The 57,671-nt window shown below is 39.2% G+C and carries 51 protein-coding genes and 1 riboswitch; of the genes, 36 read left to right on the top strand and 15 right to left on the bottom strand.

Annotated elements, in window-relative coordinates; translation table 11 throughout:
• The first annotated feature begins 102 nt into the window (after window positions 1-102).
• From CSV69_RS11640 to CSV69_RS11600, 9 genes are all read left to right on the top strand, one after another.
• On the top strand, window positions 103-981 hold the full coding sequence (locus tag CSV69_RS11640) for an alpha/beta fold hydrolase (protein WP_085427272.1): 879 nt from the start codon (window positions 103-105) through the stop codon (window positions 979-981).
• Between the two features lie 333 nt (window positions 982-1,314).
• The gene (locus CSV69_RS11635) at window positions 1,315-1,758 is read left to right on the top strand and encodes an Lrp/AsnC family transcriptional regulator (protein WP_099693485.1); all 444 of its coding nucleotides are present in this window, start codon (window positions 1,315-1,317) and stop codon (window positions 1,756-1,758) included.
• A gap of 35 nt (window positions 1,759-1,793) precedes the next feature.
• Window positions 1,794-2,720 (top strand): ABC transporter permease, encoded by a 927-nt coding sequence (locus CSV69_RS11630; RefSeq protein ID WP_099693484.1) that lies wholly within the window; start codon window positions 1,794-1,796, stop codon window positions 2,718-2,720.
• A 7-nt stretch (window positions 2,721-2,727) separates the two neighbouring features.
• Entirely contained in the window at window positions 2,728-3,657 is a 930-nt protein-coding gene (locus CSV69_RS11625; protein ID WP_369823957.1) for an ABC transporter permease, read from the top strand.
• A 20-nt stretch (window positions 3,658-3,677) separates the two neighbouring features.
• The gene (locus tag CSV69_RS11620; protein WP_085427269.1) at window positions 3,678-4,700 is read left to right on the top strand and encodes an ABC transporter ATP-binding protein; all 1,023 of its coding nucleotides are present in this window, start codon (window positions 3,678-3,680) and stop codon (window positions 4,698-4,700) included.
• Window positions 4,693-5,646 carry an ABC transporter ATP-binding protein gene (locus CSV69_RS11615; protein WP_085427268.1) on the top strand — a complete coding sequence of 318 codons (954 nt, stop codon included), beginning with the start codon at window positions 4,693-4,695 and terminating at the stop codon, window positions 5,644-5,646. The genes CSV69_RS11620 and CSV69_RS11615 overlap by 8 nt, the downstream gene beginning before the upstream one ends.
• A gap of 59 nt (window positions 5,647-5,705) precedes the next feature.
• Window positions 5,706-7,325: a peptide ABC transporter substrate-binding protein gene (locus CSV69_RS11610; RefSeq protein WP_085427267.1), complete on the top strand. Its 1,620-nt coding sequence runs from the start codon at window positions 5,706-5,708 to the stop codon at window positions 7,323-7,325.
• Window positions 7,326-7,398: 73 nt separating this feature from the next.
• On the top strand, window positions 7,399-7,767 hold the full coding sequence (locus tag CSV69_RS11605; protein ID WP_085427266.1) for a DUF3899 domain-containing protein: 369 nt from the start codon (window positions 7,399-7,401) through the stop codon (window positions 7,765-7,767).
• 28 nt (window positions 7,768-7,795) lie between these two features.
• A complete protein-coding gene (locus tag CSV69_RS11600) occupies window positions 7,796-9,574 on the top strand; it encodes a S9 family peptidase (RefSeq protein WP_099693483.1) in 1,779 nt (592 codons plus the stop codon).
• Between the two features lie 99 nt (window positions 9,575-9,673).
• Here the strand turns inward: CSV69_RS11600 and CSV69_RS11595 are convergent, their stop codons facing one another.
• Genes CSV69_RS11595 through CSV69_RS11575 form a run of 5 tightly spaced genes read right to left on the bottom strand, consistent with a single transcriptional unit; the run spans window position 9,674 to window position 16,603 of the window.
• Complete coding sequence (locus CSV69_RS11595; protein WP_085427264.1) at window positions 9,674-10,969, bottom strand: amidohydrolase; 1,296 nt, start codon at window positions 10,967-10,969, stop codon at window positions 9,674-9,676.
• A 42-nt stretch (window positions 10,970-11,011) separates the two neighbouring features.
• Window positions 11,012-12,538, bottom strand: a complete 1,527-nt coding sequence (locus tag CSV69_RS11590) for an AbgT family transporter (protein WP_085427263.1) — start codon at window positions 12,536-12,538, stop codon at window positions 11,012-11,014.
• 16 nt (window positions 12,539-12,554) lie between these two features.
• Window positions 12,555-13,997 (bottom strand): M20 family metallopeptidase, encoded by a 1,443-nt coding sequence (locus CSV69_RS11585; protein WP_085427262.1) that lies wholly within the window; start codon window positions 13,995-13,997, stop codon window positions 12,555-12,557.
• A 33-nt stretch (window positions 13,998-14,030) separates the two neighbouring features.
• Entirely contained in the window at window positions 14,031-15,275 is a 1,245-nt protein-coding gene (locus CSV69_RS11580) for a M20 family metallo-hydrolase (RefSeq protein ID WP_099625492.1), read from the bottom strand.
• A 2-nt stretch (window positions 15,276-15,277) separates the two neighbouring features.
• Window positions 15,278-16,603 carry a hypothetical protein gene (locus CSV69_RS11575; RefSeq protein ID WP_085427260.1) on the bottom strand — a complete coding sequence of 442 codons (1,326 nt, stop codon included), beginning with the start codon at window positions 16,601-16,603 and terminating at the stop codon, window positions 15,278-15,280.
• A 476-nt stretch (window positions 16,604-17,079) separates the two neighbouring features.
• Between CSV69_RS11575 and CSV69_RS11570 the strand changes: the two genes are divergently transcribed.
• Window positions 17,080-17,646, top strand: coding sequence for a DUF4256 domain-containing protein (locus CSV69_RS11570; RefSeq protein WP_085427259.1), 567 nt, complete (start codon window positions 17,080-17,082; stop codon window positions 17,644-17,646).
• Between the two features lie 285 nt (window positions 17,647-17,931).
• Complete coding sequence (locus tag CSV69_RS11565) at window positions 17,932-19,035, top strand: threonine synthase (protein WP_099693482.1); 1,104 nt, start codon at window positions 17,932-17,934, stop codon at window positions 19,033-19,035.
• Window positions 19,036-19,102: 67 nt separating this feature from the next.
• Here CSV69_RS11565 and CSV69_RS11560 read toward each other — a convergent pair whose 3' ends face one another.
• The gene (locus tag CSV69_RS11560) at window positions 19,103-20,356 is read right to left on the bottom strand and encodes a dicarboxylate/amino acid:cation symporter (RefSeq protein ID WP_099625494.1); all 1,254 of its coding nucleotides are present in this window, start codon (window positions 20,354-20,356) and stop codon (window positions 19,103-19,105) included.
• 378 nt (window positions 20,357-20,734) lie between these two features.
• Between CSV69_RS11560 and CSV69_RS11555 the strand changes: the two genes are divergently transcribed.
• The 12 genes from CSV69_RS11555 (at window position 20,735) to CSV69_RS11505 (ending at window position 33,311) form a co-directional block, all read left to right on the top strand.
• Window positions 20,735-21,277: a TetR/AcrR family transcriptional regulator gene (locus tag CSV69_RS11555; RefSeq protein ID WP_158232663.1), complete on the top strand. Its 543-nt coding sequence runs from the start codon at window positions 20,735-20,737 to the stop codon at window positions 21,275-21,277.
• Between the two features lie 156 nt (window positions 21,278-21,433).
• Window positions 21,434-21,592, top strand: a complete 159-nt coding sequence (locus tag CSV69_RS16865; protein WP_158232662.1) for a hypothetical protein — start codon at window positions 21,434-21,436, stop codon at window positions 21,590-21,592.
• Window positions 21,593-21,677: 85 nt separating this feature from the next.
• Complete coding sequence (locus CSV69_RS11550; RefSeq protein WP_099693480.1) at window positions 21,678-23,285, top strand: sensor histidine kinase; 1,608 nt, start codon at window positions 21,678-21,680, stop codon at window positions 23,283-23,285.
• Complete coding sequence (locus CSV69_RS11545) at window positions 23,282-23,962, top strand: response regulator (protein ID WP_099693479.1); 681 nt, start codon at window positions 23,282-23,284, stop codon at window positions 23,960-23,962. Before CSV69_RS11550 ends, CSV69_RS11545 begins: the two co-directional genes overlap by 4 nt.
• Before the next feature lie 217 nt (window positions 23,963-24,179).
• Complete coding sequence (locus CSV69_RS11540) at window positions 24,180-25,166, top strand: tripartite tricarboxylate transporter substrate binding protein (RefSeq protein WP_085427253.1); 987 nt, start codon at window positions 24,180-24,182, stop codon at window positions 25,164-25,166.
• A gap of 75 nt (window positions 25,167-25,241) precedes the next feature.
• Window positions 25,242-25,685, top strand: coding sequence for a tripartite tricarboxylate transporter TctB family protein (locus CSV69_RS11535; RefSeq protein ID WP_085427252.1), 444 nt, complete (start codon window positions 25,242-25,244; stop codon window positions 25,683-25,685).
• A 13-nt stretch (window positions 25,686-25,698) separates the two neighbouring features.
• Window positions 25,699-27,213 carry a tripartite tricarboxylate transporter permease gene (locus CSV69_RS11530; RefSeq protein ID WP_099693478.1) on the top strand — a complete coding sequence of 505 codons (1,515 nt, stop codon included), beginning with the start codon at window positions 25,699-25,701 and terminating at the stop codon, window positions 27,211-27,213.
• Window positions 27,214-27,230: 17 nt separating this feature from the next.
• A complete protein-coding gene (locus tag CSV69_RS11525) occupies window positions 27,231-28,613 on the top strand; it encodes an SLC13 family permease (protein ID WP_099693489.1) in 1,383 nt (460 codons plus the stop codon).
• A gap of 39 nt (window positions 28,614-28,652) precedes the next feature.
• Window positions 28,653-31,328: an aconitate hydratase AcnA gene (gene acnA / locus CSV69_RS11520; RefSeq protein ID WP_099693477.1), complete on the top strand. Its 2,676-nt coding sequence runs from the start codon at window positions 28,653-28,655 to the stop codon at window positions 31,326-31,328.
• Window positions 31,329-31,449: 121 nt separating this feature from the next.
• On the top strand, window positions 31,450-32,001 hold the full coding sequence (locus CSV69_RS11515; RefSeq protein WP_085427249.1) for a biotin transporter BioY: 552 nt from the start codon (window positions 31,450-31,452) through the stop codon (window positions 31,999-32,001).
• Window positions 32,002-32,211: 210 nt separating this feature from the next.
• Window positions 32,212-32,625 carry a universal stress protein gene (locus CSV69_RS11510; RefSeq protein ID WP_099693476.1) on the top strand — a complete coding sequence of 138 codons (414 nt, stop codon included), beginning with the start codon at window positions 32,212-32,214 and terminating at the stop codon, window positions 32,623-32,625.
• A 275-nt stretch (window positions 32,626-32,900) separates the two neighbouring features.
• Window positions 32,901-33,311 carry a universal stress protein gene (locus CSV69_RS11505; RefSeq protein ID WP_085429013.1) on the top strand — a complete coding sequence of 137 codons (411 nt, stop codon included), beginning with the start codon at window positions 32,901-32,903 and terminating at the stop codon, window positions 33,309-33,311.
• Between the two features lie 162 nt (window positions 33,312-33,473).
• On the opposite strand, the gene CSV69_RS11500 is transcribed toward CSV69_RS11505, so the two are convergent.
• From CSV69_RS11500 to CSV69_RS11490, 3 genes are read right to left on the bottom strand one after another with little or no spacing between them, the layout of a single operon-like run.
• On the bottom strand, window positions 33,474-34,259 hold the full coding sequence (locus tag CSV69_RS11500) for an energy-coupling factor transporter transmembrane component T family protein (RefSeq protein WP_085427247.1): 786 nt from the start codon (window positions 34,257-34,259) through the stop codon (window positions 33,474-33,476).
• The gene (locus tag CSV69_RS11495; RefSeq protein WP_099693475.1) at window positions 34,237-35,703 is read right to left on the bottom strand and encodes an ABC transporter ATP-binding protein; all 1,467 of its coding nucleotides are present in this window, start codon (window positions 35,701-35,703) and stop codon (window positions 34,237-34,239) included. The genes CSV69_RS11500 and CSV69_RS11495 overlap by 23 nt, the downstream gene beginning before the upstream one ends.
• A gap of 21 nt (window positions 35,704-35,724) precedes the next feature.
• Window positions 35,725-36,294: an ECF transporter S component gene (locus CSV69_RS11490; protein ID WP_255396880.1), complete on the bottom strand. Its 570-nt coding sequence runs from the start codon at window positions 36,292-36,294 to the stop codon at window positions 35,725-35,727.
• Window positions 36,295-36,376: 82 nt separating this feature from the next.
• Window positions 36,377-36,488, bottom strand: a riboswitch (TPP riboswitch).
• Between the two features lie 188 nt (window positions 36,489-36,676).
• Here CSV69_RS11490 and CSV69_RS11485 point away from each other — a divergent pair.
• A complete protein-coding gene (locus CSV69_RS11485) occupies window positions 36,677-37,249 on the top strand; it encodes an exonuclease domain-containing protein (protein WP_099693474.1) in 573 nt (190 codons plus the stop codon).
• Window positions 37,250-37,406: 157 nt separating this feature from the next.
• Complete coding sequence (locus tag CSV69_RS11480) at window positions 37,407-38,912, top strand: multicopper oxidase family protein (RefSeq protein WP_099693473.1); 1,506 nt, start codon at window positions 37,407-37,409, stop codon at window positions 38,910-38,912.
• Between the two features lie 125 nt (window positions 38,913-39,037).
• Here CSV69_RS11480 and CSV69_RS11475 read toward each other — a convergent pair whose 3' ends face one another.
• The gene (locus CSV69_RS11475) at window positions 39,038-40,723 is read right to left on the bottom strand and encodes a methyl-accepting chemotaxis protein (protein ID WP_099693472.1); all 1,686 of its coding nucleotides are present in this window, start codon (window positions 40,721-40,723) and stop codon (window positions 39,038-39,040) included.
• Between the two features lie 250 nt (window positions 40,724-40,973).
• Window positions 40,974-41,534, bottom strand: coding sequence for a recombinase family protein (locus tag CSV69_RS11470; RefSeq protein ID WP_158232661.1), 561 nt, complete (start codon window positions 41,532-41,534; stop codon window positions 40,974-40,976).
• A 105-nt stretch (window positions 41,535-41,639) separates the two neighbouring features.
• Between CSV69_RS11470 and CSV69_RS11465 the strand changes: the two genes are divergently transcribed.
• Both CSV69_RS11465 and CSV69_RS11460 read left to right on the top strand, forming a co-directional pair.
• On the top strand, window positions 41,640-43,049 hold the full coding sequence (locus tag CSV69_RS11465; RefSeq protein WP_099693471.1) for a SulP family inorganic anion transporter: 1,410 nt from the start codon (window positions 41,640-41,642) through the stop codon (window positions 43,047-43,049).
• Between the two features lie 13 nt (window positions 43,050-43,062).
• Entirely contained in the window at window positions 43,063-43,476 is a 414-nt protein-coding gene (locus CSV69_RS11460) for a universal stress protein (RefSeq protein ID WP_099693470.1), read from the top strand.
• Window positions 43,477-43,602: 126 nt separating this feature from the next.
• Here CSV69_RS11460 and CSV69_RS11455 read toward each other — a convergent pair whose 3' ends face one another.
• The 3 genes from CSV69_RS11455 to CSV69_RS11445 form a co-directional block, all read right to left on the bottom strand.
• Window positions 43,603-44,550 (bottom strand): hypothetical protein, encoded by a 948-nt coding sequence (locus CSV69_RS11455; protein WP_099693469.1) that lies wholly within the window; start codon window positions 44,548-44,550, stop codon window positions 43,603-43,605.
• Window positions 44,543-45,052: a sigma-70 family RNA polymerase sigma factor gene (locus CSV69_RS11450; RefSeq protein ID WP_099693468.1), complete on the bottom strand. Its 510-nt coding sequence runs from the start codon at window positions 45,050-45,052 to the stop codon at window positions 44,543-44,545. Before CSV69_RS11450 ends, CSV69_RS11455 begins: the two co-directional genes overlap by 8 nt.
• A 127-nt stretch (window positions 45,053-45,179) precedes the next feature.
• Window positions 45,180-45,956 carry a DUF2935 domain-containing protein gene (locus tag CSV69_RS11445; protein WP_085427237.1) on the bottom strand — a complete coding sequence of 259 codons (777 nt, stop codon included), beginning with the start codon at window positions 45,954-45,956 and terminating at the stop codon, window positions 45,180-45,182.
• A 146-nt stretch (window positions 45,957-46,102) separates the two neighbouring features.
• On the opposite strand from CSV69_RS11445, the gene nadX reads away from it, so the two are divergent.
• Entirely contained in the window at window positions 46,103-46,885 is a 783-nt protein-coding gene (gene nadX / locus CSV69_RS11440; RefSeq protein WP_099693467.1) for an aspartate dehydrogenase, read from the top strand.
• 105 nt (window positions 46,886-46,990) lie between these two features.
• Here nadX and CSV69_RS11435 read toward each other — a convergent pair whose 3' ends face one another.
• On the bottom strand, window positions 46,991-47,272 hold the full coding sequence (locus CSV69_RS11435) for an amphi-Trp domain-containing protein (protein ID WP_099693466.1): 282 nt from the start codon (window positions 47,270-47,272) through the stop codon (window positions 46,991-46,993).
• A 383-nt stretch (window positions 47,273-47,655) separates the two neighbouring features.
• Here CSV69_RS11435 and CSV69_RS11430 point away from each other — a divergent pair, with 383 nt between their 5' ends.
• The 8 genes from CSV69_RS11430 (at window position 47,656) to CSV69_RS11395 (ending at window position 57,478) form a co-directional block, all read left to right on the top strand.
• Window positions 47,656-48,840: an AAA family ATPase gene (locus CSV69_RS11430; RefSeq protein ID WP_099693465.1), complete on the top strand. Its 1,185-nt coding sequence runs from the start codon at window positions 47,656-47,658 to the stop codon at window positions 48,838-48,840.
• A 14-nt stretch (window positions 48,841-48,854) separates the two neighbouring features.
• Window positions 48,855-50,297: a VWA domain-containing protein gene (locus CSV69_RS11425; protein ID WP_233192380.1), complete on the top strand. Its 1,443-nt coding sequence runs from the start codon at window positions 48,855-48,857 to the stop codon at window positions 50,295-50,297.
• Window positions 50,298-50,409: 112 nt separating this feature from the next.
• The gene (locus tag CSV69_RS11420) at window positions 50,410-51,942 is read left to right on the top strand and encodes a DEAD/DEAH box helicase (RefSeq protein WP_099693463.1); all 1,533 of its coding nucleotides are present in this window, start codon (window positions 50,410-50,412) and stop codon (window positions 51,940-51,942) included.
• A gap of 13 nt (window positions 51,943-51,955) precedes the next feature.
• Window positions 51,956-52,735, top strand: coding sequence for a YqhG family protein (locus CSV69_RS11415; RefSeq protein ID WP_099693462.1), 780 nt, complete (start codon window positions 51,956-51,958; stop codon window positions 52,733-52,735).
• Window positions 52,736-52,853: 118 nt separating this feature from the next.
• On the top strand, window positions 52,854-53,543 hold the full coding sequence (locus tag CSV69_RS11410) for a response regulator transcription factor (RefSeq protein ID WP_085427231.1): 690 nt from the start codon (window positions 52,854-52,856) through the stop codon (window positions 53,541-53,543).
• Window positions 53,540-54,547, top strand: a complete 1,008-nt coding sequence (locus CSV69_RS11405; RefSeq protein ID WP_099693461.1) for a sensor histidine kinase — start codon at window positions 53,540-53,542, stop codon at window positions 54,545-54,547. Before CSV69_RS11410 ends, CSV69_RS11405 begins: the two co-directional genes overlap by 4 nt.
• A gap of 236 nt (window positions 54,548-54,783) precedes the next feature.
• A complete protein-coding gene (locus CSV69_RS11400) occupies window positions 54,784-55,545 on the top strand; it encodes an ABC transporter ATP-binding protein (RefSeq protein ID WP_085427229.1) in 762 nt (253 codons plus the stop codon).
• A complete protein-coding gene (locus CSV69_RS11395; protein ID WP_099693460.1) occupies window positions 55,535-57,478 on the top strand; it encodes an ABC transporter permease in 1,944 nt (647 codons plus the stop codon). Before CSV69_RS11400 ends, CSV69_RS11395 begins: the two co-directional genes overlap by 11 nt.
• Window positions 57,479-57,671 lie beyond the last annotated feature (193 nt).

The raw sequence follows: 57,671 nt of genomic DNA, 5'->3' as shown, positions 1-57,671 counted from the left end.
AGATTTTACAAACCTAGTCAATATAAAAATGTGGTGCTACACTTGATTAAGTTTTTGAGAAATAGTGTAAATGACAAAAACAAAATCATTGGAGGTTTTTATATGTACGCTCATGTTAACGGAGTAAAGTTATTTTTTGATGTAGAGGGAATGGGTTTTGTTCCTGATGGACCGATTATGCGGGAGAAGCCAGTTTGCTTTATTCTTCACGGAGGACCAGGAGGAGATCACACAGGTTTTAAACCAGCCTTAAGTCCATTGGCGGAAGATATGCAGCTCGTTTATGTTGATTATCGTGGTAGTGGAAGATCAGAAAAAGGACCACAATCCACATACACACTTGAAAATAACGTGGAAGACCTAGAAGAACTAAGAAAGTATCTAGGATTAGATAAGATTGTGTTAATGGGTCAATCTTATGGTGGAATGGTTGCATTGGAGTATGCAAGGAAGTATCAGGAAAATCTCAAGTCATTGCTACTTGTCGTAACTGCACCAAGCGGTAAGTTCTTAGAGAAGGCAAAAGAAACTGTCAAACTAAAAGGGACTCCTAAACAAAAGGAAATGGCACAAATTCTATTCGACGGTGCTTTTGAATCGACAGAACAGCAAAGTGAATACTTTAAGGTGATGGCGCCTATGTATTCTTATAGCTATTCAGATACACCTGAAGCGGAATTAGCTAGAAATCATGCTGATCAGCGTGCGAATCGTTCTTATCAAGCACTAAACGAAGGGTTTGGTGGTTTTTTACGAGAGTATGATGTGGAAGAGTTTTTGCCATCCATTCACGTTCCTACACTAATTATTACAGGTAGACATGACTGGATCACACCGGTAGAGGGATCCATTCTTATGAGTGAAAAAATTCCAAACAGCGAATTAGTAATCTTTGAAGAAAGTAGTCACTCAGTAGTAAAAGATGAACACGAAAAGTTTATTCAAACAGTTAAAGAATTTGTGGAAAAGAAGATTAGATAATGCAATAACATAACGTCTTGAGCATTGGATTCATTCAATGCCAAGGCGTTTTTCTATTATGAAATGGTAAGAGGGGGAAAAAATATAATAACTTTGGATCTAAAACGCTATCAAATAGAAGTTTATAGTGCGATGTATAGTATTAATAATAAAGTTATTTAAAAGATTCGGAAAATTGGTTGCAATCCAATAGTTTAGTTATTATAATAACGTGTAAGGTGTCACAAAGAGTACATATTCAGAAAAAAGTACTATTAATTTCCTTAGTATTTTATAAATAGTATGCATGTAAGTACTTATCCAGTTATTAACTACCGGAAGTGGGTGATTTAAATAAAGCAGCTAGATGAACTAGATACGCATATTATTAAACTGTTGTCAAAAGATGGTCGAATGTCATTCAGGGAATTAGCTAAGAGTACAGAAGTTACTGAAAAAACTGTGAGGCTGCGATATGCACACTTGATTGACAGTGGAATACTGGAAATCGTGGGACGAATTAATCCTATTACAATTGGATTAAAAGAAGGTGCCATCATTCAGTTAAAAGTGAAGCCGGATTGTTGGGAAAGTGTTATAGAGTATTTATCCAAGATCCGTAGCATCCGCTACATCACTATAACTACTGGAGATTATCCAATATTGATTCAGGTAGCGGCAGCAAATCAAGAAGAAATTGCAGAACTCATAATTAGATTATATAAACATGAAGAGATTACAGAGGTAAATTCGATGATTCAATTAGAGTTGTCAAAAAGTTCTTATCAAGTAGACTGAAATTTCGGTAAAAGGCAGGGAGGGGGAATGTCCGAATGTACATATTAAAACGTGTTTTAACAATGATTTTAACAATATGGGTGATTGTCACCTTAACATTTGTGATGATGAAGTTTATACCAGGTGATCCTTTTGCATCTGACGCGGACGTCTTACCGCCGGAAGTATTAGAAAACATGAGAGCCCAATACAATCTGGATAAGCCAGTAGCGGTTCAGTATGCGCTGTACTTAAAAGGTTTAGCTAGTTTTGATTTAGGGCCTTCCATCGAGTCGCGCACAAGAACTGTAAACGATATTATAAAGTCCGGTTTTCCACCGTCAGCCTTCTTGGGCTTACAGTCCCTAGTCATCGCACTTTTCTTTGGACTACTACTTGGAATTATTGCCGCACTTTATCACAATCGATTCCTAGATTATATTTCTATGATTGTAGCTATTATAGGGATTTCGATACCAAGCTTTATATTGGCACCACTTTTAATTAAAGTGTTTTCAGTAGATTTAAGGATCTTCCCCGTAGCCACTTGGGGAACATGGATGCATACTGTTCTACCTTCTATCGCATTAGCCTCCATGCCCCTGGCAGTAGTTGCAAGATTCATGCGCTCCAGCATGATTGAAGTGATGAATGCAAATTATATTCGAACTGCAGATGCAAAAGGATTGAGCACAGCAGGAATTGTCATCAAACACGGAATCCGAAATGCTATTCTTCCTGTCGTCTCCTTTATAGGGCCGTTATTTGTTTCATTGATTACGGGAACATTTGTAATAGAAAAGATATTCGCAATACCAGGTATTGGTCGATACTTTGTAGATAGTATTTTTAACCGAGATTATCCGGTAATTATGGGTACGACCATATTCTTTAGTGTCATTTTAGTATTAACATTGTTCTTGATAGATATTTCATACAGACTTATTGATCCAAGAATTAGTCTTACAAGTAAGGAGGGTTAATGTGGTTATAAAACAAAACACCGATTCAGTATTTACTCCGTTGCATCCGGATAAAAAGATTGCGGATGAGATACAGCGACCTAGTTTAAGTGTATGGAAAGATACATTATTAAGTGTCTTAAAGAACAAACTTGCGTTAGTTGGATTCTTTTTACTAGCCGCAATCGTATTTCTAGCAATCTTCGGTCCGTCGATGGTTCCATATTCTCCTTCTGGACAAGACTTGACGAAAACTAATTTAGCGCCTTCATCGGCTCATTGGTTCGGTACGGATAACTTAGGAAGAGATATGTGGGTGCGTTCTTGGTATGGTGCGCGCGTTTCATTAATTATCGGTATTGTGGCCGCAATCATCGACTTGATATTAGGGTTAATTGTAGGTGGAGTGTCTGGTTATATGGCTGGTCGCGGCAAGAAAGGCGACCGTATCGATAGCGTATTAATGCGAATCGTTGAAGTGCTATACGGAATTCCTTACTTGTTGATCGTAATTTTGTTGATGGTCATCATGGAGCCGGGAATTACGGCAATTATTATCGCACTATCGATTACAGGTTGGGTAGGAATGGCCCGGATCATCCGAGGACAAATTTTACAGCTGAAATCACAGGAATATGTTCAGGCTGCTGAGAAGATGGGGACATCCCATAGGAAGATCATTATGAAACATTTACTTCCCAATACAATGGGGATCATTATCGTTAATCTAACATTCACGATTCCAACAGCGATCTTCGCTGAATCTTTCCTAAGTTTCTTGGGACTAGGTGTTCAAGCGCCATTCGCTAGTTGGGGAACAATGGCCAATGATGCACTGGGTGTAATCTTAAGCGGTCAATGGTGGAGACTCTTCTTCCCTGGGTTCCTAATTTCACTAACAATGTTCGCATTTAACGTATTTGGAGATGGGATTCAAGATGCGTTAGATCCGAAATAAGGAAACTGGAGGTGCACAACATGAGTAAATTGCTAGAAGTGAAAAATTTGAAAGTAAATTTCAGCACCTACGGGGGAGAAGTAAAGGCGGTACGAGATGTCTCCTTTCATATAAATGAAAGTGAAATCTTGGCCATCGTAGGCGAAAGTGGTAGTGGAAAGAGTGTTACGGTTCAAACAATCATGGGTCTACTTCCTAAAAAGGTCTCCAAAATTAAAAGTGGAACTATTCATTATAAAGGAAAAGACTTGCTGAAACTAAAGAGAAGTGAATTGCGTAAGTTGAAAGGTTCTAAAATTAGTATGGTATTCCAAGATCCCATGACATCGTTGAATCCTACTATGAGAATAGGAACACAAATCGCAGAGGGACTCATTATTCATCATAACGTGAGTAAAAGAGAAGCTAAGGTACAGGCGTTAGAAATGATTAAACTAGTCGGTATTCCTAATCCTGAACAGCGATATAATCAATATCCACATGAATTTAGTGGGGGAATGCGGCAGCGCGTAATGATTGCGATCGCTTTAGCGTGTAAGCCGGAATTGCTTATTGCGGATGAACCTACAACAGCACTCGACGTAACTATTCAGGCACAAGTGCTAAACCTCATGATTGATTTGAAAGATAAAATGAATACATCGATTATATTGATTACACATGACTTGGGCGTAGTGGCGGAAACTGCTGAACGAGTAGCTGTTATGTATGCAGGCGTAATAGTAGAGACAGGAACAGTAAATCAAATCTTTAAAGAACCGAAACATCCGTATACGTGGGGATTAATGGAGTCCATACCAGATATGTATAGTGATCAAAAGGAAAGACTTATACCTATTGAAGGATCACCACCAGATTTGTTTGCCCCTCCAAAAGGTTGTCCATTTGTGATGAGATGTAAATATGCAATGGAGATTTGTGAAAGTAAGATGCCGGGGGATTATGAAATCAGTCCGAATCATACCGCTAAATGTTGGTTAAATGATGAACAATCGCCAAGTGCAGAAGAAGTGATTGCGTTAGGGGGAGCCATGTATGAATGAAGTGCTGGTTAAAATCGATAACTTAAAAAGACATTTCCCTGTAGCCGGAAAGAAAACTGTTAAGGCGGTTGATGACATATCACTTTTTATCAGAAAAGGTGAAACGCTTGGTTTGGTAGGAGAGAGTGGTAGTGGGAAGTCTAGTCTAGGAAGATTAGTAGTAGGCTTGGACAAACCTACTTCGGGTTCTATTACATTTGAAGATAAAAACTACGCTAACCTGACCAAAAAAGAACAACGGATCATCAATCGGGAAGTACAGATTATTTTCCAAGATCCTCACGCGTCGCTGAATCCAAGAATGCGTATAGGTGAAATTATTGCTGAGGGAATTGACGGATACAAGTTATCAAAAGGTAAAGAACGAAAGGAAACAGTGTATAACTTATTGGAGAAAGTTGGACTTCGACCAGAGCATGCTCAGCGATATCCCCATGAGTTTAGTGGTGGTCAAAGGCAACGTATAGGTATTGCACGCGCTTTAGCCGTACAACCCAAATTCATCGTAGCTGATGAACCAATCTCCGCTTTGGATGTTTCCATACAAGCACAAGTAATTAATCTACTGGAAGATTTAAAAGAACAAGAACAACTTACGTATTTATTTATTGCCCATGACTTAGGCATGGTGAAGCATATCAGTGACCGTATCGGAGTTATGTATTTAGGGAAAATGATGGAGTTGGCAAGTAGTGATGACTTGTTTAAAAATCCATTACATCCTTATACACAGGCTTTAATGTCGGCTATTCCAGTTGCCGATCCAAGTTTGATCAAGAGAGATCGTATTGTGCTAAAAGGAGATCCGCCAAGTCCAGTGAATCCTCCTAGTGGATGTCGATTCAGAACACGTTGTGCACACGCTATGGATATATGTGCCGCTGTAGAGCCTGAATGGAAAGAAGTAGAGAAAGATCATTTCACGGCTTGCCACTTATATACCTGACTGATTGCTGGATAGTTACTACAGATTCAAAGATATAAAAACATATAGGAGGGATAATTTTGAAGAGAATATTGTGGCTTTTTATAACGATTTTGTCGTTAGGAACAATTCTAGGTGCATGTGGCGGTAAAAATGATGGAGATGAAGCTTCATCAGGAAAAGATGCAAAACAAGAAATTACGATGAACGCGAAGAGTGAACCGCCTTCCATGGATCCTGCGTTAGCAACGGATACAACATCTGGTTGGGTAATGGATCACGTTTTTGAAGGACTTTATACACGCGATCAAGACGGGAAAACAGTACCTGGTCTTGCTGAAGAAGCTGAAGTTTCAGAAGATGGAAAGACACATACCTTTAAAATCCGAGAAGATGCTAAATGGTCTGATGGTAGTCCATTGACAGCAAATGATTTTGAGTTTGCGTGGAAACATGTACTAAATCCAGACACAGGGAGCTCATTTGCCTTCTACTTATATTATATTGAGGGTGCAGAAGAGTATAACAAAGGAAAAGGTACTGTGGAAGATGTTGCTGTAAAGGCTTTAGATGAAAGAACACTCGAAGTTACATTAAATGCACCACTTGGATACTTTGATACACTATTAACTATGTGGACATTCTATCCGGTTAAAGAAGAGTTAGTATCTAGCGATGCAAATTGGGCTGCAGAAGCCGATACGTATGTCAGTAATGGTCCATTCAAAATGACAGGTTGGAGTCATGATAGCGAACTTGTTATTGAAAAGAATGATGAATATTACAAAGAAGATGAAGTGAAATTAGATAAAATCACATTTAAAATGATTGGTGAGGCAACAACAGCTTATCAAATGTACAAAACAGATGAGCTAGACTTTATGATGACGTTACCGACAGATGCAATTGAGTCAGAAAAAGGTAATGAAGACTTTGAAATCGTACCTTACTACGGAACATATATGTACATGTTTAACGTAGAAAAAGAGCCATTTACAAATGAAAAAATCAGAAAAGCATTTGGTATGGCAGTGGATCGCAAAGTACTATCTGAGAATGTTACGTTAGCTGGTGAAATTCCTGCATACGCAATGGTTCCTGAAGGTGCAGATACGCCTAAAGGAGATTTCCGCGAAGAAGGTGGAGACTACTTTAAGGAAGATATTGATGAAGCAAAGAAGCTACTTAAAGAAGGTATGGAAGAAGAAGGTTGGTCTACACTTCCTGCAGTAACACTTCTTTATAACACCGATGAAAACCATAAGAAAATTGCGGAAGCGGCTCAAGAAATGTTCAAACAAAACCTTGGCGTAGAAATTAAGCTTGCGAACCAAGAGTGGAAAACATATCTTGAAACTACGAAAACTCATAACTTCCAGATGGCTCGTATGGGCTGGATCGGTGTATTCGTTGACCCTGTAGTAAACCTTGACTATTTCTTAGGTGATAGCCCGAACAACCGTACAGGATGGGTCAATGAAGAGTTTGACCGCATTATGGCGGAATCAAAAGTAGAACAAGATCAAGAAAAACGTTATGAAATGTTACATCAGGCAGAAGAAATCTTAATGGAAGACTTCCCGATGATGCCAATTCACTTCTACACAAACACATATTTAATGAAGACAAATATTAAAGGTTCTGCTAACTATGTAAACCGTTATCCGTTCATGAAATGGGCAGAAGTAGAAGCTAAGTAATCAGTAAACAACCCTTTATCATATTTGATAGAGGGTTGTTTTCAATGAAAATGCGTATAGGGAGAAATGTGGAATGCTAACTTTACTTATAGCGGGAATGACAATCATTACGTGGATATTAATCGGTACACTGGGATCCTTCTCACTAGTAGAGATGGCTAATATGACTTTTCTTGTAGGGTTAGTCGGTCTGGTTGTCTATGCAATCGTCATGATCATTGAATCTAACTTCTTAACAATATTCATGAGTGGATTCAAGAAAATTAAGTATGTAGCATTTCCGCAATCACGATCATCTAAAAGAACAGACGACTTATTGAATGAAGATCATGAATTGGCTGAATGGAAAACTTCTATCCAGCGTGGATTCAAAAAGGCCGCTGCCGCTATCGCATTTCCGACTCTGGCTATTTCATTAGTTTGTTTAGCTTTGTATTATTGAGTGTAAAAATTACAGAAGAGGTGCAAATATGGAAGACCATCTTTCGCTTTATCTAAATGTTATCAATGCGTATAACCCAGTTGTATATCCAGGAAATAATAAATTTACGTTTATAAGTAAAAAATCTGGAATACCCCAAGCTTATATTTGGGATGAAAATAAGAGTGATGTAGAATTATTGGGAGACTTTGAAGACCGCATCATGTCTGTTTATCATTCCCCAAGTGCCAAGCAGACAATTGTCGGAATGGATTACGAGGGAAATGAAAAGCAACAATTTTATAAGATCGACACGGAAGGCAATGCTGAAGCAATTGTGCTATCACCAAAGCATTTTAATAACTTTGGTGGTTGGTCTGATGATGAGAAAAGCATAGCATATTCCAGTAATCGAAGAAGTAGTGGTTTTTTTGATGTATTCGTTCTAGATTTATCCACACGAAAAGAAGAACTAGTTTACGAATTCGATGGGAATTGTACACCTGTACGCTGGCTAGACAAAGAATATCCGCGTATTGTAGTTTCAATACAAGAGACTAATATCTTTAGTACGTACAAGATACTTGATCTGAAAACACAGGAACTATTAAACATCGGACCTAGTCAAAATAAGGCTCGGTACCAATCACTGGTCTTTTCAAAAGATCAAAAAGCGGGCTATGTATTGTCTGACTTCGAAAAAGACAAATTAGCCGTTTATCGTTTTGATACGGAATCTGCAGGGGAGCTAGAGTTACTAGCTAGTGAACCCGAATGGGATATTACAGAGATTTCATTATCTCCATGCCAAAAATTCATCGTCCTTAATATAAATGCAGGTGGCACGTCTATTCTTAAGCGTTATGATATTCAAACACAAGAAGTTAAAACTCTACCTGGTATTCCTAGTGGCGTAATTGACTCTCTTTCATGGACTGAAGGTCAGGAACTACTCTTCGCTCTTAAGAATCCTTTGATGCCAGGTGATATTTGGAAATATAATTTGGACGATAAAACCTCTACACGTTTGACTCACTTCGGTGTATGTGAAGAAATCGAACAGCTTCTCGTGGAGCCTGAAGTATGTCAGTTCAGCTCATTTGATGGACTGCAAGTTCCTTACTTCTATTATTCAAATGAACAGCGACCAAAGGCTACAGTGATTTATGTTCATGGTGGACCTGAAAGCCAAATAAAAGCAGAATTCAATCCAGTGATTCAGTACTTGGTATCCAAAGGTTTTGCAGTAGTGGCACCTAATGTACGAGGTAGTCTAGGTTACGGCAGAAAGTATATTCAGTTAGATGACGGAAGAAAACGTATGGATGCTGTAGCGGATCTTGCCAGTCTGGTAGATGATTTAGTGAAAACTAAATCGATTGATCCAGACAAGATTGGGATTATGGGACGAAGTTACGGGGGCTTCATGGTACTCGCCGCATTAACACATTATCCGGAGTTATGGGCGGCCGGTGTTGATATCGTTGGTATTTCACACTTTAAAACTTTCCTAGAAAATACAGGACCTTGGAGAAGGAAACTACGGGAATATGAATATGGAACGCTTGGTGCAGATGATGACTTCTTTGAAGAAATCGCACCTTTGAATCACTTAGAACGTATCGAAGCTCCGTTGCTAGTGTTCCACGGAAAAAATGATACTAGAGTACCTGTCAGTGAGGCAGAGCAGTTAACGGCTACTATGCGTGAACTGAAGAAGGATGTCGAACTGGTCGTGTTTGAAGATGAGGGACATCAAACAGATAAGCTTTCCAATCATATTACGATGAATACATTAATTGTAGAGTTTTTCAACAAGACATTATAAAGGTTATTTAATAGAAGGAAAAAATCCCCTTACCAGTTTTGATCTCAAAATGGTAAGGGGATTTTAATATCGTCTAGTCATAAATCGAACAGTGAAATGTTATTGTACTTCGTTACGATTTGAATGACTTAATTCTACTGCAGTTTCGAATAAAATTTCCACCGCTGGAAGAAGGGTATCTTCATTGATATCGAAACATTCATGGTGATGTCCTGCAGCCAAATCTGTACCAAAAATACAGTAAGTTGCTTGACCGCCATGCTGATGAACAGATTCGAGGAAGTAAGTTGCATCTTCTGAACCGGCACTATCTTCACTAGTGATCATGACTTTTTCGATAAAGGAATGTTGCTCAGCAATTTCACCCAATCTTTTAGCTAAGTCTTCAGAACATTTAGCGCTGACGGCTTCTCCAGCAGTTTCGATTGTATAGTCGATTCCATACATCTGTGCAGCACCTGCAACGATATTCTTTACTTGTTCCTTCATATAGTCGTTTACTTCACTAGTCTCTCCGCGCGTCTCGGCAATCAAAGTTGCATGGTTGGCTATGACATTTCTTCCTGATCCAGCATGTAGTTCACCGACGTTTATCCGTGAATCTCCGCCAGAGTGGCGACAAATAGCGTGCATATTCAATGTTGCGCTTGCCGCTGCTAGTAACGCATTTTTACCCACTTCAGGTTCACTACCAGCGTGTGCAGCTTTACCAGTAAACGTAATATTAAGCTTTGTCGTAGCTAGAAAACCATTATTTGCTGCGACAAAATGGTGCTGTGGCACGCCTGTTCCAATATGAGAAGCAACGAAGTAATCTACGTCGTCTACTACTCCAGCACGAGCCATTGCCTTTGCTCCACGTGTTCCTTCTTCAGCTGGTTGGAAAATCAACTTGATGACACCATTTAACTTATCCTGATTTCCAGCTAACATAGTAGCCAGTCCAAGACCGATAGAAGTATGCGCATCGTGTCCGCATGCATGCATAGAACCTTCAGCAGTAGAGCGGAAATCTAAACTCATAGGTGCATGCTGTTCAGTGTCAGATTCTAGAATAGGTAGAGCGTCCATGTCAACGCGGAAAGCGACGGTAGGTCCAGGTCGCTTCGTATCCATTGTTGCAACGATTCCTGTGAAACCTTCCTCGAAATGAGGAAGGAAACGTTCCACGGCTCCATTTTCTCTTGCCCACTCCACGTGTTGACGGGTCTTTTCTGCAGTAGGTTTCCCCATACATTCGTCTTCTTTCATGACTTCTTTTCCTAATTTTAAGTCGTAGCCTAAGCTATCCAATATGTTTGCTACGATGGAAGCTGTGCGCATTTCTAGAAAACCTTGTTCAGGAAAGCGATGAAAATCTCTTCTCCAGCTAATGATCTGTTGTTCTAATTGCATGGTGTTACCTCCTATATAAATCGATCGTATCTAACTGATGAATTACAAGCGAGCATGAATACCAGGTCCAAATGGAATACCAAGATAGAAGAATACCATGATTAATATAATCCATGTGATCAAGAACACAATTGTATATGGGATCATTAGAGACATATATGTTCCGATACTGGCTTTTTTATCATATTTTTGCATGAATGCTAAGATGATAACCATATACGGGAACAAAGGCGTAACAATGTTTGTTGAAGAATCTGCTACACGGTAAGCGACTTGAGTAAATGCCGGATGGTAGCCGAGTTGCATGAACATTGGGACAAATATCGGCGCCTCGATTGCCCACTTTGCTGAACCTGAAGTGATCAGGAAGTTCATTAGTGATGTGAAAATAATATAACCTACGATGAGTGGCATTCCTGTAAAGTTGACACTCGTCAGGAATTCTGCACCGTTTACTGCAACCCAAGTACCGAGGTTAGACCAGTTGAAGTAAGCTGTAAACTGAGCGATAGCGAAAACAAGTACGATATAACTGGACATGTCTCGAATCGAGTCAGCCATGTATTTACTGACGTCTTTACTTGATTTGATTTTACCAACCGTAATACCGAATGTTACACCAATAATGATGAAGAAGAATAGAATGATCGGAATAATCCCATCTAGGAATGGAGAGGGGATGAGTCCGCCGTCTTCATTAGCTAGTGGACTGTTAGGAGCTAGAATTGTACCCACAACAATGGCAATATAGACTAGACCAGCAATCATAGAGTTAATAAATGCTCTTTTGGCATTTGGTAATTCAGTTGTATTCTCTTCCTCTAGCGCGTCTCCTGTGTACTTACCAAGACGAGGCTCGATAAATTTAGTAGTCAATAATCCACCTACGATAGTTAAGGCGAAAACAGAAGCAATGTTAAAGAACCAGTTATCCACTGGAGTAACAGTGAACGATTCATCTAAAAAGCGCGCCGCTTCCGTTGTAATACCTGCAAGTAAAGCATCTGTACCTGCAATGAATAAGTTAGCAGTGAATCCTGCGCCTGCACCGGCGAAACCTGCAGCCAAACCTGCAAGTGGGTGTCGTCCCACTTTATAGAAGACAAGTGCTGCCAATGGCGGAATTAAAACGACTGCAGCATCGGAAGCAAGGTTACCCATGATTCCTACGAATACTACTGTGTAAGTTAATAAATATGGTGGTGATTTTAGGATGGTCTTCCGTACTGCATAATCCAATAAGCCAACCTTCTCCGCTAAACCGATACCTAGCATCATAACCAATACTAAGCCTAGCGGCGCGAAACCGGTGAAGTTATCAAGCATGGAAGTTAAGATGAACTGCAAACCTTCCCCAGAAATTAAGCTCTTGATAGGCAATACATCACCATTGCCCGGATGTACAACAGAAGCGTTAAATAAACTAAAGATCCATGAAACGATAATCATCACAACTGCTAAACCGACAAATAAAGCGAAGGGATCTGGCAGTTTATTTCCTAAACGTTCAACAATATCTAAAAACCTTTGAAACAAACTTTTCTTTGCTACGCCGTTTTTCTCTTTCATGTTGTCACCTCTTAAATTAGATTCGTTTGCCGCCTAGAGTAGATGGTCTAACATCTTTTGGTATGGGAGCGATATATGGATTTTTACTTTGGAACTTTGCATGTTCTTCTTTTATTTGCTTAAGCTGCTCTTCTGAAGATAGGAGATTGATACCTGTCAATGCCATTGCGGATGCAGCGCGCATCATACCTTTGTGAGCAAAGTCAGAGATTCCTTGAGCAGTCATCTGCCATGTATGCAATGCAGTGCCGAGCGTACTAGTTGCTGCAGTTAATTGTGCAGTAGGTACCACCCAGCTCACATCAGCTACGTCCGTAGAACCATAGAATATTTCTTCAGTTTCTTGATAATCCGAAATACCCTCATTTAAGTATTTACCTTCGAATTCACTTCCGTCACCTACATAGCCGAAACCTCTCATTACGTCCAAATAGAATTCCTGTTCATCTGGCGAGAATGTTTCCCAAATTTCTTTGGCATAGGCTATTTCTTGATCGGAAGACTCTTCGACACCAACATCTATTAGATTCTTATATAAAACTTTTTCCAAACTTCTATTGGGTACATAATTTGAGCAAGCTTTAACGAATTCAATTTCAAGTTGTGTCTCAGTCATCAAAGCAGCACCTTCGGCTATTTTACAAATACGTTGATAAATACCTTCTACCTGGTTGTTCTTTGGAGCACGGATTAGATACAGAACTTCCGCACGTGGCTGCACTACTGCAGGTGAAAGACCGCCTGTATCAGTTACTGCATAATGAACGCGGGCATCCTGAATGATATGTTCGCGCAAGTAATTGACACCGACATTCATTAATTCGACAGCATCCAAAGCGCTTCGACCTAAATGTGGAGAGTTTGCTGCATGTGCCGCTACACCTTTAAATTTAAAGGAGATTTGGTAATTGGCTAATGTTGGCTTGCTCATAATGGAGTTACCTGGTGATGGGTGCCATGTTAGGGCTGCATCCACACCTTCAAATTCTCCATCCCGTACCATGAATGTTTTTCCGGAACCGCCTTCTTCGCCAGGACATCCGTAGAAAACGACTGTACCTTCTTGATTATTCTCTTCAAGGTATGCTTTCGCTGCACATGCAGCGGCAAATGCTCCAGTGCCAAGTAGATTATGACCGCAGCCGTGTCCGAAGTCAGGTGATTCCTTGACTTGTTCTGCTTCCGATTTACCTGGGGTTTGACTTAGACCGGGAAGGGCATCGTATTCACCTAAAAAGGCGATGACGGGTTTTCCTGTACCATATGTAGCTTTGAAAGCAGTAGGTATATTTGCAATATTACGCTTGACCTCAAAACCTTGTTTTTCACATTCTGCTGATAAAAATTCAGCAGATTTAAATTCTTCGAAACGCGTTTCTGGGGTATGGAAAATATGTTCAGACACTTGATTAAAGTAATCTTTATGCTCTTCCATATATTCTTTGATGAATGTATTCATTTGAAGTCCTCCTATTTATGTTCGTTAGAATTTTTAACAAGATGTTTTCTTTAAATATTCAGCAATCACTTTTGTACCTTTCAATAAATCTTCCATATTGGCATGTTCTAAAGGGTGATGGCTAATCCCGTCACGACAAGGGATGAATATAAGTCCACAAGGCCATCTTTTGCTCATGTTCATTACATCATGACCAGCACCGCTGTCGAGTGACATCGAAGACAATCCGAACTTTTCGCATATATTAGTGAGAGTTTCTTGTATGCCGGGATCAAGATCAGTAGGTTCATCATCGACAAGTGTTTTAATAGTGAACGAAACGGGTTTGTTCATTTCGATTTGTTGAACGAACCGATTAACCTTTTCTACAAGACGATGCTTTAAATCAGCTTTGGTGCTTCGGATGTCAATGCCTACTACAACTTCTCCAGGTATCATGCTCATAGAATTTGGAGTGTTTTGTATGGTGCTGACCGTGGCTACTAATGCAACGGCTTGCTCCTGGTTAATTTCAATAGTAGCTTCTTCAATAAAGGTTATAAGTGGAGCAATAGCAACAAGTGCATCTTGGCGTTCATTCATGGGAGTTGTACCCGTATGATTTGTTTTGCCTGTGCATGTTATATGAAGTCGGGTAGGTTGAGCGATGGATCGTACTATGCCAATTTCTTTACCAGATTTCTCAAGTTTGCTTGCTTGCTCAATGTGCAATTCAATAAATTGTTCCAGCTGATCATCCTCTAATTGTGCATCCTGAATCCTCTGCCAATCTAGACCTCTTTTTGTAAACGCTTTCTCAAGAGTCACACCATTAACATCCTCATAGGAAGCAACTTTCTCTTTATCCAATAAGCCGCTAATTGCTTTACTTCCGATGGTTGAAACGCTAAAACGTGCAGACTCTTCGCAAGCAAATGCAATAATCGCAATGTTTTTTCGTGGTTGGAAGGATTCATCTTTTAGCATCTTTACTGCTGCGAGACTTGCTACTACGCCAGCAGAACCGTCATAACCTCCGCCATTATAGACAGTATCTACGTGTGAACCAGTCGCAATCCAACCTGCTTGCTTGTCTACTTCCCACAAGGCCCATTGATTACCCGCTGCATCCTCATAGGTTTTCAAACCAAGGCTCTGACTAATTAAACGGAACTGCTCTTGTGATGCTTTCTCTTCTTTTGTATAGCCCAGACGTGAAAAACCTTCCGCTTGATCCATACTTTTTACAAGGTTTATTTGGAGGAGTTTCTCTTCTATCCAATTAATATAATCATTCATGCTTACTCCTCCTTTCCGAAGAGTAGTTCTGTATCTTTAAAGCGATAGACGTTACTTGGACGTCCTCTTGGAGTAGTTTGTGTTTTATTGTACAGCTCAATAATGTCGGCTTGTTGTAATTCCACGAGAATGCGACGTGCATTTCGCTTTGTATTATCAAACCACTGTGCAACATCATCAGCTGTGAACTCTTGTTTATTGTCTCTTCGCGAATTAAGTGCAATTCGGAGTACATCTCGAGCATTGTTTTCCGTTAAATGAAATTTCTCTTGCAGAACAGTACGTATAGCCGCAGTGTTTAGCATACTTCTAAAATCACTTTGTACTTTCTGTGTAATGTCGTTTTTCGTCTTAACGACCAATAGGGAAGGTTCCGCACCGGTTTTTAAGTGATTAAGTCCATACCGTACATGTTGTTCAGCAGCTAAAACAGTTTGTCCATAACCGATAGAAAACCCGATCTCCAACTGATTGTTTAATTTGAAAGATTCAATGGTAGTTAGCAGTGAAGCTTCTACATCTTCATCAATTTCGCCTTTAGTAGTATAGATATAGTAGAGTCCATCTGCCACTTCAACGAATGAACCATTTAACTTTTGTGTAAAAGTCAGTAAATTTTTCTTAAGATCTAAATCCTGATGCTTCCATTCAAAGAGCGATTGATCGATGACGTTACTTGAATTCAACGCTTGGCATCCAATAACAGCCATTTGTAAGTTTTCAAAGCGCTTAGAATTTGCCTTTTCAATAAGTAACTCAATAGCTAATTTAATAGCTATATAAGAAGGGGTCAGTCTATAGACAGGTATATTTCTTTTTCTTAATCTGTCATAAACATCTTTCATAGCTGTGATCGCCACTTCAGATTTACCTTCTATAAATAATTTTTCATGAACGAGAGAAAGTTGTTCAGCATTGCCGTTTAAGGCAGATGAAACAGTTTCAAACTGAAGTTTGTCCAAGTCGTAGAAAGATAACGCTTTTTGTACTTCTTCAGCAGTAATATAGTCAATACTTACAGATTGAATGATTCGTTCTTCTTTTTGTTGGATTTCCAATAGCTTTCCAAAGAAGCTTGATCCATGCAAATAAGGGAAACTCGATTGTTCTTCTTGAACTAAATCATTTTCCAATGCGTACATATGGTTCATTATGCCGGAGAAAAGCCATTGATCAACTATGGGTCTACCTTGCTCAATCAGGGCCGGTAACTCCGTCACATTTTCATAAATATAAGGAATACATTGCGTATTTGGAAACTCTTCTGCTACTTTCAAGATCTTTCCAACTGACTCAGACGGCCCGATAACACCTATCGTAACTTGCAATGGACCACCTCCTTTTACTTTTCTTAATAAGAAACTATATAAGGACATATTCCTTTATGTTTCCCTTATGTTGTTTTCTACATTACTATAGAGCGCTTTCATTGTCTATGATTTTTTATTGAAAATATTTGGTTAAATTAATTATATTAAGATATTAATGTATAGAGAGGGAGGTAGGACTTATTTATTTAACAGAAATAGATTGCAATTTGTATCTAAGTGACTATAAATTGAACATCAATTAATGGTTTTGATAATTCGTAAACTTCCTAAAACAAAATAGAATCCAGTCTGAATTAAATTGAAATGCTAGTATTGATAAAATGTATGTATGTGAAAAGTTATGATAAATTTATTAGAAGAATTCTAAGATATGAGGGGACCTATGTTTGTTTCTGCTAACATTAAAATGGTTTAAGTTCTTTCGTATGCTATATACTTAAGCAAAGTGCATAAATCCTTAGGAGGAATAAAGAATGACAAACGATTCTAATCGCTTAACGATTGAACAACAAGAATATTTACTTAACACACTACAAACACGTTTTGAAGAAAATAGACATCGCCATATAGGTATAGAATGGAAGGGAGTTCAAGACAAGCTCCTAGCTAACATGCAAAAGTTATGGTCTCTAAATGAGATGGAGAATACTGGTGGAGAACCAGATGTCGTGGTGTTTGATACGACATCAGAAGATTATTGCTTTGTTGATTGTTCTATTGAATCACCTGTCGGACGCAGAAGTCTTTGTTATGATCGTCAAGCGTTGGATTCAAGAAAGAAAAACAAACCAGAGAATTCTGCAGTGGATCTCGCAGCAAACATCGGCATTGAACTTTTAACGGAAGATCAGTATAGAAAAATTCAGCAGTTAGAAGAATTTGATAAAAAGACGTCTAGCTGGGTGCAAACACCTGAAGACATTAGAAAACTAGGAGGAGCCTTATTTTGTGATCGTCGGTATAATACGGTTTTTGTGTACCATAACGGTGCGGAATCCTATTATGCTGCTAGGGGATTTAGAGGGATGTTAAGAGTTTGAGTTGGTATAAGAACATGTCGTGATCACAACCTAAGCTAGCCTTGCGCTTTTTATTGAGTGTGAATGATACATTCGGTCATCTAAAGGGAGATCCGTTTTGGTGTATCAATGTATCAGATGAAGAATGATTGAATATAATCCAATCTTTGCGGGGTTTGTAAGTAGACCTTGCAAAGGTTTTTTATTTCCAAAACAAAAGATCTTCCGGTCAGCAAGAACTGAGCAATAACTTTCAAGTATAATGTAGGGAAGTTATTATTCATCTAAGTAAAGGAGATTAAAGATATGACAAAATATAGTTGCGTAAATTGTAATAAAACCTATGTGATTCAAGTGACAAGATGGAAGTGTGATTGCGGTGGTCTACTAAACTTATTACCATCCCAATCCAAACAGGAGAATGATCACTGGACAAGCGATAGATCTATATGGCGTTATGCTTCATCGATGGTTGGTCGAGAAAATTTAAAAGGTTGGCAGTCTATTACTTTAGGCGAAGGTCAAACGCCTTTACTTAAATTAGATGAAGCAGAGCCAAATACATTTGTAAAAGTAGATTTTATGATGCCTACACTTTCTTTTAAAGACCGAGGCGCTGTGGTACTAGTTGCTCTAGCGAAACAATTAGGAGTAAAAAAGATGATTGCAGATAGCAGCGGTAATGCCGGAACCGCCCTTGCTGCTTATAGTGCTAGAGCAGGTATAGACTGCGATGTGTATGTAAGTGCTGATACATCTCCAGGTAAAATGGCACAGATAGAAGCGCATGGCGCGAATATAAAAGCAATAAAAGGAACTAGAGAAGAAGTAGCGGCTGCAGCCCAGTTAGCGGTCGCAGAAGAGCAAGTGTTTTATGCGAGCCATGTCTACAATCCATACTTTTTTGAAGGTACTAAAACATATGCCTTTGAAGTGTATGAACAATTAGGTAAGGCACCGGACGCTGTACTTATTCCAGTAGGAAATGGAACACTATTATTAGGGGCTTACTACGGTTTTAAAGCATTATTGGAAGCGAAGTTAATTAATCATATGCCGAAGATCATTGCTATCCAAGCCGAGAAATGTGCACCGCTCGCAAAGGCATTTGAGAAACAAGAGCTAATAGCAAAATCGGTCGTGAATGAAGGAACTTTTGCAGAAGGCATTGCCATTGCAGCACCAGCCAGATCAAAACAAATACTAGAAGCAGTACGTGATACAAAAGGTACGTTTATCACAATTGCCGAAGATGAGATTCTGGTAGCTCGCAAAAGGCTTGCTGCCAAAGGATTCTACGTAGAAATAACTTCAGCAATTAATTATGCGGGGTACATAAAGTACGCGACTACTAAAGACGAAGTGATTGTTATACCGTTATGTGGGGCAGGAATCAAGTCGCCAACATAAAAAAACCTGCATGGAAATCTATCGTGCTTGTTAAACACGAAGGTCTCCGTACAGGAAGTTGTAAAAATTATGCTGTTTCTGTAGCTCTGTGAACGTCTTCGATTTCCGGTTCGCCTAAAACACCTTCTGTTTTCGCAACGACAACTGCACAAGCAGCGTCACCCGTAATATTAACAGCCGTTCGCACCATATCAAGTAGACGATCTACACCTAGAACGAGCGCAATTCCTTCAACTGGTAAACCGACTGATGTCAGAACCATTGCCAGCATAATCAAACCAGCACCAGGTACAGCGGCTGTTCCAATGCTGGCAAGCACAGCAGTCAACACAACCGTCAGCAACTGACCTAAAGATAACTGGATATCATAAGCCTGCGCAATGAAAATAACAGCTGCACCTTGCATAATCGCGGTACCATCCATATTGATAGTAGCTCCAAGTGACTGAGTGAACGAAGAGATGGACTCAGGAACTTTTAACTTCTCCTGTGCAGTTTTCATTGAAATAGGTAGTGTCGCCGCAGAACTAGCGGTACTAAACGCTACAACCTGCGCTGGGAAAAAGTTCTTAAAGAACCATATAGGATTACGCTTACCGATTAATGCGACAGATCCGCCATAGACAACAATGGTGTGGATTAAAAGCGCTCCCAGAACGACTCCCATGTACATCCCCATTACCTTTAGCGCATCAATACCTTGACTCCCTACAGCAGATGCAATTAAACCGAATGCTCCATATGGGGCGAACTTCATAACAAACGTAATCAGATACATGATAAGTTCATTGACTTGTTCAAATAACTCTTTCACTCTTTCCACTTTATTACCTAGCATGGCCATACCAAAACCTACCAATGCTGCAAAGAAGATAATCTGAAGCATATTGCCTTCCGCCATAGCACTAATAGGGTTTGTCGGGATAATTCCTAGTAAAGTTTCAGCGACTGGTGGAGCTTCTTGAGCTTCATACACGGCGTTGGCTGTCTCGAAGTTACCTCCTTCACCAGGCTTTACTAATAATCCAAGAGAAATTGCGATGACAATGGCAATAGCCGTTGTAATTAAGAAATATCCAATGGTCTTTCCGCCGATCCTTCCTAATTTTTTCGGATCACCAATACCAACCGTTCCAAGTGCGATGGAAATGAAAACGACAGGTACAACTAGCATCTTCATAAGATTTAAGAAGATTGTACCGAGCGGTTTAAATAAAAATGCATCAACCTTTGAAAAAATGTCAGGTGAAAAAATGTTCAATAACAACCCTGCGATGACCCCTGCAATAAGTGCAATAACAATATTTCTAGCCAACTTCATAAAAACCCCTCCTTTGCATAGTATATTCAATTGATTAAGACGAAATGAAAGCGCTTACTAAGTATTATTCGATATATTTCGCAGTTTGTCAACTTAACTAGTTACCGACTTAGCTAACTAGTAATAAATGCAAGAGGGAAAGAGACGAAAGTTAGTGGAGAAAGAGATAAAGTAGCTAATATTTAGCTGAAAGGGAACAGAGATTATTCTTAAAATTTGATGAAATTATTTCAACAATCTAAATATAATTTGGCTTTTCTGTCACTTCACTGTATAATTAGATTTATCTATGAATAAATCTTTATATTAAGATAGGAAGTGTGTCAACTGAATAAAAGAGGTAGACAAGTAGGCGCTGATGGCGAAAAAAGTCGGAAGTTGCTTTTAGAAATTGCTGCACAGCAATTTGCCCTTCATGGTTTTCATAAGACGAAGATCAGTGAAATTGTGAAGGAAGCAAACGTCACACAGCCCACGTTCTACTTGTATTTTAAAAGTAAAGATGCTGTATTCCAGGAATTAATCCAGGTATTTAAAGAAAAACTATATAATCATGTAGCACATAGTAAACTTCCCGCTGATGTGGCTAAAGAAGGTTTGTTGTCAAGAATTGCTTATGGGTTAAGTAGGCTGTTTGAATTTTTCAAGCAAAATGAAAATGTAGCAAGAATCGGTTTTGTTGTCTCGGAAGAAGCGAAGGATATCAAAGTTCAAATGGCGTTAAAGATAGAAGAGAATCTTATAGAAGAAGTGGAAAACGGATATTTCACTACGGATATAAACCTGAACTTAGTCGCAACGACTATGGTTGGTGCTATTGAACATCTGTCTATAACAAAACTTTGGACTGGTGTTCACAGTCCTGAAGAACTCGCTCAGGATTTTACAAGTCTGTTTTTGTGCGGTTTGAAAAATAACTAATGTGTAGAGAAGCATAAACCCATCGATAGGGTTTATGCTTTTTGATTTTCAAGACATTATTTAGATCTGTTGTTTGGTATACAGTATATACGTTGTAGCTAAGGGGTTTTAATCTTTACTTACTTAAACAAGATTGCTTTAACTGCTACAATCATCTTGGTAGGTTTATTAGTAAATATATTGTTCAATCGTTTATTCATGGTGAACTATAAACAGGGAACTAGTACGAAGACGGATTTGCAACGTGCGATTTTAGCGGTGTTTGAAAAAATAGAAATGAAATTCGCATCAGTAGATAGTAGAATCTTTCCTTGAGTGAGAACACTCAAAGAAGCATCCTATAAGTATTTTAGTTTTACAGACGCTACAGAAAAAAATGTTAAGCTGGAAGTGAAGTCTTATGCTGAAGTCAAAACTACAAAAGAAAATATTACTCATAGTAACCTCACTTATTTTATTTTTGATGCTACTGATGCTGACGGTTTTTGTAGTTACGGATTATATAAATTTATTTGATCGCAGTCATACTGTCGGTTTACAAACGGCTAAGATGCTTTCTTATATGGATACTGTCAAAGATGGTTTGGAAGAACGGACAGATGTAGAAAAAGTAGGTGATTTGGAAGCGGTGATTGAGCATTACTCTCATCAAGTAGATGCTACATTTATTGTGATTCAAGATAAATCAGGTCGCATTTTAGCATCGCCTGATGAATTGCAAATAGGAGATGTCATTCCTTTTGAGGACGGCTTTAAAGCAGTTGTTTTTGGAGCGAATTACTCCATGCTGTCGAACGAAATTATTGGTCCGTCTGTCAGTAGTAAGGCGCCTATTTATAATAAAGAGGAAAACCAAATTATCGGAGTCGTAACAGTGGGCTACCTTATTTCAGATCTGCAGAAAATCGTTCAACATCGAGTCGAAAAACTTTTGTTAATATCTTTAATCATATTAGTCTTGGGGATTTTAATCAGCTACCTGTTAGCGAAATCCATTAGGAAAGATACATTCGGCTTAGAACCCGAGCAGATAGCTAGTTTTTATATGGAGCGTAAAGCGATATTAGCGTCCATTGACGAAGGGATTATTGCAGTTGATCAGCTAGGTAAGATTACATTAATTAATACAGCGGCTCGTTCAATCCTAAGCATATCTAATCGTCGAAAAGGAGACCCCATAGAATCAATATTCCCTAACTTGCCGGTGCTCACTAAACTCGATAAATCAGTATCTAGATCATTTGAAGTAGTTTATGGAAAAAAACGATTAGTTGTGAGCTCCATGCCGCTTCAATTTGAAGGTGAACAAAAGGGTGCATTGATCACTTTCCGCGACACGACAGAAATGATGGAAGTTGTGAATACTTTATATGAAGTACGAAAGTATTCTGATGACTTAAGGGCGCAGGCGCATGAATATACGAATAAATTATATTTAATTTCTGGTTTGCTCCAACTTGGAAAGTATGAAGAAGCGATACGTACGATTCAAACAGAAATCAGTATCAGTGATGATACAAACCAATTCATATTTGAAAATATAAAAGACGCACATGTACAAGCTATTCTATTTGGTAAGGTCGGCAAGGCTTCTGAAATGAAAGTAGATTTTGAAATTGATGAAAACAGTAGTCTAGAACAATTGCCTGAATGGTTTGGTACAGGGGCATTGACTGTAATTCTTGGGAATTTGATAGATAATGCACTTGAAGAAGTGGCGAATTACCCGGATGGCCAAGTATCATTCTTTGCACTTGATTTTGGAGAAGATGTAATTTTTGAAGTATCCGATAACGGCAAAGGTATTCCACCAGAATTACAAGATGAGCTATTTAAAAAAGGTTACTCCACGAAGTCTTCAACAGGAAGAGGGATTGGTTTAGCGAATGTAGATGGAGCTATTCGGGTACTTGGAGGGACGATTCAAGTAACAAGCACAGAAGAAGGTACTATATTTTCTGTATATATTCCAAAATATCCAGACAACGAGGAGCGTGAAATGAGATGATTCATGTAGGAATTGTAGAAGATGATTTTCGCATTGCTTCTATACATCAACAGTTTCTAGAAAGTATAGAGGATGTAACGGTCGTTGGACAAGCATTGCGTGCAAGAGATACGTGGCAGATGCTTGAAACCCAGTATGTAGATTTATTATTAGTAGATATCTATATGCCTGACCAGTTAGGGATCGATCTAGTGCGCGAGTTGAAAGTACAGTATCCTGCGCTTGATTTTATCATTATTACGGCCGCTACTGAACGGGAATTGGTGGCGAGTAGCGTAGCGGCAGGAGCGTTTCATTATTTGGTTAAGCCTGTCGAGTTAAGCAAGTTAAAGGAAGTCATCGAACGTTATCAACAAAGACGTGCATTTCTTCAGGAAAGCCAACACGTGAACCAAAATGAAATAGATAAACTTTTTGTCCACGGTGCAGTAACTAAAGAAATGGCTACAAATACGGACCTTCCAAAGGGAATTCATCCGTTAACATTGCAAAAAGTGATAGACATAGCGGGTTCTTTGACGGAAGGCACAACTGCAGAGGAGATGGGAGAAAGACTTGGAGCATCCCGTACTACCGCTAGGAGATACTTAGAGTATCTAATTGCGGAAGGCAAAATGCGTGCAGAGCTTGAATATGGTATTGTCGGAAGGCCTGAACGGAAATACTTTGGATTGTAAACGTTCAGAGTCCATACTGATCCCTATAGTTTTGCAGATCTATATTCTCCATATCCATTCAAGAGCATTCCTTAGCGGGGTGCTCTTTTTCTATGAACTTTATGAACAAAATGAAGTTAAAGTCTTTTGAATTGTTAAAATTGTAAACGGTTACATATAGAGAGTATCCAAGTACACTACTTGTAGATAGTAAATCAGAAAAAAGGGGAGAGATAGTATGAAAAGAATATTAGGTGCAGCAACACTTTCGTTTGCATTAATTCTCGGTGCTTGTTCATCAGATAATGCGGGGGGCAAAGACGAGGCGGATTTCCCGAAAAAGAATCTTGAGTTCATTGCACCTGCAACACCAGGTGGCGGATGGGATGCAACAGCACGTGCGATTCAAAAGATTTTAAAAGAGGAAGATATCGTGGACCAGAGCATGACGGTCATCAACAAACCAGGCGGAAATGGCGAAGTTGGTTGGCAGTATCTGTCTAAGAAAGATGCGCACACATTAGCAATCGATTCTAGTCTATTGGTGACGAATAACTTACTTGGACAAAGTGATCTAACGTATGAAAACTTCACACCGCTTGCAACATTAACGACAGAGTGGATTTCTGTAGCAGTCAAAAATGACTCTCCATACGAAACAGCCACAGAGTTGATGGAGCAATTGAAGAAAGACCCAGCTTCAGTCAAGATCGGTATTGCACCGGGTCTCGGTAACAATGACCACTTGTCATTTGTACAAGCAGCGAAAACATTTGGTGTAGATGTTACGAAATTGAACTTCCTTGTATATGAAAGCGGCGGCGATGTTATGACAAGCTTGCTTGGTGGCCACGTAGATGCGGCAACAATGGCGGTTTCCGAGTCATCTGAACAACATCTCGCAGGTAAATTCAAGATTGTTGCGATTACAGCGGACGAGCGCCTAGAAGAACTACCTGATGTACCCACTTGGACTGAAGAAGGCGTAGACGTAGTATTCCCTCACTGGAGAGGTATTCTTGGACCTCCGGACATGACAGAAGAAGAAATTGCGTTCTGGAATGAAGCATTCGGTAAAATGGTTGGTACGGATTCTTGGAAGCAACTATTAGAAAACAATGGCTGGGAAGATTTTTATCAAGATAGCGATGCAACAACTGAGTTTTTAAAAGAGCAAACAGATATGTACACGGATTTAATTGAGGAGTCTGGATTACAAAAATAAGTAATTCAAAATAGGTTGAGTCCCACTTTGGTGGGCTCCCTTTTTTGATTCACTATAAGAAGGAGGAACGGCCGTATGGTTCGTTACATAACCCCGATACTTTCAACTGTTATTGGTATTATCATGCTGATCAGTGCGATTAATTTACCTAAGTCCAACCTTGGAAATCCGAATGGTCCCATGTATTTTCCATTAATGATTGCTATTATATTAATCCTTTCAGGGATCGTCTATTTCTTTCAAGAATTCAAAGCACGCGGCAATGACTTCCTAGACTTTCGTGCATTACGTTTAGGCAAGTCACCCATGTATTTGCTAGCGTCATTAGTTTTAATGCTGATTTACACAGTTCTTTTTGAACGGATCGGGTTTTTGTTTTCAACAATACTGTTCCTCGGCGGACTTCTATTCTTATTGAATGGACGAAAGAAGTGGATGTCAAACATTATTATCGCTGTAGCATTTTCGTTTATTACATGGTATGCATTTGGAACGCTGTTGCAGGTAAGTTTACCTTAAAGGAGGAACCGATATGGGAATAGATGTACAAGCCATTTTAGATGGCTTTATGACAACAATTCAACCGATGAATTTATTCTGGATTGCACTAGGCGGGTTCCTCGGAACAGTCGTTGGAATGTTACCGGGTCTTGGACCTGCTACCGCGATCGCTTTACTAATTCCGATTACATTTGGAATGGAGCCAACGAGTGCGTTAATTTTAATGGCCGCAATTTATTACGGTGCGATGTACGGTGGCTCGAGAAGCTCGATCTTATTGAACACACCAGGAGACGGGTCAGCAATTGCTGCTACGTTTGACGGCTATCCGATGGCCCAAAAAGGTCAAGCGGGTCAAGCGCTTGCGATTTCCGCGATTGCTTCGTTAATTGGTGGTTTGATTGCAGTTGTTGGATTTATTATTTTAGCTAAGCCACTGGCCAGTTTTGCTCTGCGTTTTGGTCCAGCAGAATATTTCTTATTGATGGTATTTACACTATCAGCGATTGTTGCGCTAGCAAAAGGGCAAATGGTGAAAGGTTTTATTTCGATGTGTATTGGATTAATGATCAGTACAGTCGGGATCGATTTACAGACCGGCGTTTACCGTTTCACGATGGGGAATGTCCATCTAAGTGAAGGAGTAGATTTCCTCGTAGTCATTATTGGAATTTACGCGGTTGGAGAAGTGTTGTATAACTTCTTATCCATTAATAAACCGGTAGGAAAGAAAAAGTCAGTCGGTAAAATCTGGATTACGAAAGAACAATGGAAACGATCAAAGTGGCCGATTATCCGTAACGGTCCGGTTGGTTTCTTAATCGGTGTACTTCCAGGAGCAGGTGGCGCAATTGCGTCTATGCTAAGTTATTCAATGGAAAAACAAATCTCTAAACATCCTGAAGAGTTTGGCGAAGGAGCAATTGAAGGATTGGCTGCACCTGAATCATCTAATAACGCAGCGGCTGTTGGAGCATTTATTCCAATGCTTGCAATGGGAATCCCAGGCTCAGGGACGACTGCTGTTATCCTCGGTGCAATTGTTATGCTAGGTTTAAAGCCGGGACCGTTATTGTTTGAAAACAATCCAGATATGGTCTGGACGTTTATCAACAGTATGTTCATTGGAAACCTATTCCTAGTCATCTTGAACATTGCGCTTGTTGGGATTTTGGTGAAGATCTTGGATACACCGCCACGTGTCCTATATCCTGTCATTATGATGCTGGCATTTATCGGTACCTATACACTAGGTTACAGCACAGTGGATTTCCTCATTCTAATCATCTTTGGTTTTGTTGGTTTGTTCATGAAGTTGCTGAAATTCCCTGTGGCTCCATTGATCTTGGCAGTAATTGTCGGATCCGATATGGAACAAAACTTTAGAATGAGTTTAATTTCTTATCCGAATGTGGTGGGCATTTTCACAGCATCACCTATTACAATTGCGCTTGTCATCATGACGATCGTATCGCTAGGCTTCCCGTTCTTGTCTTCATGGATGAAGAATCGTAAAGCTGAAAAAAACAGTAGCGAAATGATGTAAGAGAGTATATGACAACGATGACTAATAAAAAACGACTGTTATTTGGCTTTAGTGTCTTACTTTATATCGTGACGTTTCTTCCTGTCACGGGAACATCGGAAATAATACGTGCTATTGCGTGCCTCATCATTATCCAAGTTCTTTGGATTGGTGGGGTCTTTCCATTAGCATTCAGTTCTTTGTTATTGATGTTATTGCTTTCTGTCCATTTCTTTACCTATGAAGAAACGCTGAGTTACTTTGCATCTGAGATTGTATGGTTGTTATTTTCAACATTTATTTTAGCAGGTGCATTTATTGAATCTGGACTAGCTAGTAGGCTCTCGCTCAAACTGCTTTCTTTATCTAAAGGTTCGAGTCGCTTGCTAGTATTCTTTTCATTTGTACTGATGTTCATTTTGTCTTTATTCATTCCATCCAATGTCGGGAAGGCAAGTTTAGTGTCTTCAGTGCTAGATAGTATTATCAAGCATTTGCAGAAGATGGGATCCGTGGAGCGACTAGCGAAGTCTTTATTTATTGGCTTGACGCTAATTGTTCCGATATCAGGTGCTGTCGTTGCGACTGGGGCGAGTTCAACATTATACGCATACGGTTTACTCGGCGATGTAACGGTAGGACTTGATTATGTACAGTGGCTCTTATACATGGGGCCCCCCATAGTGATTTTTATGTTCTTTTTGTTCTTACTCTTTCTTATAGTCTTCCCTCCAGAACGAATCGATGGTCCGGAATTAGAAGGGTTGATTGAAGAGAAACTACTTGGACTTGGAAAAATGTCTGTGAATGAATGGAAAGTGTTAGCGATAATTGGCACTACGGTCGTGCTTTGGATGACCGGCAGCTTACATGGGTTTTCTGTTTCACTTGTGGCATTATTCGGGGCGATTTTGACAGTGCTTCCGGTAACGGGAATTTGGCAATGGGAACAGGCGAAGAAGCGCATTGGCTGGGATCTATTGCTATTCTTCGCTGCAACTTTGATGTTATCCAATCTGCTCATCAAGACAGGAGCTGTCAAATGGTTTGCTGAACAATTAATCGAGCTATTATCCATGGACTCTTATTTTACGGTGACGCTGTTACTATTGCTAATGACTGCATTATTACGTTTGTTTTTCGTTAACGTACTGGGGTTTTTAACAATCATGTTACCTGTAACTCTTGCAATCGGCGAAGCATTCCCTACCCATGATCCATTGTTTTTAACAATGGGCGTATTTTTAATTGGAATACCAGGATTTACTTTGATTACGCAATCACCGATTCATTTAATCAGTTATGAGTACGGGTATTTCAATAAGCGAGATTTATTGCGTCTTGGGTCAGGGGCTTTTATTATTTGGTTCCTCGTTGTACTTGCTTCGATTTATGGATATTGGATGATGTTTTATTCATGAACTAGAAATATAAGAAACCATGTCTAGGAGGAAATCATAATGGAACAAAAAAATAGTGGGTATCGTGAATCAGCTCGAGATGAAATGACAATCAATGGAAAACGATATCAGTATATATCATTGAAAAAGCTAGAAGAACAAGGGTTTTCCACTATCAAGCAACTCCCATTCACTATTCGCTTACTGCTTGAATCAGCAGTACGTCATGAAGATGGCCAGTACATAAACGATGAACATATAGTTGCCTTGGCCAATTGGCGTGGAGGTAGTGTAGGACAAGAAGTGCCCTTCAAACCAGCCCGTATTGTATTTCAAGACTTCACAGGAATTCCCGCTATTGTTGACTTGGCTTCAATGCGTGATGCGGTAGCTTCAAAAGGCGGTGATCCTAGCCTTGTCAATCCACAGATTCCAGTTGACTTGGTAATTGATCATTCCGTTATCATCGAACATTCTGGTGATGAATTGGCATATGAGAAAAACTTGTCCATAGAATATGAGCGCAATCAAGAGCGTTATGAATTTGTACGATGGGCGCAGAAAAGCTTTGAAAATTTTCATGTCGTACCACCTGCTAATGGCATCGTTCATCAAGTGAACCTTGAATATTTAGCGACAGGTATCCGAACCGAATTAGTAAATGAAGTGGAATGGATTTATCCGGATTCATTAGTTGGAACAGACTCGCACACTCCGATGATTAATGGAATTGGAACGGTTGGATGGGGTGTTGGGGGAATTGAAGCAGAGTCTGCTATGTTAGGGCAACCTCTTTATTTCACGATACCTGATGTAGTTGGCGTGAAGTTAATGGGTTCATTGACTGACGGGGTAACGGCCACAGACCTTGCGCTCACGATGACGAACAGATTACGTGCGCACGGTGTTGTTGGAAAGTTCGTGGAGTTTTACGGAGAAGGATTGCGTCATATCCCTGTAACCGATCGAGCAACAATATCCAATATGGCACCGGAATATGGTGCGACTATGAGCTTTTTCCCGACAGATGAACAAACTATGGATTACTTCCGTCAAACGGGTCGTGAGGATAAGGTGCCATTGATTGAAAGTTATTTACGAGCCCAAGGTCTATTCATGGAGGAAACAACCACACCGCCAACTTTTTCAGAAGTTATCGAGATAGATTTAGGTACGATTATTCCAACTGTCAGTGGACCGAAAAGACCGCAAGATACAGTAGCTCTTGCTGATATGAAGCATTCATTTGAAGATGTTTTAAAGAGACCAGTAAATGAAGGTGGCTATGGTAAACAACGTATTGAAACAAGGGCTATACAAGATGGTTCCATTGTTTTGGCTTCCATTACGAGTTGTACGAACACATCGAATCCATCTGTTATGGTGGCAGCAGGTTTACTAGCAAAGGCGGCTACAGATTTGGGGTTGCGTGTTCCGTCTTACGTTAAAACCACGCTAACTCCAGGTTCGCGTGTGGTCACACGTTACTTGGAAAAAGCAGATTTACTATCTTCTTTTGAAAAGCTCGGATTTTTTGTTGATGGATATGGCTGCGCCACGTGTTGTGGGAATAGTGGTTCGTTACTGGAGGAAGCTGAAAAAGCCATTACTGAAGATGATCTCGTAGTAGCATCCATTTTAAGTGGCAATCGCAACTTTGAAGGTAGGGTCCATCCACAGATCCGTGCAAATTATTTAGCTTCACCGCCTCTTGTAGTAGCTTTTGCATTGGCAGGCCGTATTGATATTGATTTCAATCGGGAGCCAATTGGTGTTGGGAAGAATGATCAACTTATCTACTTAGCAGATCTATGGCCTAAAGCAGAATCTATAGAAAATATAATATCAGAAACTGTGACGGCTTCTCTGTTCCGTGAAGAGTATGCTAGTATTTATTCGAATAAAACATGGGAATCAATTTCTGCTGCAGAAGGTTTATTGTATGATTGGGATGCATCGTCAACCTATATTCAACGCGCGCCGTATTTTGATCAAGCTGATGAATTGTCTATTGAAAAAAACACAAAAGAGATGCTTCCGCTTCTGATGTTAGGAGACTCTATTACGACAGACCATATCTCACCGGCTGGTCACATATCATTGAATAGTGAAGCAGGTAAGTATTTATCTGAACATGGGGTTAGCCCGCGTAATTATAATAATTACGGTGCACGTCGGGGGAATCATCATGTTATGATGCGTGGTACGTTTGCGAATATCCGTCTTCGCAATCAACTTGTTCCTGGCGTGGAAGGCGGTTTTACTATTCATAAAGCGACGAATGAACAAGTGAGTATATTTGAAGCGGCACGACGTTATAAAGCAGAGAATAGAAACCTGATTGTGCTGGCAGGAAAAGAATATGGAACAGGAAGCTCAAGAGATTGGGCTGCGAAAGGTACGTCATTACTCGGAGTGAAAGTCGTTCTTGCTGAAAGTTTTGAAAGAATCCATCGCAGTAATCTTGTTGGTATGGGCGTATTGCCAATTCAGTTTGCAGAAGGCTTCACTGCATCTAGTCTTAGTTTAGAAGGAACGGAAATCTACACGCTTAAAATAGATGATCATGCATTCATACCGGGACAACGTTGTGATATGTACGCTGTTAGGACAAACGGAGAAATAGTTTGTTTTCCTGTTACAGTAAGAATCGATAATGTTATGGAAAAAGATGCTTACTTGCAGGGCGGTCTATTACCGTCTGTGGCAAAAAATATGTTGCAGAATAAACGATAGATGTAAAGATAGACTCTTTGAGTAAACACCTTTTAGAAATGTGTTGACGTAGAGAATGACGTACGATAAAATTAGAGTCAACATAATAAAAAATAGTGTTTACATAAAGGGGAATTCAGACATGTTAGATACGAGAAACAGATTGAAGATGATGATTGTAACAGCATTATTCGCAGCCATTATCGGGATCATGGCGCAGTTAACTATTCCGTTACCATTAGTTCCGATTACAGGACAAACACTAGCAGTTGGTTTAGCGGCAACGATTTTAGGTTCACGTTATGGAACGATTTCTGTATTAGTATATTTAGCAATGGGAGCAGTAGGGATGCCGGTATTCTCAGGCATGTCTTCAGGATTAGGTGTGATTTTTGGACCGACTGGCGGATTCCTCATTGGCTTTATTCCAACAGCTTTCATTACGGGGTATTATATGGAACGTACAAGTTTTAAGCTGCCTAACGCAGTCATCGCCAATATTATTGGGATGTTCGTTGCATTGGCATTTGGTACAGTGTGGTTGAAGTTTATAGCTGAGCTATCATGGACTGCTGCTGTTATGGCCGGTTTTGTTCCATTTTTAATTGGTGGCTTTATCAAAGCATTTCTTGCAGCTTGGGCTGGAATTACAGTACGGGGTCGATTGTTGGCCAATCGTTTGTTGCTCGCGTAATGTAATCTAAGATACTAAACGTTAACTCTTATAATGAGAGTTAACGTTTTTGGCGTTTTATAAATTTATTATCGTATAGGGAAATTCGATAGTGGTAAGCATATCCTTCTAGTGTAGTTAAATAAGATGAACGACATGAACACTGAATAATTGGAACTTTTGATATATACTAATAGTAGAAAGTATACGAAATAGTAGGGAGTGGGTTAAATGAAAATTACTGTAGCTATAGATGGTTCTGATCATTCGATTCGTGCAGCTGAGTATGCGCTAACACTATTAGAAAATACGCCTGATGGAGAACTGGAAGTGATCTCCGTAACAGATTATAACAAAGTAGAAGAAGAACAACTTCTACTACAAAATCTTAAAAGTTTATCCCTATACCAAGATCGACTAGTTAGACCTGTAGTGGAAATGGCAGAAGAGGCCGGAGTAAAAACGACTGTCAAGCTTTTACGGGGAAAGCCAGATGTGGAAATCATTAAACATTTACAAACAGAAGAAGTTGAACAATTAGTGCTTGGTAGCCGTGGAATGAATTTAATGCAGGAAATGGCATTAGGCAGTGTGAGCCGCAGTGTAATGGAACAGGCGAATTGTCCAGTGACGATCGTAAAATAAATGGAGTCGCCATAAAGGTCTGGATTACTGGATTCATATGGCTTTTTTCACTTCATTTACAATTTTGTATTGTATTAGTAGCAGATAGTTGGCTTTTTATTATGCAATTGGTAGAATGGGTTTTGAATTGTTGAGTATAGATACTTCTTATTTACTGGACTACATCGTCAGTAAAATGGGTATATAACATGGCAATGGAGTCTTATGCTGGTGAAAGAAGTCAAAAGAAAATCTCAATTGAAGAATTTAGAAAAGTAGTTTTGGGAGGTTTTATCATGAAGATTGCTGTGGCGGTAGACGGCTCAGAAAATGCATTGCGTGCAACGGATTATGCGTTGATGTTAATGCAACAATTTTCTGAAGCGAAACTTGAGTTGATCCATGTTATTGATTATAACAAAGAAGATGAACGGTTATTAAAACAGAGTCCTAACAGTCTTGCTATGTATCAAAAGAAGAAGATACAATCTGCATTGAAGTTAGTAAAGGATAAAGGAATAGATGCCGAAGTTACGATGTTAAAAGGAAATCCGCAACAGCAAATCATTAAATATGTAAATACAAATGAAATTGATCATCTCATACTCAGTAGTCGTGGTTTGAATACACTGCAGAAATTAGTTATGGGCAGTACTAGTCAAAAGGTAATTAAGCATGTGAATAGCTCAGTCACGATAATTAAATAAATTATATAAAAAACTGCTACAGCAAATCTTTACGCTGTAGCAGTTTTTTAGTACTCTTCGCGTTCTCAGATCTGCGCTTTTCTGTAGGAAGGTGATGATTTTTCTTACCATTGATCGAGTAATCATGTTCCTTTTACTATAATAACTCATCATCAATAGATGTCATCTAGGCGTTAACAACCCACTGCTCGATAAAAATAGAGTGACAGCAAAGCCAAGAATCATTACAGCTACAAACACCACATCCATATGCGTATACCGAGTAGGATAAAAATATGTCCTGGCGGCTCCCATTTGATACTGCTTTGCTTCCATTGCCACAGCAATCCGTTGTGCACGGCGAATGCTTTGTGCAAATAAGGGGACTGTGTAACTTTGCAATCGCTCATATAGCCCTTTACTTCCCCTTGAAAATTGGACGTTGCGCACCTTTAACGCGTTTCGGCGTATTTGAAGTTCTTCAGTAACAGCCGGTATTAAACGAAATGCCGCAATAAAACTGTACGCGTATTTGGATGGCATGCGAAACTGTTGCATCATTGCATAGAAGAATAATATAGGTTGGATCGTCAAGATAAACGTAAAGCCGACGAGACCGAATGATAGGGATTTACTTCCGAGCAAAAGCGCATGTTGGATACTCTCCTCAGATATCTTGAAAATCCCAAACTGCCAAAGAACGGACTCCCCCTTGCCGAACAGCAACATCGTCAATCCAGTAGATAGAAATGATATGACTAAAGGAATTGACAGCACTGCTAATTTCTTTAGTGAATAGCCACTGAATACATAAAACAACAGCCCGTACAATATTGTTTGCCAAAGGGCGAACTGTAAGTTTTGATTTATAAGTGTGATGATCATGAATGTGAAAAACACTACGAATTTTAGCGCAGGGTTAACGCGAAACAACCAAGTTTGCCGTTCAGGTGTGAACCAATTCAGCATGTGGCGCACCTCCAGAAAACGTAGTTGTTTGTAATACGCCATCAACTACTGTCCAGACTGCAGTAGAGAAATTTTCTACGATTTCCTCATCATGCGTCACCATTAGAATCGTCATTCCTTCGGTGCGCAATTGCTCTATTTTCTCAAGAATGGCAAAAGTATTTCGCGCATCTTGCCCGAAAGTAGGTTCATCAAGTAGCAATATATTTGTATCTGGAGTAAGAGCAGTCGCTACACTTAAACGCCGCTTTTGACCCGTAGATAGTTGATAGGGATGGCGTGAAACAGAATCAGGCAAGTTGAATAATTGTATCATTTCTTTAGCATAACGATCTGCCTCTGTTTTTGGCATACTGTGCAACGAAACGGTCAACTCTTCCATAATAGAATTGGTCACGAATTGCAGTTCGGGATTTTGGAAAACGAGCGACAGACCTTTAGGAAGTTGTCGCTTCTTCTTTTTCCACACAATCGGTACACCGTTAACTTCATAGACACCGTCAGTGCGAAGTAGTTGCATGAGAGATAGAAGCAATGTGCTTTTACCAGAGCCATTTTCTCCAACAATCGAAATCCAGTCACCAGCCTGTACGGTCGCTTGTTTGACAGAAATCTTCTCCGCTTGACCGCGATAGCCGTGAAAGTCTCGAATCTTAATTTTCTCTTGAGATGCAACTGCTTGACGGTTTTTCATCATCGATTGAAATGCTTCGGACGTTTTATATTCTTCCCAAACCCCCGGATACCAAATGCCATAGCGCTTCAGTTCTTCTTGGTTGTTTGTAAAGATAGTGTCTGGAGGTCCATCCGCTATAATGACTCCTTGATCATTAAATAGCACCACGCGATCGACCCAATCGGCAATCAAATCAATTTTATGCTCGACAATGAGTACGGTTTTATTTGTAGCTGCTGCTTTGATAGCAGACCAAATTTGCTGCGTGCCTTCTGGATCAAGTAAAGCAGAAGGTTCGTCCAGAAATAATACGTCGGGTTCAAGTAATAACACTGTAGCCAAAGCTAGTCGTTGTTTCATGCCTTGAGACATTTCATTGATGGGTGTATGAACGTTTTCTAAATTCAAGTCCACGCGTTTCAACACTTCCTCTATAAGAGGGGCCATCTCTTCACGCGGTACTTGAAGGTTTTCCAAAACAAATGCAAGTTCTTCATCGACATAGGTCATGCAAAACTGCGTTTCGGGATCTTGAAAAACGAATCCCCATGAGTCAGGCAGTTGGACGTCTTTTGTTTTCATTGGCAATTCGATGGAATGCGGGATAATTCCACTCAGCACTTGCAGTAAAGTAGATTTACCACAGCCGCTTGGTCCAAGCATGAGCACTTTTTCACCAGGCTGAACGGAAAAAGAAAGATCTTTAAAAACCAGTGAATTCTCTCCGGGAAACTTCAGTCGTAAATCGGTAACACTGATGTTAGGCATAGTTGAATCATTCCTCCGCGTTTACTGATCGAGCAAAGTATATTCTTTCTTATCAACAGGGCGGATTAAAGATGTCACGCCGGTTGCTTCAATCGCTTTAACAATTAGTACAGCAAAAATACCTGTGAAGATGAATGCACTAATTGCACGTAACCCGTATTTCACTATAAGTGCCCAAGTTTCAAGTGCTGCATATCCATAAACCAAATCGAGTCCGAAACTCGCGAGGCAAGAAGCAATACCAGCCATTCCGGCGACTACTATCGTGTAGCGCTTATATCGGAATGCGGCGAATAGTAATTCTGCAGCAAGACCTTGCATGAACCCGTACATCAATACTTCAATCCCATGTCCTGCGAATGCAGACAAGGAAGCGCCTGCAATGCTTGCGATCAATGCGGTACCGGGCTTACGTAATAGTAAAAAGGCGAACGGTCCCACCATGAACCACATGCCGTAAATCAATTGACGTGCAACGGGGAGAATCGGTTTGACGACGGTATATAAATCGTCCCAAAACTTCATCAATACCCCAAATACTACCCCGATCATGATCGTGATCAAAATATCGGTAAACTTTAATTTCTTCAAACTTTTCCACTCCTTCTTATTTGTCTATACAAAAAAGCCGTCTGAAGAGCAGACGGCCGAGGAAGGAAAGAGATTCCTGTAAATTTCCATCGATTACGCTCTCTACGCTGGCATTACCCAGATCAGATTAACGGTCAGCAGTGGATTCCTCTGCTATCTCAGCCTGATTCACTCAAGCACCCGTACGGACATTTATGTAAGCAATCCTAGTATACAGCACATCAATTTGTCTGGCAACCACTTCAAAAGTTGGATGAAGTGCGAATCCCGAAGTAGGTTAATTTCGTTACAGTGTGTTGAAATCCTGTTATACTAATAGGATACAAATTGATCCTAATTGCATGCCATATACGAATTTAAATAGATTTAAAGGAGTTTTTACATGACGAAACATATAGCGTTCATTGACGTAGAAACTACAGGTATGAGAGCAGAGGCAAGCGATGTAATTGAACTGGGTGTTATGCTTGGCGAATACGATAATAACCGGATTGTTCGGGTAGCAGATGAATATTGTGAGTTTCAAGAGCCGTTCTACTCTATAACGCCAATGATTACAAACCTAACGGGCATCACTGATCAGATGGTAAGAGGGAAGTCACTCGACATGGACAGAATTCTATCGATACTCGATCGAGCAGACGGCATTGTGGCGCATAATGCTTCATTTGACAGGGGCTTTGTCAGTAGACTATTACCGGAAACTCTCGACATGGACTGGTATTGTTCTGTTAGACAAATTAAATGGAAAAACTATGGCTTTGAGAATGGTAAGCTTCAACAATTACTGAGAGCACATCGGATTCAAGTACAGAACGCACACAGGGCACTAGATGATGCGAAAAACTTAGCATTGCTACTGAACTCGTCGAATCCGAGCCTTGAGGATGATACCTTTATATCCTACCTAATGAATAAAGCACCGATGAAAAAACCATCTAGATCTAGATTTTAATTACAAAGTGAGGGATACCAGGATAGTAATATACCCGGGTATCCTTTTTGTATGGAGAAAGTTTCATTTTCACGACCATATGTATGAAATGTGCATAGTTTTTCCACATGTATCAGCTATACTACCCTTGATGACAATAGATAAAGGAGATATTTAAATGAGTAGAAAAACGCAAGTTGTTATATTCTCATTGTGTGCATTATTGATCAGTGGATGCAGTAGTGATGCGCAATCGAATGAACAGAGTAATGAACATATGATGAACCAGACGAGCAATGAACAGCATTCTATGATGGATGGTTCGACAATGGGTAACGGACATATGAGCCATAATAATGTAGTGAGATTAAAAGATTCGACTGGTGAGAATGAAATAAACATCCCACCCTTATTAACTAGTGAAACGACAGTAGGCACCGAATATACTGTTAAGGCGCAAAAGGGAAGCGTGAACATATTTGATAATGTGACTACAGAAACTTTTGGATATAACGGAGATTTAGTAGGACCCGTTCTACAATTTAGAAAGGGTGAAACTGTAAAAATAAATACGATAAATGAATTAGATGAAGAAACAACATTTCATTGGCATGGTTTAGAAGTGTCTGGCGAAGCAGATGGCGGACCACATAAAACACTCAGTCCAGGTGAAGAAGAGACAATAGAATTTGAAGTCACACAAGAGGCGGCTACTTTATGGTTTCATCCCCACCCAGAGGGCAAGACATCTGAACAAGTATATAAAGGCTTAGCAGGACTGATTTATATTGAAGATCCTAATTCGGCCAAATTAGAAATTCCGAAAAAATATGGAGAGAATGACATACCTTTAGTTTTCCAAGACCGGATTTTCGATGATCAGCATCAATTAAATTATAAAGCAGTGATGAATGAAGATGGGACGATAGGTGATACATTATTAGTTAACGGCACAGTAAATCCCGTATTAAAAGTAGGGAAAGAACAAGTGCGTCTTCGCTTGCTGAACGGATCGAATGCGAGGAACTTCACATTCAAGCTAAATACGGGTGAATCGTTTGTTCAAATCGCGACAGATGGCGGCTTTTTGAATGAACCCGTCACATTGAACGAAGTTACCTTGACACCATCAGAACGGGCAGAAATTATTATTGACTTTTCACAGCTGAATTCGCTAAAGGATTTATCATTAATGAATGAAGATGGATCTATCCTTCTACCGTTTGAAGTATCAGATCAAGAAGTAGCAAGTACACAAGCAGTGAAACAGTTGAATGAGTTTTCTGTGACAGATGAAGAAAAAGCTATGCCGGTCACAAAAAATATTGAATTGTTTGGCATGATGGATCATGTAACAATCAACGGAAAGAAGTTCGATCCCCAAAGAATTGATTTCACACAAGAGCAAGGTGTCACTGAGGTGTGGGAAATCTACAATAAGAAAGATATGATGGGTGGAATGATTCATCCATTCCATATTCACGGTACACAATTTAAAATACTCTCAAGAGATGGTGTGGAACCTAACGAAAACGAAAGAGGTTGGAAAGACACTATTTCGGTTCATCCGGGAGAAAAAGTGAAAATCGCTATACAATTCAAACATAAAGGTGTCTATATGTTCCATTGTCATATTTTAGAACATGAAGACAATGGAATGATGGGACAAATAGAAGTAAAGTAAAAGTAAAAGTAATAGACAGACTTTTCGTGGTTTAATTGATTAATATGCATCTCATGGAAAGCAAACTATCTGAAATAAAATACATGAAGAAAAAGCGTCTGCACAATAGCAGACGCTTTTTCTTGTTATAAGGTAAACTTGCGGACAAGATTATTAAGTTCTTCAGCCAATTGAGCCAATTCATTAGAATTACTTGCTATTTCCTCCATAGCGCTGCTTGCTTGTTGGGAAGACGCTGATGTTTGTTCAACTCCCGCAGCAGATTCCTCAGTAATGGCAGCAATCTCTTCGATCGAACCGCTCATTTCCTGACTTGTTTCAGAAATATTTTGCAAGTCATTAGAAATAGTCTGGATACGTGTGACCATTTCAGTTACAGAAGCACTAATCTTGTGGAATGTTTCGCCCGTACGTTCAATTTGATTTGTGCCTTCTTCTACTTCTTTATAACCTTCACGCAAAGAATTTGTTACTGAACTGGATTCGCTTTGAATTTTATTGACGATTTCAGTGATGTTCGTAACAGATTCAGAGGACTGTTCTGCAAGAGTTCGTACTTCATCCGCTACGACTGCAAACCCTTTACCATGTTCACCAGCACGTGCAGCTTCGATTGCTGCATTCAATGCTAATAAGTTAGTTTGCGCTGCAATACTTTGGATCACAGCTACGAGTTGGGAAATATTCTGAGTATGCTTGTCCAATCCTTCTACGTTTACAACTGCATCATGAACAATCTGATCGATAACTTTCATCTGCTTAGAAGATGTATTCATCGCTTCGCTTCCCGTATTTGTCATCGAAAGTACTTCATTTGATGACTGGTGAATGTACGTGCCGTTTTCATTGGCATCCATTATTCTTGCAACAAAGTTTTCCATTGAGGTTGATAAGCTACTTGCATTGGTAGCTTGCGATTCTGTGCCGTATGCCAGATCTTCCATAGTTGTAGCGATTTGTGCCGTACCTGCTTTAATTTCACCCGCAGACTGTGTCAATTCTTCACTTTGAGAAGAAACTGTTTGAGCCACGATGTGAATTTCGTCCAACAGATTATGTGTGTTGCTACTCATTTCATTTGTAGATTTGATTAGTTGTCCAATTTCATCCTGTAACTTCGTCTCTAAAGGAGGACTACTTAAATCTCCCATTGCAATTAATCTCATGCGCTCCATTACCGTGTGTATCGGTTTAGATATTGAGTTTGCGGTGAATAAAGCAACCGCCATGCTTAAAAGAATGACTAGTAAAACGATAGTAGTAACTAAAACCAATGTGTTGTTTCCACTAGAAAGTAAATTCTTTTCAATATCAATAATAATCATTTCTCGATTTTGTGCAGCTTCTTCATACGAAGTCATTAATTCGCGTGCGTCATCATTGACTGCTAATAGATTACGTTCTGCTAGCTCTTTGTTACCGCGTGCATGTTCAGCGAATACATTCTCTAAGACGTACTCACGCCATTCAACAGTTCTTCGCATTAAATCCATTGTTTCATCGGAAGTTCCTATTTTTTTAATAGTGGCTTGATGCTTTTCACTATCTTCTGTGTATGTATCAAATAAATCTTTATAACTTGCTTCCCCTGTCAGAATAAATCCTCTCGAACTAGAAATCCGATTTGCCATATCAAGCGATAGCTGCTCATCTGCAATCAATAATGGCAATTCTTTCTCCAGAATATTTCTCGTTGCTTCGTTATTCGCACGAAGTGTAGAGAAAATAAATAAGCCGAGTAAGATAATTAGCACTACTACTATGGAAAAACCGGTCAATAGTTTTCCACGAATGCTTTTAAACGTAAACATAATCTATCACGCCTCCTAATAATTTAATTGAGTGTAGATACTTTTAACTATAACCGCTATTGTGCTTGTAGTCTACTAATAGTTATTTAGACTATTATTTATATAAATGTTATCGTAGGAAAGTTTTAGAAAGGAGAGTAGGTGCAGAAAAATTATAATTAGCGGAATAGATTAGGTGGAGAAAAGGGTATAGTAAACATGGATAATGGTGGGAGCCAGTCATGATAACAAAAGTGGTCGGATGTAAATGTTATTTATCATCCGACGTTGTTGCGGTGCGATCATCCAAGTAACGATAAAGCGTTGATTTACTGATCCCAGTCGCTTCTTTGATCTCGTACAACGAAAAATCTTTACTATCATACATCTCAAAAGCGAGTTGTAAATTCACATCAGATTTTCGTGGGCGACCGATCGATTTACCTTCCTGCTTGGCAGCTTGCAAGGTGAAAGTGGAAGAATGACTTAAGAATATAGATTGTAAACTAGTGAAAAACTCAATATTTTGAAGTAGTGTAGCATTCATCATCGATTGATTAGTTAATTCATCTTCGACAAAATAAATCATCAGCTGATCTCGTTCTGCTAATCGTAAAATATCAAGAAACTGTTGAAGCGAGTCGGCTAATACTTCAATGTTTTGAACGTACAATTCATCCCCATTTTGTATTTGCATAAATAAGCGTTCAAGTTCTGTTCTTTTTTTGGCCAAGCCATGTGCCTCTATATAAACTTCATCTGTTATTAGACTGGTTAACTGACTAGTTGCTTGTTGATCAGATACGGTCGGCCGAATATATCCATACTTCATCTTTTCATTCCTTTCCTCCCAAAACCATTCACTTATGGGACTGCAAATGTTATGCTGTTTACATTCTAACATGGGAAATGGCTGACATCATGAGAGGGGAACAATATGCAAACTTTACAACAACAATGGTTCGGGAATGTGCGAGCGGATATATTGGCAGGGATTGTCGTAGGATTAGCGCTCATTCCGGAAGCATTGGCTTTTGCTTTTATCGTGGGCGTCGATCCGCGTGTAGCGTTATATGCATCATTTACTATTGCAGTTATAACTGCGTTTGTGGGCGGTCGTCCAGGTCTGATATCTGCCGCAACAGGTGCAATGGCTCTAGTACTCGTCAGTTTAATGGCCAATCATGGTCTTGAATACGTACTGGCAGCAACGATTTTAACAGGTATAATACAATTAATTCTAGGCTCATTAGGAGTCGCGAATCTAATGCGCTTCATTCCGAATTCTGTCATGCTTGGATTCGTCAATGCGCTTGGAATAATGATCTTCATTACGCAATTACCGTACTTAGTAGGTGCTGGTACGATGACATATGTATTCGCTATTGCGACACTAATATTGGTATATGCGGTACCACGTTTTTTCACAGCTATACCCGCTCCACTGATCGCCATTGTCGTCATGACCGCAATTGCATTACTTAGTGGTGTGAAGTTGCAGTCAATCGGTGATTTAGGGACGATGCCGAGCTCATTGCCGACATTCTTTTTCCCTGACATTCCATTAAACTTTGAAACATTGAAGATTATTTTACCGTATTCAGTAGCATTATCTATTGTAGGATTGCTTGAGTCCTTACTTACATCTCAAGTTCTTGATGATATAACGGATACTCCAAGTAATAAAAACCGTGAAGCACGCGGACAGGGTATTGCCAACTTCATCACTGGGTTCTTCGGGGGTATGGCAGGTTGTGCATTGATTGGCCAATCGGTGATCAATATGAAGTCGGGAGGCAGAGGGCGTTTGTCCACGCTGACCGCAGGAGTATTCTTGATGTTCTTGATTATTGTACTGGGAGATGTAGTCGTTAAAATTCCGATGCCAGTTCTCGCTGGGGTCATGGTTATGGTAGCTGCGACAACATTTAATTGGGGCTCATTTAAGTTCTTGCGGTCTGCACCACGTTCAGAGTCTGTAGTGATGCTTGTTACAGTGGCGATTATTTTATATACGCATAACTTGGCAATCGGCGTGGTTATTGGAGTTATTCTAAGTGCATTATTCTTTGTAGCGAAAATTTCTCGTGTAACTGTAACTACTCACGATGGAGTCTATAAAATCCAAGGACCGCTGTTCTTTGCTTCCACAACGAAATTTATTCAAGCTTTTGATCATGTAAATGAAAAGAGGATCACGATCGATTTTGAAAATAGTCAGCTATGGGATGAATCTGCAGTAGGTGCGATTTTTAAAGTTGTGAGCAAATTAGAGAGCAGGGGGATCAACGTCACGATGCGAGGGTTAAATTCCTCGAGCCAACAACTGTATGAAAAATTATTGTGAAGGAGTGAATAGTATGAAGATAGCTGTAGCAATTGATGGATCAGAAAATGCAATGCGTGCTGCAAAACACGCAATAATGTTGGCGGAGTATTTACCTAAAGTCACGTTAGAAATTATTTATGTACAAGATTACAGTAAAGCGAAGGATGAGAGATTATTATCGCAAAGCCCTGAAAGCTTGTCTTTAAAACGTGAGCAAAAATTGCATCCGATTTTAGCGATGGCTAAGGAAGCCGCGGTCGATGCTAAAGTGATCATACTAAAAGGCAATCCGAGTCAAGAAATCATTCAGTATGTCAATGAAAAGAAAATTGATAAACTAGTGATCGGCAGTCGTGGATTGAATACTATTCAGGAAATGGTACTTGGTAGTGTCAGTCATAAAGTAATGAAACATGTTGAATGTCCTGTGACGGTGGTGAAATAAAAATCAATTACTTTACTCAGATAAATATAGATTGTTTTTAAGCATACTGACTTCATGTATATATCTAGTGAAGTAATGCGTTACGTGAAGAAGCGGTAGCCCTTTAAAATGGGTCTACCGTTTCTTTTACTTTTTATATTCATTCCATTTGATTATGTCATAGAATCTTGTCGGACGCTCTTGCTTAGTGATTGCGTATGAAAGTGGATCAAAAGTAATTTCAATATGCATATCAGGTTGAATGTCATCAAAGGATTCGCTGGAGTCGAACCAGGCCGATTCATAAGCTGCCTCTATTATTTCATCCGTAGAAAGACCCTCATAATCTTTTGGTTCAAGCCCTGACACAAGCAATACTTGTCCTTGATCTGCAGATGCTACCACGCCATCTAACTTCTGAGTTCGAAACTTTTCCGTTAAATCTGGAATAGATTTCTTCTCCATGAACGCTGTGATGACTTGTTGATGCTCTTTTTGGAAAGCGTCTAGTATTTGTCGTTGGGTTGTTTTGTCTTCTGCTTTATTAAGTTGGAGCCAGTCCATGACGAGTGTATGACGTTGAGTGTATGTCAAAATAACTTTGAAATATTGATCATAGCTATATCCGAATGCGTCTACTTGAGTTTTTTTCATGTTCTTTGCTTGTTCTTCGGTAAAGTCATCAAAAAATGTTTTTTGTTGTTCGGCGATAAGTGTATCAATTTTCTCCATGTCTTCCTTGTAGCCTAAAGAATGGGCATAATCAATAATGGAGTCGATTTCAAGTATGTCCTGGAATATACGATAGCGTAAATCATCTGAATCCCCTTGGTCATTCTTTTCATTCTGTAGCATGAGATCATATAATGTCTCGTCTATTTTATATGTGCTACCATTTGTGCTAATAGAAACGTTTTGTAAGATATTGAACGTGATAAATATTATAGCAGCTAAAACGATAGCAGAGGCAACAACGGGAAATGGATTTCTTCGTTTTGGTTTACTTCCGCCATAAAGGACTCGTTGCTTTAATTCTTCCTTATCATTGAAAACGTCTCCCGCCACAGCATCTAAACTTTTTTTCACCTTATTCAATGGAAAGCACCTCCCAATAATCAGCTGACAGTTTATCTTTTAACAGAATACGTGCTTTGGTCATTCTCGTTTTTACGGTGTTTTCCGACAGATCAAGAAACGCAGCAATCTCTCGCATAGTTAGTTCTTCGTAATAATAAAAAAGTATAATTTCTCGATACTTTATAGGTAATGTCAATATAGCAGAAGCAATCGCAGACTTTTCTTCCTGCAGAATCAATCGATCATGTTCAGTATGTATAGTTTCTGCCCATTCTTTATTAAATTTCAAATGTCGGAAAGACCAGCTTCGCAAATGATCTTTACAGCGGTTCACTGTTAGTTTCGTTAAATAAGCGCGTAACTTTCCTCGTTCTTGATAGTTCGATTTCTCGTAAAATGAAATGAACACCTCCTGGACGATATCCTTCGCCAGTTCATGATCACGTAAATAGAAGTAGGCCATTTTCAATAAATGTTCCCCGTATTGATCCATGACCTGTTCCAGTTCCACGGAATCCATTCCCACCACCGCCTCTCTATTATTATAACGAAGCTCGGAGAAGAATAGTTTTGCTCTAGTTGATTTTCACGCGATAAACACAAAAAAACATAACAAGGAAATAGATCTTGTCATGTTTTCGTGTAATTTAGTTAACTACTTGATCTTCAAGGTTTTTCCACAGATGATGCGCTTCTCTCGCAATGTGTTCAAGTAAATCAGGTGGAGCAGTCGTAACTGCAGCACAAGCTTTGATCAGTTCGCTTAATTCTAGCTTAAAGGCTTCTAGCGCTTTGGCTTCTTTGATTACCATTTGATTGAACGTATTCAATACAGGTGAAACTTCATTGCGTGGTCTACGAATAATGGTCTTCAGAGCTTGCGCCTGCAACAAAAGATTTTCAAACTTTCTTGTCATGGCACGCACTTGATCATGCAATTCATAGTTAGAGGCATCCACGTAGTGACTAATGAAGATTAAGTGATCGAGCATTTGGCGAAGCCAGAAATTGCTTTCATGCAACGTCGCATCAGCTGGAGTAATGTAGGAATTCGTTTCGATCAATTTGAACACTCGCTCTGCTTCTTCGGCTTCTCGTATCATATGATCAAGAAGGGAAGTCGGGGTAGAAATGATTACATCACAATGAAGTGCACGGTCCATTGTATGAATTAGCAAATCAGAAAACTCTTTCGTCGAACTCTTCGCTTCATCGATGATTAATCCAATATCACCTGTTTTAGATTCAGTTTTCTTGAAAATTTTCCCCATACGATCGACCATTTCCTGATTGGCGCGTGCTAATTCTAGCTCATGATGGCTGATTTCTCGATCGAAAAATTCTCCATGCTCAAAGTTGTTACGCACCCAAAAGTCGATAATACCATACGTATCGCGTTCATAATTGTCCGTATACCCAGCCATATCGTACATTCCCCCTACTATCTATTGTCTGCCATCAACATCATCCTATTCGTCTAGGGTGTTGATTATGTATAGACAGGGTATCTAAATAGAAACTCATCTATTTCTTGTGGAAGTGTATATACTAGAGGAAGAGGTGTTATGAAATGAAAATTGGTGTAATAGGAACTGGAAATATCACGCAGTATTTATTGGAAAGTATAAATGAAAACAAAAAAGTGGATGGGGAGGTCGTCTCCTTATTTGGACGAAACGAGGAAGTGGGGCCAAGGCTAGAGTCACAGTATGGAGCGAAATTCTATACGGATTTCCAACAGTTCATTGAATCTCCGGTCGACGTGATTGTGGAAGCAGCAACGATCGGTGTAGCGATAGAGCACATGGAAGAAGTATTGAAGAACAAGAAAGATTTGATTCTCAGCAGTATTGGCGCGTTTAAAAATATAGATTTTTTAAATGAAATGAAAGAAGTTGCAAAATCATATGAGCAACACATCTATTTGCCTTCAGGTGCGATAGGCGGTCTGGATCTTCTTCAGTCAGCAAATTCAATGGGTGGCTTGAAAGAAGTCCATATTACGACTAGGAAAACCTATGAATCATTGGGGCTTGAAGTTCAATATGTAGAAGAGTGTATTTTTGATGGCGTCGCATTGGATGCCATTGAGAAGTTTCCTAAAAATGTTAATGTGGCGTTATTACTTTCACTTGCCGGACTTGGTGCGCAACATACGACAGTCCGTGTCATTGCGGACCCGAAAATTCGACGTAATACACATAGTATTGAAGCGAAGGGTGATTTCGGCAAAATGAATTTGACGATTGAAAATGAACCAATGCCAAATAATCCCAAAACAAGCTATCTTGCCGCATTAAGTATTTTGTCTACTCTACAAAATAAAGGCAATGCGATTACGATAGGTAGCTGAAATAAAAGTAAATAATCATATGTTAAATACAGATTAAATAGTAAGTAAAATATAAGAGGCTATCCATCGTTTATATGATGGATAGTCTTTTTCCATCTAATCATATTAACTAATGGAAATACCGGAATCCCTACTTTTATTCCCATCACGCCACTCAAGTTCTACTTCGAATGAATACTTATTCTGTTCTTTTTCTAATTTTATTTCGAGCTCTACCTCGGAAGCGGGTGTAACTCCATGATGTACTCCATCGTGAGTCAATGTAAATGTGCCATCTTCTCTCAATTTCTTTGCGAGTGTTTCAAGGAATTCTGCAGCGTGCGTAAGTGACATTTTTTCTTCATAATCCACTAGGACGACCTTTGTATTCTTCTTTTCGATCGACATCTAACACTCACCTCCCTAAATTATACATTCATCATAGCATATCAATTTTCATTAAAAAAATTGCAAAATACATAATTGTATAATCATTGTACAACCTATTAGTGAAAACTTATGACTTACTATCAATAAAGTATTACAAAAATATATAGTATAGAAGAGTTTATATAGCGCAAAGGGGGTAGTAATAGAGTAGAGTGTCTTGGATGAACGTAGTACGTATTGAACTTAAACCTTAAGTCTAAGGTTAGACAAAAGTGTAATCATACTAACTCCGATACAACATGAAAGAATTAATCCTTTAAAGGTTAAAAACATGCTATTTCAGTCACACTGTTCTATAAAGCCAACAGTAGATCATTACTATAAATTGAGGAGTTGCCTATATGGATATTAATTTACAGAAGTTACATGAAATCAAAAGCGCGTTGAATAAAAAGTTTTTCGAAAGAGAAAATGAAGTAGAGGGAATTTTAGTAGCGATTCTGTCTAGACAACATATGTTAATGATTGGACCGGCAGGAACTGCGAAATCTGCACTGGCGGTAGAATTAACAAAAATCGTTGAAGGCACTTTTTACTTTCAATGGCTACTGACAAGATTTAGTACACCGGAAGAAGTGTTTGGTCCTCTTTCATTAAAAGATTTAGAAGAAGGCGTGTACAAGCGAAATACTACTTCTAAAATGCCGGAAGCGCATCTTGTATTTTTGGACGAAATTTTCAAAGCAAACTCTGCAATACTTAACAGTTTATTGACATTAATTAATGAACGATTATTCTATAATGACGGTCATCCCATTGAAGTACCGTTAATATCAGTTATTGGCGCATCCAACGAATATCCCGAAGAGGGGGAAGGACTTGAAGCCTTATTTGACCGATTTTTATTGCGTTTTGAAATAGACTTCATTGCCGACGAATCGAATTTTGTATCGATGATGAAAGACGAGGGAGAAGAAGTTGAAACTCCCAAAATGCATTTGGATGAATTAATACAACTTCAAAACATGGCGGATAAAGTGAAAATTCCTGATGAAGTATATGAAACGTTGTCTACTATTCGTAGAGAACTACAGGATGAAGGAATTCAGCCGTCCGACCGTCGATTCAAACAATCTTTAAGTATCTTGCAAGCTAGGGCGCTAATCAATCAAAGGGAGTCAGTACAAATAGAGGATATTGCCATACTTGAGAATGCATTGTGGGAAACACTTGATCAGAAAGAAGCAGTGTGCACCATCGTTCGCCGACATTCACAAGATGGATTAGCACAAAGACTTTCGGCGATTGAAAATGAAGCGAATGAAATTTATGATTCCGCAGTGCGTGATCAGTCGACGGAAGCAGGTATGGAGGCAGTCCAGAAAATTTCAGCTTTATCAACAGAAGTAAATAAGTTGAAAGAGGAAAATGAAAGCCGAGTGACAGAAATTGATCACTTACAAAATCAGCTCGTTTCATTAAAAAATGAAGTGGAAAGCAGTCGTTTAGATACTGCTTACTATGGAGAAACGAATGAAAAAAAAGATGGAAATGGCGACCAGACTGGAGTCTTTTTTAGAATGTAAAAGGAGTGATTTCTATGAAACGCAGCAAAATAGTTAGAGATCATCGCTCCGTATTGAATACTGATGCATACGATAAGAGGCGCTTTAAAGAGCTGTTCGAGATGTCAGAAGGTTTGCAAAAGGTTAGAGAAGAAGGTCAATTACCCACTACGGAATCATTGCTCGGGGATATTTGGGCGGCGCTATATAAAATGAAACCTAGGATCTTAAAAGAGGGAATAAACCCTGCGCTGAAACCGAATCGGACGATTTTAGAAAAAATAATGAGTGACGAGCATTTTGAAGAATATAGAAGCTTCACAAAACTGGATGATTTGGCAGCCACGGTCTGTACAGTGAAATTCGGTGAGAAGATCAATGTTTGGCTTGCTGAGGCAAAAGCTCTCGATGAAGACTTGCTGAAACAAATGGAAGCCGTAGAATCTCTACAAGATGATGTGCCGTTTGAGCAAGCAGATGAGGAACAGGGTGAAATAGAAGATGGCCCTATCCAAGAACTTGCCGATGCTACGGATAAATTAAATGATAAGCTCGAATTAACACTAGAAACGAATGGCGAGCGGTTTTTACAAGCGATAGACGAAGCGGTTGATGAAACGATCAAAGTAAAGGACAGTTTGATTTCCCTCATGGGTGGCAGCACCGCAGGTAAAGGAGATGCAGAATTAAAGAAAGTGCCGTTGCGTGAACAATTAGCGATAGCTGATCAAGTCGCGATGGATCCCAAGATGCAAGAAATTGCGGAATGGGCAGGGCGTTTTCAAGAAGTAGCGCGAGAGAAACAGAAAACGAATTATATAGAAGCGATGGAAAGACGTGGAGTGACTATGGGAAGTGAACTGGAACGGCTCTTGCCTATGGAGTTAGGACTTTATTCAAATAAAAAAACAAAAAAAGACTTTCTTCGTCGTTTTGCTGAAGGCGAAACTATGCAGTTTGAACAGAAGAAAAGAGAAAACCTTGGAAAGGGACCAATCGTTTTTTGTCTCGATCAGTCGGGAAGTATGAAATTGCTCGATAATCAGTCAAAAGGATTTATTCTGGCACTTCTATCGATAGCCAAAAAACAACGTCGTGACTTATGCGTTTTATTATTTTCCACAGTGATCCAGAAGGATATTTATGTGAAAGGCAAAATCACATCTAATGAACTTGCAAGGTTAGCACGAACTTACTTGGGCGGTGGGACAGACTTTTCGTTATCGCTACAAGGAGCATTAGAAGTAATAGAAGAAAGTACATTCAAAAACGCCGATGTTATTTTTGTCAGTGATGGAGAAGATGAAATTAGTGAATCGTTCCTAAATGAATTTAATGAGAAGAAAAAGCAAAAGGAATTCAATGTACTTACTCTAGTGCTAGGGAAAGATACTACCATTGCAGAATCATTTTCTGATCGTGTAATACATGTAACCGATTTTGACGACGAAGGTAGTTTTGTCGCTTTTGAAATATAATCGAAGAATCATTTAAACCTTCCTGTATGCGGAAGGTTTTTTATGTTTTATCATAATATCTTCTTTTTTGGGTATTCTAATCAAAACATACAAGCTAGTTGAGGTGATTGGAATGCTAATTGAAAGATCGTCTTCTTGGAAAGAAGGATTTATCAAGCGACTTGAAAACCATGAACCGTGGGACAGTTCTGCGCTTTATAACATGAGCTACGCCATCACGAAAAATAACTTAATTACTAATTTTACTGGATTACAATCACTTGCGTATTTACCCAACATCAAACCTTTGCCCCATCAATTACAAGCTGCTGAACGAGTGATTGAACAGATGAATGGTAAAGCAATTTTAGCAGATGAAGTAGGGCTTGGAAAAACAATTGAAGCGGGCCTGATTATTAAGGAATATATGCTGCGAGGACTGGTAAAAAAAGTACTTATTTTAGTTCCTGCTTCTCTCGTAAATCAATGGATAGAGGAACTGTATACAAAGTTTCACATCCCTGCTCTGTTATACAAAAAGAATTACGAGCTTGATTATGTAGACGTAGTAGTGATGAGTATGGATACTGCCAAGCGGAGTCCACATAAGGAAAAGATTTTTGCACAAGACTATGATTTAATTATTGTAGATGAAGCACATAAATTAAAAAATCATAAAACCATTAGTTATGAGTTTGTGAAAAGTTTGAAAAAGAAATTTTGCTTATTATTAACAGCTACACCTATTCAAAATGATATTTTTGAATTGTTTTATTTGGTCACTTTACTTAAACAGGGACATTTAGGAAACTATGATGAGTTTTCTACAGTATTTTCCACTAAAAATCGGGATGAAGAACGGGATGGATATTTAAGAGAACTAGTTAGTCAAGTCATGGTGCGTAACAGACGACAAGATACGGGCGTAGAATGGTCCACTCGGAAGGTGCACGCGATACCTATAACATTTACTGACAAAGAAAAACAAGTCTATGCAGCGGTATCCAATCTCAAAAACATATCGCCAATATTCTCAAACGCATTTTCTACTATGACATTGCAAAGAGAGATGTGTAGCAGTCCAGATGCAACAATGGGTACATTGATGAAATTACGTCAAGAATGTAAGCAGCCAGAGGAAATAACCCACGTGGAAACAATTCTTGGACAATTGGAGAGTTTGCCCCTTCATTCAAAAGCTAAAAAGGCAACCGAACTGATCATACAAGCAAAAGAGAAAGTAATTATTTTCACAGAGTATCGCATGACACAGTTATATTTAAGCGACTATCTATATGCGAATGGAATATCAAATGTCATCTTCAACGGAAAGTTAAGTAAGAGTAGTAGGGAATGGATTAAGCATCTGTTCAAGCAGCAAGCGCAAGTGCTAATTGCGACTGAGTCCGGCGCTGAAGGGATTAACCTACAGTTTTGCCATCACGTCATCAATTATGATCTGCCTTGGAATCCAATGAAGTTGGAGCAACGAATTGGTCGGGTTCACCGATTAGGACAGGAACATGATGTACAGATTTACAATCTCGCTGTAAAAGACACGATAGATGATCACGTGATGAATGTATTGCAAGGTAAGATTGATACATTTGAACAAGTGGTAGGTGAACTAGATGATATATTGGTGATGAAAGAACAGTCTGTGTGAGGGAGGTAGATCCATGCATTCGACAGAAATCCATACGTATCTTCACCGGTTTTTCAAAGAAAATAACTGTGAAGTGCTTCATGGAAACGAGCACTATTTAACTGTACAACTGACAATTGATATGGATAAAAGGATCATGAACCGTCCTTTTTATTGGCGATATATAGAAAGTGTCAATGAAACACCGAATCCCGCACAACTTACGCTAATCACGGACATGGAGCAGGTGCAACATGGAATGAAGGGGGAGGTCATTCATCTTGGTTCTCCTCGCTTGCATCAACTTTTTAGAGTGACCAAAGAAATGGGACAGTTCGTAAAAATGTATGAACGGTTAGTTGAAGTTAACAAACAGATGGTTTTGACCCCGTGGGTTGGTGTGAATTATAAAGTATCATTCATCAGTCATCAAACAAAGGAAATGCTGTATTCATTAGGCATTAATTTGATGACGGGTGCCGTAGTAAAAGATTTTCAGGAAGCTATTAGTTTGCGGGACATGACCGAGCGACAATCTGAAAACGTATTTCATTTACCGTATATCATCACACCTGTTCGGGCACTTGATCGGTTGGACGCTGTAATCACGCAAGTAATTGAAAATGAAGACCTAACGTGGATAGATGAAGCGGAAAAACGATGGAAAAAGGATCTAGCTGTCTTGGATTATTTTTATGAGGAACAGGAACAAAAACCTGAGAGTTATGAGAATGAGAAACGTGCGATGGAAGAACGTTTTAAACCGCGAATGACAGTGGATATTATGAATGGTGGGCTGTTTTATTTGAAATAACGTATAGCCCAAACAAATATAAACGCGCAAGTGAAATCAACTTTCACTTGCGCGTTGTTTTGATTCTACCTTCAGATAGGATAAACTAAAAGTAATTAAGGGAAGTATGGTGAGTCCTATGTTTACGATTATGCTGATAGAAGATGATCAGACATTATTTGAAGAAATAAAAGAACGTCTAACACAGTGGTCTTACACAGTGGCTGGAGTCCAGGATTTTTCAAATGTGTTGCATGAGTTTACAGAAATCAAACCAGATCTAGTCATTATCGATATTCAGTTACCTAAATTTGACGGATTCCATTGGTGTCGGATGATTCGCACGCATTCGAATATACCTATCATTTTTCTGTCTTCACGAGACCATCCAACTGATATCGTCATGTCTATGCAACTAGGGGCAGATGATTTTGTGCAAAAGCCTTTCCATTTTGAAGTGCTGATCGCAAAGGTTCAAGCTATTTTACGACGTGTTTATAACTACAATACCGAGCAGATCTTTGAAGTCAAAACGTGGTGTGACGCAACTGTTGATTTTGTAAAAGGTACACTGACTAATGAAAACGGTACAATTGAGTTGACGAAAAATGAAATATATATTTTGAAAATATTGATAGACAGGAAGAATGAAATTGTATCGAGGGAAGAAATCATTACGAGTCTTTGGGATGATGAACGGTTTGTTAGTGACAATACGCTCACAGTCAACGTGAATCGTTTGCGAAAAAGAATTGCGGAAATTGGCTTGGTGGATGTAATTGAAACAAAAGTGGGTCAAGGTTATATGGCGAAGGAAGAACCGCTATGATTCGATTGTTTGTAAAAGAGCGGGTCAGCTGGATACTGTTTTTTGTTCTTTTGCAGTTGTTGATTATAGGAATGGGCTATCTTGATACAAGTGTGTCATTTAGCTCTGCTATCTACATTGTGTTTCTGTCTACCCTCTTTTTCTTACTGTTTTTAGTAATGCGCTATGTAAGAGAAACACGATTTTACAAAGATCTAAAGATATTAAATTCAACGTTTGATAATAGTGAAATACCAGTAGCCAATACCCCTTTCGAAGTAATAACAGCTGAAAGGATAGCTGAACAAAACCAGATGTTCAACCTTCAATTAAATGAATTACAAACGAGTGTTGAGCAAGAGAAAGACGATATATTAAATTGGATACACGAGGTGAAAACACCGCTTACGACAATGCAGTTAATGATTGAACGTACGGAAGATCCTGCTCTTCGTTCACAGCTAATGTATGAATGGCTTCGTATCCATCTGCTACTCGATCAACAACTTCATCAAAAGCGTATTCCATTCATTCAAAATGATTTATATATCGAAAAAGTGCAAATGGAGAAGCTGTTATATCAAGAGATTAAATCATTAAGACAATGGTGTATGCAAAAAGGGATAGGGTTTGATATATCGTTGGAGACAGAAGAAGTACTGACCGACGCGAAATGGTGCGGCTTTATCATTCGACAACTGTTGACGAATGCGGTGAAATACAGTGAAGCGTCAGATATATGTATTCGAAGTACGAGGCAGAATGAAATCACTTCGCTATCAATAGAAGACGTTGGTCGTGGAATCGATCCGAAAGACATATCCCGCATATTCGACAAAGGCTTCACCGGAACTGTCGACCACCAAGACCATGCAGCTACAGGAATGGGACTGTACTTAGCGAAACAAGTGGCGGATGCACTGCTGATTGATATCCAAGTAGTGTCCACAGATGGAGAAGGTACGAGGTTCAATTTAATCTTTGCGAAGGAGAACGAGATGATTCGCATTGCTAGTATGAGATAAGTAGGCTTGAAGCTCGAATTAACGAACGCTTCAAGCCTACTTATATAGTGGAGCGATGCATAATACTACTAGTCAATAGCGTGTAAATTATGAATTCCGTTACATATAGTTAAAACTAATTTGATTTGAGCTTACAGCATGTGACGAGTTTGTCACATGCTTTTTCAGATTGTCATACTAAAGACAGGAGAAAAATCTATGGATTGATTAAGATAGTACTAACAAGGAGTGATGGAATGGTAATTTTACAAGCAACGAAAATATATAAATCATATGGCAATAAGTTTAATAAACAAGAAGTACTCAGTGCGCTTGATTTAGAAGTAAATAAAGGTGAATTCGTCAGTATTATGGGTGCATCTGGATCCGGTAAAACGACTCTGCTTAACGTTCTCTCTTCTATTGATCGGGTAAGTCAGGGAACGATTAGCATAGAAGGGCAGAATATTAATCAAATGAAAGAGAAACAAATGGCGGAATTCCGTAAACGTCACTTAGGCTTCATCTTTCAGGACTATAACTTACTCGATACGTTAACTGTGAAAGAAAATATTTTACTTCCGTTATCGGTACAAAAAGTAGCGAAAAAAAGAGCCAATGAAAAGTTTTATGCAGTGGCGGAAGACTTAGGCATTGCAGACATTGCAGACAAATATCCCAATGAAATCTCAGGTGGTCAAAAGCAAAGGACGTCTGCTGCGCGAGCGTTTATTCATGATCCAAGTATCATCTTTGCGGATGAACCAACGGGCGCACTCGATTCAAAAGCAGCATCTGATCTTTTGAATAAATTAAGTGAGCTCAATACGAAACGAAATGCCTCTATTGTGATGGTCACTCATGACCCATTGGCGGCAAGTTTCAGTGAGCGTGTCGTGTTCATTAAAGACGGACAAATCTACACGCAACTCTATAAAGGAGACCAAACACGGACCGAGTTTTTCAATGACATTATAAAAACGCAAGGTGTATTGGGTGGTGTGCAACATGACGCTTAATCAACTAATCTTCCGCAATATTAAGAAAAACCTCAAGCATTATTATGTGTATATCTTTGCTTTAGTCTTTAGTGTTGGTCTGTACTTTTCATTCGTTACACTGCAATTTGATCCTGCATTGGACGATGCAACGAGTGGAATAAGAGGTGCTGCGGCTATCAAGTCAGGTTCCATTTTACTACTTGCTATTGTATCTGTTTTCCTGCTTTATGCTAATAATTTATTCATCAAACGCCGCAGTAAGGAAATTGGCTTGTTTCAATTGATCGGTATGACGAAAGGGACAGTTTTCCGCATATTGAGTGTCGAGAATTTCGTGTTGTACATTGGCTCTTTAGTTGTGGGGGTATTTGCGGGCTTTTCAATGTCTCGACTATTGATGATTATTCTTTTCAAGGTGACAGGTGTAAAAGATGTAGCAACACTACGATTCTCTTCTGAAGCGTTACTGCAAACGTTAGTAGTATTTGCGTTGATCTATATTTTGATTTTGATCATGAACGCAGTATTTATCAAACGACAAAGCATCTTGTCGCTGTTTAGTGTGACAACTGTTACACAGCAACGTGTACAAAAAATGACGATGTTTCAAGTAGTAATTGGTGTAGTAGGAATTTTGCTTATTGCATGTGGCTATTATTTGTCAACTCAGTTATTTAAGGGTGTAATCCTTAGCAATTATTTGTTCACTACAATGGTCGTCATCCTGGCATCCGTTATTATAGGTACGTACTTATTTTATAAAGGTTCTGTCAGCTTCATCTTCAATCTAATCCGTAAACGAAAAGGTGGGTATCTAAACGTTAACGATGTACTGTCCCTTTCTTCCATCATGTTCCGAATGAAATCCAATTCGTTACTATTAATGATTATTACCACATTGTCCGCGCTATCCATTGCGTTGTTATCACTTAGTTATATATCATATTACTCAGTAGAGAAAACAGTGGAGAGGACTATTCCCGCAGATTTTACTATTCCAAATAGTGAGCGTGCTATGGAATTCACACAAGCGCTGGAAGAGAAGAACATTGACTATACGGAGACGGCTACGGATTTAATAACATCACCTGTTGATTTATCAAAAGTCATGACAATGCCAGGAGAGGTTACTGGAGATCAGAGTTATGCCAATACGCGAATGATCGTAATTAGCGAACAAACAGTATTGGAAGTAGATGTAGAAGAAGATGAAGTGATGTTTATTAATTCAGATCCATTGATGGAGAAGTTCATGCAGTTCCAAACTGATCAACAAGCTATTTTTCAAGGTAGAGAACATTCATATGATCTGACTTTTACAGGCACAAAAGATTTAGTTGTTCTACCAACTCGTATAACATATAATTTTCCTGTTGCCGTAGTTGATGACCTAGTATACAAGCAAATGCAAGACGATCAAGACATTTCCTTTACGTCAGAATTCACTGTGTACCATGGAGTAAATATTGTTCAGAAAGATGAACTTGAAAAAGCGAATGACATTTTCAATAAGTTGGAAATAAATATATGGGCGGGACATGAATCAAAATATGAAGGAAGAATAAACCTAAAACAAAGTGTTGGTATTACGATGTTCATCGTAGGATTCCTTGGTCTTGCATTTCTCATCACATCCGGCTGCATTCTCTATTTCAAACAAATGGACGAAAGTGAAGACGAGAAATCAAACTACACGATTCTTCGTAAATTGGGCTTTACACAATCTGATTTGTTGAAGGGGATCCAGAAAAAGCAATTATTTAACTTTGGTATTCCATTAGTTGTCGGATTGCTCCATAGCTACTTCGCAGTAAAATCGGGATGGTTTTTATTCGGTACTGAAATGCTAACACCAATGATTATTGTGATGTTAATTTACACGGCATTATACTCGATATTCGGATTACTATCCGTTATAAATTATAAACGTGTGATAAAAGATTCTCTATAAAGTGTAAGAGGCTGGGACATAACTAGCCAGAAGTGAGCCAAAAAAGGGTTCGATCATCGGTTTTTGATGATCGAACCCTTTTTGTATAGAAATCCTTGTACGACTTCTATACATTTACCTCCCTGGCAGTGTACTTTCTCAAGTTCACTGCCAATAAACCGAAGGCTAATTCATTTTTCACCTTTTCCTTTCC

Origin of the sequence: Sporosarcina sp. P26b, from assembly GCF_002743245.1 — a bacterium.
Taxonomy (GTDB): Bacteria; Bacillota; Bacilli; order Bacillales_A; family Planococcaceae; genus Sporosarcina; species Sporosarcina ureae_C.
Note: the sequence above shows the minus strand (reverse complement) of the source record. Positions and strands in the feature narration are given on the sequence as shown.

Coding starts and splice junctions, on each gene's coding strand:
- CSV69_RS11470 (WP_158232661.1), bottom strand. CDS start 41,534: ATGAAGTATGGATATATTCGGCCGACCGTATCTGATCAACAAGCAACT.
- CSV69_RS11425 (WP_233192380.1), top strand. CDS start 48,855: ATGAAACGCAGCAAAATAGTTAGAGATCATCGCTCCGTATTGAATACT.
- CSV69_RS11485 (WP_099693474.1), top strand. CDS start 36,677: ATGACGAAACATATAGCGTTCATTGACGTAGAAACTACAGGTATGAGA.
- CSV69_RS11480 (WP_099693473.1), top strand. CDS start 37,407: ATGAGTAGAAAAACGCAAGTTGTTATATTCTCATTGTGTGCATTATTG.
- CSV69_RS11620 (WP_085427269.1), top strand. CDS start 3,678: ATGAGTAAATTGCTAGAAGTGAAAAATTTGAAAGTAAATTTCAGCACC.
- CSV69_RS11435 (WP_099693466.1), bottom strand. CDS start 47,272: ATGTCGATCGAAAAGAAGAATACAAAGGTCGTCCTAGTGGATTATGAA.
- CSV69_RS11570 (WP_085427259.1), top strand. CDS start 17,080: ATGACAAACGATTCTAATCGCTTAACGATTGAACAACAAGAATATTTA.
- CSV69_RS11530 (WP_099693478.1), top strand. CDS start 25,699: ATGGGAATAGATGTACAAGCCATTTTAGATGGCTTTATGACAACAATT.
- CSV69_RS11400 (WP_085427229.1), top strand. CDS start 54,784: ATGGTAATTTTACAAGCAACGAAAATATATAAATCATATGGCAATAAG.
- CSV69_RS11600 (WP_099693483.1), top strand. CDS start 7,796: ATGGAAGACCATCTTTCGCTTTATCTAAATGTTATCAATGCGTATAAC.
- CSV69_RS11560 (WP_099625494.1), bottom strand. CDS start 20,356: ATGAAGTTGGCTAGAAATATTGTTATTGCACTTATTGCAGGGGTCATC.
- CSV69_RS11605 (WP_085427266.1), top strand. CDS start 7,399: ATGCTAACTTTACTTATAGCGGGAATGACAATCATTACGTGGATATTA.
- CSV69_RS11640 (WP_085427272.1), top strand. CDS start 103: ATGTACGCTCATGTTAACGGAGTAAAGTTATTTTTTGATGTAGAGGGA.
- CSV69_RS11630 (WP_099693484.1), top strand. CDS start 1,794: ATGTACATATTAAAACGTGTTTTAACAATGATTTTAACAATATGGGTG.
- CSV69_RS11540 (WP_085427253.1), top strand. CDS start 24,180: ATGAAAAGAATATTAGGTGCAGCAACACTTTCGTTTGCATTAATTCTC.
- CSV69_RS11505 (WP_085429013.1), top strand. CDS start 32,901: ATGAAGATTGCTGTGGCGGTAGACGGCTCAGAAAATGCATTGCGTGCA.
- CSV69_RS11515 (WP_085427249.1), top strand. CDS start 31,450: ATGTTAGATACGAGAAACAGATTGAAGATGATGATTGTAACAGCATTA.
- CSV69_RS11420 (WP_099693463.1), top strand. CDS start 50,410: ATGCTAATTGAAAGATCGTCTTCTTGGAAAGAAGGATTTATCAAGCGA.
- CSV69_RS11415 (WP_099693462.1), top strand. CDS start 51,956: ATGCATTCGACAGAAATCCATACGTATCTTCACCGGTTTTTCAAAGAA.
- CSV69_RS11510 (WP_099693476.1), top strand. CDS start 32,212: ATGAAAATTACTGTAGCTATAGATGGTTCTGATCATTCGATTCGTGCA.
- CSV69_RS11535 (WP_085427252.1), top strand. CDS start 25,242: ATGGTTCGTTACATAACCCCGATACTTTCAACTGTTATTGGTATTATC.
- CSV69_RS11395 (WP_099693460.1), top strand. CDS start 55,535: ATGACGCTTAATCAACTAATCTTCCGCAATATTAAGAAAAACCTCAAG.
- CSV69_RS11500 (WP_085427247.1), bottom strand. CDS start 34,259: ATGCTGAATTGGTTCACACCTGAACGGCAAACTTGGTTGTTTCGCGTT.
- CSV69_RS11405 (WP_099693461.1), top strand. CDS start 53,540: ATGATTCGATTGTTTGTAAAAGAGCGGGTCAGCTGGATACTGTTTTTT.
- CSV69_RS11595 (WP_085427264.1), bottom strand. CDS start 10,969: ATGCAATTAGAACAACAGATCATTAGCTGGAGAAGAGATTTTCATCGC.
- CSV69_RS11465 (WP_099693471.1), top strand. CDS start 41,640: ATGCAAACTTTACAACAACAATGGTTCGGGAATGTGCGAGCGGATATA.
- CSV69_RS11580 (WP_099625492.1), bottom strand. CDS start 15,275: ATGAATGATTATATTAATTGGATAGAAGAGAAACTCCTCCAAATAAAC.
- acnA (WP_099693477.1), top strand. CDS start 28,653: ATGGAACAAAAAAATAGTGGGTATCGTGAATCAGCTCGAGATGAAATG.
- nadX (WP_099693467.1), top strand. CDS start 46,103: ATGAAAATTGGTGTAATAGGAACTGGAAATATCACGCAGTATTTATTG.
- CSV69_RS11615 (WP_085427268.1), top strand. CDS start 4,693: ATGAATGAAGTGCTGGTTAAAATCGATAACTTAAAAAGACATTTCCCT.
- CSV69_RS11525 (WP_099693489.1), top strand. CDS start 27,231: ATGACTAATAAAAAACGACTGTTATTTGGCTTTAGTGTCTTACTTTAT.
- CSV69_RS11550 (WP_099693480.1), top strand. CDS start 21,678: ATGCTGAAGTCAAAACTACAAAAGAAAATATTACTCATAGTAACCTCA.
- CSV69_RS11460 (WP_099693470.1), top strand. CDS start 43,063: ATGAAGATAGCTGTAGCAATTGATGGATCAGAAAATGCAATGCGTGCT.
- CSV69_RS11430 (WP_099693465.1), top strand. CDS start 47,656: ATGGATATTAATTTACAGAAGTTACATGAAATCAAAAGCGCGTTGAAT.
- CSV69_RS11565 (WP_099693482.1), top strand. CDS start 17,932: ATGACAAAATATAGTTGCGTAAATTGTAATAAAACCTATGTGATTCAA.
- CSV69_RS11445 (WP_085427237.1), bottom strand. CDS start 45,956: ATGGCTGGGTATACGGACAATTATGAACGCGATACGTATGGTATTATC.
- CSV69_RS11450 (WP_099693468.1), bottom strand. CDS start 45,052: ATGGATTCCGTGGAACTGGAACAGGTCATGGATCAATACGGGGAACAT.
- CSV69_RS11545 (WP_099693479.1), top strand. CDS start 23,282: ATGATTCATGTAGGAATTGTAGAAGATGATTTTCGCATTGCTTCTATA.
- CSV69_RS11495 (WP_099693475.1), bottom strand. CDS start 35,703: ATGCCTAACATCAGTGTTACCGATTTACGACTGAAGTTTCCCGGAGAG.
- CSV69_RS11410 (WP_085427231.1), top strand. CDS start 52,854: ATGTTTACGATTATGCTGATAGAAGATGATCAGACATTATTTGAAGAA.
- CSV69_RS11585 (WP_085427262.1), bottom strand. CDS start 13,997: ATGAATACATTCATCAAAGAATATATGGAAGAGCATAAAGATTACTTT.
- CSV69_RS11590 (WP_085427263.1), bottom strand. CDS start 12,538: ATGAAAGAGAAAAACGGCGTAGCAAAGAAAAGTTTGTTTCAAAGGTTT.
- CSV69_RS11475 (WP_099693472.1), bottom strand. CDS start 40,723: ATGTTTACGTTTAAAAGCATTCGTGGAAAACTATTGACCGGTTTTTCC.